The sequence below is a fragment of the Pseudomonas sp. USHLN015 genome (assembly GCF_037153275.1).
Classification (GTDB): domain Bacteria; phylum Pseudomonadota; class Gammaproteobacteria; order Pseudomonadales; family Pseudomonadaceae; genus Metapseudomonas; species Metapseudomonas tohonis.
Genome location: NZ_JBBCKP010000014.1, coordinates 54,582 through 111,177, shown reverse-complemented (window position 1 = coordinate 111,177; position 56,596 = coordinate 54,582). Strand labels below are relative to the sequence as shown.

The window sequence follows — 56,596 nt, the reverse complement described above, 5'->3', positions numbered from 1 at the left end:
AACGCGCCTACAGGCTTATTGCGCGACACCCGGAATCCGGGTCTTCACGCTACGCACACGAACTCGATCTGCCCGGGCTGCGCACCTGGGCCCTGAAGCGCTTTCCCTATCTGATCTTCTACATCGAGCGTGAAGGCAGCATCGATGTGTGGCGGGTTCTGCATGAAGCGCGCGATGTCCCCCACTGGCTGCAATCCCCGTAGCCCGGGACCATAAGCCCCAGTGAAGCACGCCGCGCAAAGGCGCCGGGCACAACAGCCCTTGACCGAAATGCCTGGCGATGCCGTCAGCCGGGCCGTTCACCGCGTCCGCGCATCTTTCTATGGTGAGGGTCCGTTCCCCTTCCACGACGGCGCCCCATGCACAGCCCATCGCCCTACCCGCATCTGCTGTCTCCCCTCGACCTCGGCTTCGTCCAGCTGCGCAACCGCGTGGTGATGGGCTCGATGCACACCGGGCTGGAAGACCGCCTGTGGGACTTCGGCAAGCTCGCCGCCTACTACCGCGAGCGCGCCCGGGGCGGCGTCGGGCTGATCATCACCGGCGGCTTCGCGCCCAACCGCGAGGGCTGGTTGCTGCCCCTGGGCAGCAGCCTCACCGGCGGCATGGAGGTGCCGGCGCACCGACGCCTGACCCAGGCGGTGCACGCCGAGGGCGGGCGCATCCTGCTGCAGATCCTCCACGCCGGGCGCTATGGCTACCACCCGCTGGTGGTCTCGGCCTCGCCGCTCAAGTCGCCCATCAGTTGGTTCGCCCCGAGGGAGCTGAGCGAGCGCGGCATCGAGAAGACCATCCGTGCCTTCGTGCGTTGTGCGCGCCTGGCCAAGGCGGCCGCCTACGACGGCGTCGAGGTGATGGGCAGCGAGGGTTACCTGCTCAACCAGTTCCTCTGCCCGCGCACCAACCAGCGCCGCGACCGCTGGGGCGGCAGCCTGGAAAACCGCATGCGCCTCGCGCTGGAGATCGTCCGGCGCATCCGCCGCATGGCTGGCGAGCGCTTCATCCTCGGCTATCGCCTGTCGCTGCTGGACCGGGTGGAAGGCGGCAACACCTGGGACGAGGTGCGCGAAATCGCCCTCGCCCTGCAGGACGCCGGCCTCACCCTGCTCAACACCGGCATCGGCTGGCACGAATCGCGGGTGCCGACCATCGTCACCTCGGTGCCCCGCGGCGCCTTCGTCGAGGTCACCGCGCGGCTGCGCCAGGAGCTGCGCATCCCGCTGATCGCCAGCAACCGCATCAACACCCCGGAGCTGGCCGAGGCCATCGTCGCCAGCGGCCAGGCGGACCTGGTGTCCATGGCCCGCCCGCTGCTGGCCGACCCGCAGTTCGTGGCCAAGGCCGCCGCCGGCCAGGGTGACGAGATCAACACCTGCATCGCCTGCAACCAGGCCTGCCTCGACCACGCCTTCGCCAACCGCCGCGCCAGTTGCCTGGTCAACCCGCGCGCCGCCCACGAGACCGAGCTGCGCTATTCCCGCGCCCGCCAGCACAAGCGCATCGCCGTGGTCGGTGCGGGCCCGGCGGGGCTTTCCGCAGCCTGCGTGGCCGCCGAACGCGGGCATCGGGTCACCCTGTTCGAGGCCGCCGACACCATCGGCGGGCAGTTCAACCTGGCCCGGCGCATTCCCGGCAAGGAAGAGTTCGACGAGACCCTGCGCTACTTCCGCACCCGCCTGCAGCGCCTGGGCGTGGAGCTGGTGCTGGGCCGGCGCATCGCCCCCGGTGAGCTCAGCGGCCACTACGACGACGTGGTAGTCGCCACCGGCGTGCGCCCGCGCCTGCCGGCCATCGAGGGCATCCATCACGCCAAGGTGCTCAGCTACCTGCAGGTGCTGCAAGGCGCCACTGTGGGCCCGCGAGTGGCGCTGATCGGCGCGGGTGGCATCGGCTTCGACCTCGCCGCCTACCTGCTTCACGAGCGGGGCCCCAGCCCGGAGCGCTGGCGCGCGGAATGGGGCATCGACTTGGGCGGCAGCACGCCGGGCGGCCTGGTGGCAGCCGAGCCCACCAAGCCGCAGCGGGAAATCTGGCTGCTGCAACGCAAGCCCGGCGCCCTCGGCAGTGGCCTGGGCAAGACCAGCGGCTGGGTGCACCGCGCCCACCTGGCGCGCAACGGCGTGCACATGCTCGGCGGGGTCGCCTACCGGCGCATCGACAACGACGGCCTGCACATCGAGATCGAGGGCCGGGAACAGGTGCTGCCTGTGGACAACGTGGTGATCTGCGCCGGCCAGGAGCCGCTGTGCGAGCTGCAACCGGTGCAGGGCTCCGACCACCTGCGCCTGCACCTGATCGGCGGCGCCCGCCGTGCCGGTGAGCTGGACGCCAAGCGGGCGATACGCGAAGGCGCGGAATTGGCGGCGCGGCTCTAGGGGCACGCCTGTCACTCCGCTCGATGGGTTTCGCTGCGCTCTACGCCATCCTACGAATGCCAGGCCGTAGGTCGGGTGCAACCCGGCGGCTTTTTCGCGGATGAATCCGCTCCCACAAAGAGAAAGCAGTGCCCAGCCCCCTCGTAGGAGCGAGCTCTGCTCGCGAAGCTCTCCGCCGGGCGAATGAATCCGCTTCCACAGAAGCAGCCGTGCCCGGCAGCCACCGGACCGTAGCCCGGGCTTCAGCCCGGGAAGCTGCGGCTCAAACGTCCCAGTCGGGGTCGTCCTGTAGCCGTTCGGCCAGGTGGTCGAGCAGCAGACGCAGGGCCGTGGGCATCTGCCGGCGGGTGCCGTAGAGGGCGTAGATGCCCAGCTCCTGGGGCTCGTAGCCCGGCAGCAGGGGGACCAGGGCGCCGGAGCGCAGGTGCGCGGCCACCGAGTAGCGTGGCTGCAGGCTGATGCCCTGGTCGGCCAGGGTGGCCTCCAGCAGCACCATGGACTCATTGGCGCTGAGGCTGCCGTCCACCGGCACCGCGCAGGGTTCGCCGTCGCGGAAGAAGGCCCAGAGGCTGCGGCCGAAGAAGGAGTAGGTCAGGCAGTTGTGCCGGGCGAGGTCCTCGGGGCTGCGCGGCAAGCCATGGCGGGCGAGGTAGGCCGGGGTGGCGCAGACCACCGAGCGGCAGGTGGCGAGCTTGCGGGCCACCAGGTTGGGGTCGAGCTGGTTGGTGATGCGCAGCGCCAGGTCCACGCGCTCCTCGATCAGGTTCACCGCCTGGCTGCTGACCAGCAGGTCGACGCTCACGCCCGGGCAGTGCACCTGGAAGCGGCCGATCTCGTGCACCAGCCAGGCCTGTGCGAAGGACTGGCTGCAGGTGACGCGCAAGCGCCCGCGCGGCGCCTCGCGGCTGTCCCGGCCCAGGTGCTGCATGGCATCGGCCAGGGCGCAGAGCTCGCGACACTGCGGCAGCATCTGCTCACCGGTGCCGGTCAGGCTCAGGCGCCGGGTGCTGCGGTGCAAGAGGCGCGCGCCGGCCCACTCCTCGAGCGCGGCGAGATGGCGCGAGACCATCGCCCGTGACATTTCCAGGGCTTCGGCGGCGGCGGTCTGGCTGCCCCGCTCCACCACCTCGACGAAGACCCGCATGGCGGTTATCCGGTCCATTTCAACGCTCGGAATGTGCAACAAACAAGTGCGGATTATGGCGTTTTTAGCTGCATTACGAGCAACTATCCTGGGCGCCTCTTCCATCGAGGATTTCGCAATGGCCCCCTTCGCTTCCCTGCGCCGCCTGCTGGCCGGCGCCGCCCTGATCGCCGCCACCGGCAGCGCCCTGGCCCAGCCCCTGCAACTGCAGGTCTACAACCCCGGCGACAAGGCCGTGTTCCCGGTCACCTCGTCGCTGATCCTCGGCGAGCACGACGCCCTGCTGGTGGACGCGCAGTTCTCCAGCCACGAGGCCGACGAACTGGTGCGCCGCATCCAGGCCAGCGGCAAGCGCCTGACCACCATCTTCATCAGCCACGGCGACCCGGACTTCTACTTCGGCCTGGACACCCTGCTGCGCGCCTTCCCCGAGGCCAAGGTGCTGGCCACCGCGCCGACCATCGAGCACATCCAGGCCACCAAGGACCTGAAGCTCGCCTACTGGGGCCCGATCCTCAAGGACGGAGCCCCCAAGGCCCTGGTGGTGCCGAAGCTGCTGGAAGGCGACAGCCTGGAGCTGGAAGGCCAGCGCATCCAGGTGATCGGCCTGGACAGCGCCGACCCGGCCCACACCAGCCTGTGGGTGCCCTCGCTGCACACCCAGCTGGGCGGCGTACTGGTGAGCGGCAACATGCACGTGTGGACCGCCGACTCGCAGAGCGCCGAATCGCGCCGCAACTGGGTCGCCGCGCTGGACCGCATCGAAGCGCAGAAGCCCGAGCAGGTGATCCCCGGCCACTACCTGGGCGAACGCGCCGCCGGTCTCGACGACCTGCGCTTCACCCGCGACTACCTGAAGGCGCTGGAGCAGGAACTGCCCAAGGCCAAGGACGCCGCCGCGCTGATCGCCGCCATGAAGAAGCGCTACCCGGGCCTGGCCGGCGAGGCCGACCTGGAGCTCAGCGCCAAGGTGCTCAAGGGCGAGATGCAGTGGCCCTGATGCGCTGACGGGCGACAGCCCGGGGGGCGGGCGGCATACTGTGCGCCCCCCGAAAACAGGAGATACCCATGCCCAGTGCCTGGTGGCTGCTCGCCCTGCCCTTCATCGCCGGTGCCTTCCTGCCGTTGCAGGCCGGTATCAACGGCCTGCTGTCGAAGCAGGTGTCCAGCGTCATGAGCGCCGCGCTGATTTCCTTCCTGGTGGGCACCCTGGCGCTCTTCGCGGTGGCCGCCGTGCAGCGCGAGCTGCCCAGCTTCGCGGCGCTGAAGGGGCTCACCTGGTGGCACTGGAGCGGTGGCCTGCTGGGCGCCGTGTTCATCGCCACCGCCGCCTTCGCCGGCCCCCGCATCGGCGCCATGCTGTTCATGGCCCTGGTCCTCGCCGGCCAGTTGAGCATGGCCCTGGTGCTCGACCACTACGGCTGGGTCGGCTACCGCGAGGCGCCCATCAGCCTCGGCAAGATCGCGGGGATGGTGCTGATCATCGGCGGCGTGTGGATGATCCGTCGCGGCTGACGAACTGCGATAGCCATGTGCTGCTATCGGCCGAGGAACGCGATAAGCTCTGCCGATCCAGCCGTATTTGTGATCACAACACATGACTGACGCAGAGCTGCCGCAACACCCCGAGGGTTTCGCCCTCTGGCGCGAGATCCAGGACACCCGCATCCGCACGCGCCTCGGCGGCCTCTACTACCTGCTGGCCTGGCTGCTCGCCTGGCTGTTCAGCGCCACGCCCCTGCACTACCTCGGCCTCGGCCTCGCCGGCACCCTGTTCTTCGGCCTGATGCTGGCCGCGCGCATCCTCCACGTGCCGCCGAAGAACGGCTCGGAACTGGAGCTGCTGGGCTGGCTCAACCGCCACTGGACGCTGATCCTCGCCACCTGCCTGGCCTGGGGCCTGGCCCACGCCTGGGTGCTGCTGACCTCCGACTTCGCCGACTCGCGGATCATCGCCACCCTCAGCACCATCGCCTTCAGTACCGCCATGGCCTTCAACTTCGCCATGCGCCGGCGCCGCGCCGTGGTCGCCATCCTGCTGCTGTACCTGCCCGGCCTGATCGCCCTGGGCATCCACCCCGAGCCGCAGCGGGCCGAGCTGGTGACCCTGGCCTTCTACCTCAGCTACCTGGTGCTGGCGCTGTCGCGCAGCCACCGCGAATACCTGGGCACCGTGGAGCTGGAGCTGCAACTGCTGGAACAGCGCCAGCGCCTGGACGCCCTGAGCCGCACCGACGGCCTCACCCAACTGGGCAACCGCTATCAGTTCAACAACCTGTTCCCGGCCATGGTCGCCACCGCCTCGCGCCAGGGCTCGCCGCTGTCGCTGGTGCTCCTGGACATCGACTTCTTCAAGCGCATCAACGACGAGCACGGCCACGCCATGGGCGACCAGTGCCTGCAGCAGTTCGCCGAGCGCATGCGCGAGGTGTTCCGCCGCGACAGCGATGCGTTGCTGCGCCTAGGGGGCGAGGAGTTCGGCGTGCTGATGCCCGACACCGGGCTGAAGCAGGCGTCCAAGCTGGCCGAGGATTTCCGCCGCGACCTGGCGGCCAAGGGCCTGGTGCTCAAGGGCGAGCGCTTGCCGCTCACCGCCAGCCTCGGCGTCGGCTGCTACGACGCGCAGCGCGACGGCGATGCCGAAGCCTTCTTCAAGCGCGTCGACGACGCGCTGTACCAGGCCAAGGAAAAGGGCCGCGACCGCCTGGAAACGGCCTGACCCTCCCCGTCAGAGACGGAAGCTGCCCATCTGCCGGGCCAGGTCGTCGGCCAGCCGGCTGAGCACCTGGCAATCCTCGCGGCAGGCGCGTACTTCGCCGGCGGTGGCGCTGGCCAGGTCGGCGATGCCCTGGACGTTGCGGTTGATCTCCTCGGTGACCGAGGACTGCTCCTCAGTGGCAGCCGCCACCTGGTGGTTCATGTCGCTGATCTTCTCCACCTGCTCGGTGATCGCCGCCAGGGACGTGCCGGTGCGCTGGCTGGCCTCGACGCCGGTGCCGGTGGCCGACTGCCCGGCGTGCATGGAGGTCACCGCCGTCTCGGCGCCCGACTTCAGGCGCTGGATCATCTGCTGGATCTCGTCGGTGGAGGACTGGGTCCGGCTGGCGAGCGTGCGCACCTCGTCCGCCACCACGGCGAAGCCACGGCCCATCTCGCCGGCACGGGCCGCCTCGATCGCCGCGTTCAGTGCCAGCAGGTTGGTCTGCTCGGAGATGCCGCGGATCACCGCCAGCACCTGGTCGATGGACGCCACCTGGTTGGCCAGTTCGGTGACGGCGCCCGCCGCGCCGCCGATCTCCCCGGACATCTTCTCGATATGGTCGATGGACTCGCCCACCACCTTGCGTGCCTGCAGGGCCTCGTCCCGCGCCTGTTGCGAACTGAGGGCGGCGTTGCCGGCGTTGCGGGCGATCTCCTGCACCGTCAGGCCCATCTCGTGGACGGCGGTGGCGACCATGTCGGTCATCTCCTGCTGCTGCCCGGCGCGGCCGGCGGTGTTCTCCACCACCGTGGTCACCTGGCCGACGGCGGTGCGCAGGCTCTGGCTGGTGGCCAGCACCTCGCCGATCAGGCTGCGCTGGCCTTCGAGGAAACGGTTGAAGCCACGGGCCAGGTCGCCCAGTTCGTCGGCGCGGTTGTCGTCCAGGCGGCGGGTCAGGTCGCCGCCGCCACCGCCGATCTCCACCAGCGCGGAGGTCACCTGGCGGATCGGCCGCACCAGCCCCCGGGCGAGCAATACCACCAGCACCAGGAACAGCAGCGCCACGCCGATGCCCACCAGGCTGGTCATCACCAGGGCCTGGCGCGCGTCGCCGTAGATTTCCGCCTCGGGCACCTCGCTCACCAGCACCCAGTCGATGGACTGCAGCGGCTGGGCCAGGGCCAGGAAGACCTCGCCGTCACGCTCGAAGGTCACCGCCTTGCCTTCGCCGGCCAGCAACTGGCGGGCGGCGTCGGCGCTGGTCAGCTCCTGCAGCGTGCGGGTGTCGTTGTAGTCGGATTGCGGGTGGATCTTCACCTTGCCATCGGCGCTGGCCAGGTAGACGCGGCCGTTCTCGCCGAAACGGAAATTGCGGATCAGGTCGCTCATGCCGCTGAGGCTGTAGCCCAGCCCGGCGACGCCCAGGGTCTTGCCACCGGCGGAGACGCGCTGGTTGATGAACAGGGTCGGCTGGTGGGTGCTGGCGTCGACGTCGATGTCCAGCGAGCGGTCCTTGCTGCCGTCGACGAAGCCATAGAACCAGTTGTTCTCCTGGGGCCCGCGGGTGAGCGTGCGATTGAGGCCCTTGTCGGTGTAGTAGTTGCCCGATTGCAGCCCCACCAGGAAGGTGGTCAGCGCCTTCTGCTGCGCTTGCACGCCGGACAGGTAGCGGACGAAGTCCTGTTGCCGGGCCGGGTCCTCGCCGGCGCCCAGCCAGTCGTGAACCAGGCTGTTCCGGGCGATGCCCTGGGCGGCGGTGAGCGGCTCGGCCAGTACCCGCTCGAGGTCGTTGCGGATCGCCAGCGTGCTCTTGGGCAGCGCTTCCCCCACCAGGTAGCGGTCGGTGAGGCGGTTGACCACGGCGGAGTAGATCCCCACCACGATGAGGATGCTGGCCAGCAGGGCCGCGCCCATGCTGAGGATCAGCTGCCACTGAATACTGCGTTGCCAGAGGCGCATGGAGTTGTCTCCTGGGAATTTTTATAGGGCTCGGTGAAGGCGGCGGCAGATTGTATACAGATAAACGGACAATTCATCTTGTTGAAATGTACAAGCTCTTATCGCCCAAGGCCTATTCCCACTTGAGTCCAAACTCATTCGATCACGCTGAACTCCAGACGAGCGGTAGCGCCCGCCTCGTCCAGCAGGCTCAGCTGGTGCCGGCCGACCTCATCGAGCACCTGGTCGAAGGCCGCGTCCGCCGCTGTCTCGCCCAGGGGCCGGCCATCCAGGAACCACCAGCGCCGGCCGCTGCCGCCCAGCGCCGAGAGGCGTATCCGAAGCGGCCCTGCGCTGGCGGCGGGGCGGCGCAACTGGTCACCCGCGCGCAGGCCGACGATGGACAGCGCGGCGGCCGCCGGCGGCAAGGGTGGCGGGCAGTCCGGCGCGACCGCCGGCAGCCGCGCCGACCGGCGCTCGCGACGGGGCAGCCAGGGTTCCAGCGGTGCCGGCCACAACGCCAGCTCGTGCGCGCTGGCGCCCGGGCAGCCGGGGGCGGTGCGCAGGCCGCGCGCATCCAGCCACACGCTCTGGCGCAGGCCGAGGCCCAGGGGCTGGTCGGCGGCCTGCAGGGTCGGGGGGACGGTGCCATCGAGGGTCCAGGCCAGGCGCTGGCGACGGCAATTGCCGTCATCGCGAGGCAGCGACTGGCCGAGGGGCCAGCAGATGGCGGCGATGCCCACCGAGCCGGGCTTGTCGTCCGGCGGCTGGGCACTGCCGCGCTGGGCGTCGCGGTTGACCAGCACGTCGTGCACCTGCACCAGCAGCGGCGCCGCCGAGGCCAGGCCGAACTGGCCAGGCACCGGCGTGCCGTCGGGGCGACCGATCCACACGCCGACCAGGTAACGCGGTCCCACGCCTAGGGCCCAGGCGTCACGGAAGCCGTAGCTGGTGCCGGTCTTCACCGCCAGCGCCGGGCGCAGCGGCGGCAGCGCCTGCGGGTCAAGGTCCGGGCGTGACTGGCCGGAAAGGATGCGCCGCACGATCCAGGCCGCGCCGGGGGAGAGCAGGCGCTTCTCACGCAGGACGTCGTCGGGTTGCAGGCGCGGCGCCGCAGCGCGGCCCTGGCGGGCGAAGGCGGCGTAGGCCCCCACCAGGTCCTCCAGCCGCGCACCGGCGCCGCCGAGGATCAGCGCCAGGCTGGGCTCGGCGCCGGCCGGCAGCACCAGCGGCAGACCGGCGCTGCGCAGCTCGCCGGCGAAGCGCTTCGGCCCGTAGGCTTCCAGCAGTTGCACGGCAGGCAGGTTGAGGGAGGTGGCCAGCGCCTCGCTGGCCGCCACCGGGCCACTGAACCCCGTGGAGAAGTTGCCGGGGCGGTAGTCGCCATAGCGACGCGGCACGTCCTGCAGCAGGGATTCGGAGTGGATCAGCCCGGCGTCCAGGGCCATGCCATAGAGGAAGGGCTTGAGGGTGGAGCCTGGCGATCGCAGGGAGCCGACCATGTCGACATGGCCGAAGCGGCGGGCGTCGTCCATCTCCACCGAGCCGAGGTAGGCACGCACCGCCATGCTCGAGTGCTCGACCACCAGGATCGCCGCCGAGGTGCGCTCCGGCAGGCGCACGCGCCAGCCCAGCAGCAGGTCTTCCAGGCGCCGCTGCAGGCTGGCGTCGAGGGTGGTGCGGATCAGCTGTGGGCTGCCGGGGCGGTTGAGGCGGCGCGCCAGCAGAGGCGCGAGGCGCGGCTCCTGGCGCGGCGCCAGCAGCACCGGCTCCTCCAGCGCCTCGTCCACCGCTGCCTGGGGCCATACACCGTATTCGGCGAGTCGGCGCAGCACCTTGTCCCGGGCGGCGGTGGCGCGCTGCGGGTGGCGGTCCGGGCGCAGCCGGCTCGGCGCCTGGGGCAACACCGCGAGAAGCGCCGCTTCGGCGCGAGTCAGCTTCGAGGGCGGCTTGCCCAGGTAGGTCCAGCTGGCCGCCGCCACGCCCTGCAGGGTGCCGCCGAAGGGCGCGCGGTCGAGATAGAGGGTGAGGATCTCGTCCTTGGACAGGTGCCACTCCAGCTGCAAGGTGCGCCACAGCTGGCGCAGCTTGCCGGCGAGGGTGCGCGGGTGCGGGTCGAGCAGGCGTGCCACCTGCATCGACAGGGTGCTGCCGCCGGACAGCACGCGTCCACCGGCGAGGTTCTGCCAGGCCGCTCGCCCCAGGGCCAGCGGGTTGACCCCGGGGTGACGGTAGAACCAGCGATCCTCGTAGGTGAGCAGCGCCTCCAGGTAATAGGGCGAGACCTGCTGCGGCGTGACCGGGTAGCGCCACACGCCCTCGGCATCGGCGAAGCGCCACAGCGGCGTGCCGTCCTCGGCCAGCACCACCCGCGCCCGGTCATCCGCCGGCAGGGGCAGCGGGAACAGCCGGTCGGCGCACCAGAGCAGCGCCAGGAGCAGCAGCGGCAACGCGACCCAGCGGCGCCTCAGGAGGCGGCGGGCACGGTGCAGGGTGGAGGGGAACGACAAGAATGAGGGCTCCGAAGTGGGACCGTGCGACAGGTCGCTTCGAGGCGGCCTGGTGATGGGCTTCGCTTCGCTCTACCCATCCTGTGAATAAGCGGCGCGTTCGCGGGAATGACGGCACCTGACCGTCACCCTCGCGAACACGGGCCTGCTGGAAGCGCTTCAGCGGGCCTTGATCACCATTTCCTCCGGCGCGGCCCCCAGGGCCTGCCATTGCGGGCGGTACATGGACTCCACCTGGGGCGGCGGCACGCGGTAGCGGCCGGGGGTGACGGCGCGCGCCAGGTAGAGCAGGTGGGTGCGGTCGTACTCGTTGATATCCACTGCGGCCACGTAGCGGTCGTCACGGAACTCCTGGTGCTTGATCGCGGCGTTCTGCATCGCCTCCTGCCATTGCCTGACCTCGCTGCTGGCGTCCTGCAGGCTGGCGGAGCTTTGGCCCAGGTTCTGGTTCTCCGGCTCCAGGCCGGCAGGCAGCAGGTCGATCACCAGGGCGTCGGGAGCACGGACCTTGGCCTCCACGCCCAGGTGCACCAGTACCAGCTGGCCGCTTTCCAGGTTGCGGATGTCCAGCGGCTTGCCGTCCATGCCCAGGTATTCGCGGTGGATGACGAAGTTCTCGCCACCCGCCTTCGGTGCCTCGGCCGGGTAGCCGGACAGGGTCAGGCGCTGGTACAGCGGCACCTTGGTCTGGCTGGACAGGGTCAGGGGCTCGGCCACCTGGCTCTCGTCGAGCCTGGCGCCGCCATGGTCCTGGTCCAGTGCGCGCGTCTTCCCGCCGACACTCAGGCTCGCCTGCCAGGCGGCTTCGGGCTTGCCCAGCAGGCCGCGCCCGGCGAGGAACAGCGCGTTGCGCTCCTGGGTCGACAGCCCGTTGTCCGAGCCCAGCAGATCGGCGAGATCGAACAGGCGTGCTTCGCGGCGGTCGGCGGCGAGGTCGTTCTCCTCCAGCAGGGCGAGGATCATCGCCTGGTCACGCAGGCGGCTGCCGTAGTCGCCGAGCCAGAAGGTGTCGTCGCGCTGCACCGCCAGCCCGGCTTCCAGGGCCAGGTCGGCGCGGGGCTGGTCGCCCATGGCCTTGAGGGCCACGGCCAGCTGCACCAGGGGCAGGCCGGAACGGGACTCGGCGCGGCGCTCGAACAGGCTGCGCAGGGCGCCCAGGGGCGCCTGCTGGCTGCGGGCGAGCACGTAGCCGGCGTAGGCCTGCACGGCGAAGCGGCTGTGATCGCTGTACTGGCTGTAGCTCACTTCGATCAGGTCACGGTCCTGCAGGTAGCGCAGCAGCCGCTCGCTGGCCTTGGCCAGCGGCTCGGCCGGCACCGTGTAGCCCTGGTCACGGGCACGCAGGAGGAAGTCGGTGACGTAGGCGGTGAGCCAGAATTCCTCCTCGCTCTCCGCGCTCCACAAGCCGAAGCCGCCGTTGTAGCGCTGCATGCCCAACAGGCGCTCGACGCCCACCTCGATGGCCTTGCGTCGCTGCTCGTCCGACTCGCCCGTGATGCCCAGCCGCGAGAGGGTCGCGGCGTCGGCGTAGAGCGAGGGGTAGAGGCCGCTGGTGGTCTGCTCGGCGCACCCATAGGGATAGGCGCGCAGCGCGCGGATGTGTTCGCCGATGTTCAGCGGCGGGCGCGCGGACACCGCCAGCAGCGCTTCACGGCCGGTCGGCTGGAAGGCGTCCAGGGTGCCGGCGGGCAGGCTCCAGCTGTCGCCCTTGAGCACCGCGCGGAAGTTCTTCACCAGCGCCGGCCAGGCCGGGCGGATGCCCAGGGTCCAGTCGCGGGCGAAGGGCGCCAGGGTTTCGCCGGGCAGCTCCAGGCCGTTCACCAGGACCTTGATCCGCCCCTGGCCGTAGCCGCCGAGCGCACGCACCGGGATGCGCAGGGTGGTGCGCTGGCCGTCGGCCAGTTGCAGCGGCGCGGTCTGGCTGCCGGGGCTGTCGGCCAGGCGCAGCTGGCCTTCGGCCTCCAGGCGCACGTCCAGCGCCTGGGGCTTGCCGGAGAGGTTGGTCAGGTCCAGCGCGACGGTGCTTTCGTCACCTCCGGCGAGGAAGCGCGGCGCGGAAAGTTCGGCCACCAGCGGCGCGGCGACCACGGTCTTGCCTTCGGCCATGCCGTAGTGGTCGTCGCTCCAGGCCTGGGCCATGAGGCGCAGCTCGCCGTTGAAGTCGGGGATGTCGAGGCTGATCTCGCCCTCGCCCTTGTCGTCCAGGGCCACCGGCACGCTCTGCAGCGCCACCAGGCGCACTTCGGTATTGGGCCGCTTGCCGCCGGCCGCGAGACCGGCGTCACCACCGAAGGCCAGGGAGGCCAGGCGTCCCTGCCCCGCTTCGATGAGCTGGCCGTAGACGTCGAGCTGGTCGGCGCCATAGGCCTTGCGCCCGAACAGCGTGGCGAAGGGATCGGGGGTGGCGTAGTCGGTGATGCTGAGGATGCCGGCATCCACGGCGGCGACCAGCACGCGCACCTGGCGCGCCGGGCTGCCGTCGGCGTTCTTCGCCTGCACGTGCACCGCCAGGGGCTGGCTGGGGCGCATCTTCTCGGGGGCGCTCAGGGTCAGCGCCAGCTTGCGCTGGGCCCGCTCCAGGGGCAGGTGCAGCAGGCCCACGGCGCGCTTGGGCGTGACCCGCTCCTTGCGCTCGCCGGGACGCACCACCAGCGCGCTGACGTAAAGGTCGTGGCGCGTCCACTCGCGCGCCACGGGGATGTCGAAGGCCTTGCCCTCGGCGGGCACCTCGATGCTCTGCCACCAGAGCGGGCCGTCGGCCGACTCCACCAGCAGGTAGCCGCTGCCCGCGGCGGGCGGGGTGACGGTGACCCTGGCCACCTCGCCTTCGGCATAGGCGGGCTTGTCCAGCGCGAGCTTGACCTGGTCCGGGCGCACGGCGCCGCCGGCGGCGTTGTCCTGCCAGCGGTAGCCGGCCCAGAAGCGCAGGCTGCTGGTGACGCCGCTCTCCGGGTCCTCGACTTCGACACGGTAGGGGCCCCACTGCACGGGGAAGCTGACCCGGGCGGTGGCATTGGCGGCGACGTCGACCAGTTGTTCGTCGACGTTCAGGTACTTCTCGTTGTAGTGGTAGCTCCAGCCCGAGCCGTCGGAGTAGCTCCAGTAGTAGTCACGGCGCTCGCGAACCAGGCGGACCTTGAGCCCCTTGGCTTCCAGCTTGTTGCCGGCGGGGTCGGCCACCAGCAGCTCCACTTCGGCGGTGCCGTTGCTGTCGATCTCGTCGCCGTCGAACAGGCCACGCAGGCCGGGCAGGCGCGGCGCCGGCCACATCGGCTGCTCCAGGCGCCGGGTGACGGGCCGGCCACCGGATTCCTGCAGGCTGGCCTGCAGGGTCAGCTCCAGCGGCGAGCGTGCATTGGCCCAGCGGCTTTCGATCTCCAGGGCGCCCTTGCCCTCTTCGTCGAGCTTGGTCTCGTCCAGCTCGATGTCCTGGCTCAGTTCCTCCTCGGTCACCGAGCCGAACTGGTAGCCGGGCAGCGACTTCACCGCCTCGCGCAGCGGGCGCACGTAGAGCTGGCCGGTCAGGCGATTGCCGGCGGCCGGCGCGCCATAGAGGTAGCGGCCTTCGACCTGGAAGCGGGCGGCATCGCCGGGGGCCAGCGGCTCGTCGCTGCCCTTGAGCTCCAGGGCCATGCGCTCGGGGAGGAAGTCCTCGACCAGAAATTCATAGAGCTGCTTCTGGCCGTTGCCGAGGTCGATCAGCAGTTGCCAGTGGCCGGCGGGGGCATCGCCGGAAAGCGCCAGCTGGTACTGGTAGAGACCGCCCTCGTCGGGGTTCCAGACGAAGCGGCGGCTGACCTGTTCGTCCGGCCGGCGCACCTCCACGCTCACCGGCTGGGCGGGAACGGCGCGGCCATCGGCATCGCGCAGCAGGGCGTTGACCAGCACGGTCTCGCCGGGGCGGTAGAGGTCGCGCGGGCCGAAGACGAAGAACTGCAGCGGCTCGGCGGTCGCGCCGGCGACCTCGAACTCGGAGAGGTCCAGCGCCGGGGCGTCGAGGCGCAGCAGGCTGGTCTGTTGCCCCTGGCGCGCCACCAGCACGCGGGCCTTGTTGGTCAGCGGCAGCTGGGCATGGCCCTGGCCGTCGGTCTTGCCCTGGGCCAGGGACTGGCCGTTCTCGTCGAGCAGTTCCAGGCCGATCTCGCCCTGCGCCTTGCCGCCGTCCAGGGCCTGGGCGAAGACGTCGAGGCGATCGCGGAAGCGGTGGGCGGAAAGGCCGATGTCGCTGAGGCTGAACAGCGTCGCCGGGTTGGTGTAGTTGAAGCTGCCGGCGCGGCGCATCAACGCGATGTAGACGCCGGGCTGCTTAAGCGGCTCGATGCCGGCGATGGGCAGCAGCAGGTTCTCGCGGGTGTTGCGCGCGGGCTTGAGGTCGAAGCGACCGCTGTAGGCGAGGTCGGCCATCTTCAGGATGGTGTCGGCCTCCCAGTAGTCCAGGTTGCTGCGACGGCCCCAGCGCGACAGCAGCTTCGGCAGGGCGTCGGGGCGCACGCGGAAGAAGTCCACATCCACCGCGTCGACGTTGAGCGTGATCACCGGCAGCCCCTCGGCAAGCCGGGTCGGAAGCAGCGAGCCCTGGCTGGCGAATCCGACGCTGGGCTGCTGGTCACGCGTCTCCAGGCGGGTGACGCTCTCCTGCTCCAGGCGCGAGTCGTTCACCGCGCGCAGGCCGGGGTCGATGGTCAGGACCAGTTGGCGATTGGGCTCCAAGTGACGCAGGCGCAGTTCCATGAGACTGTCGTCGAGCTCCCAGGCACCGTCGACCTTGCCCTTTTCCTTGTCCACCAGGTGCAGGCGCTCGGCGAACGGCTGCTCCGGGTCCAGGGGCACGGAGAGGCTCACCGACAGCGTGCTGGCGCCGTCGACCTGGGTTTCGGAAACATCCACCACCTTGAGTTCGCGGCCGGCGTAGCGCTTGGCCAGCGCAGCGACGTCGGCCGGCACGCGCTTGGCCTCGGCGACCGGGGGTGCGGCGGCGGGTTTCTCGGCGGCATGTTCGGGGGTGGAGGAATCGCAGGCGGCAAGCAGCCCCAGCGAGAGGGCCAGTAACAATCCTTTGTACGACGACATGGTGACTCCGGGGAGGGGACGCGCAGGTGCGCGCGCGGCAACTATAGACCAGCCCCGGCAGGCGTAAAGCCGCCTTCTTCGCACTTTTGCACGGCTATACTGCGCAGCCCTCCCGGAGCCACCGTATGAGCGCATTGGTCGACGCCTGGCGGCACGCCCCCACCCATCGCCGGGTCTGGGCGCTGGCCGCACCGATGATCCTCTCCAACATCTCCGTGCCCCTGGTGGCGCTGGTGGACAGCACCGTGGTCGGCCACCTGCCCCATGCCCACCAGTTGGGCGCCGTGGCGGTAGGCAGCACCCTGTACATGCTGCTGCTCGGGGTGCTGGGCTTCCTGCGCATGGGCACCACCGGTTTCGCCGCCCAGGCCGCCGGACGTGCCGATGGCGGGGCCCTGCGCCAGGTGCTGCTGCAGGGGCTGGGCCTGGCAGTGGGCCTGGCGCTGCTGCTGGGGCTGCTGGCGGTGCCCTTCAGCGGCCTGGCCCTGGGCTTGATGAACCCTTCGGCCGAACTGGACGCCATGACCCGCGAGTTCTTCCACCTGCGCCTGCTGGGGCTGCCTGCGGCGCTGGCCAACTACGCGCTGGTGGGCTGGTTCCTCGGCACCCAGAACGCACGCGCGCCGCTGGCCATCCTCCTGGGCACCAACCTGATCAACATCGCCCTGGCGCTGTGGTTCGTCCTCGGGCTCGACCTGGGCGTGGCCGGTGCCGCACAGGCGGCGGTGATCGCCGAATGGAGCGGTGCGCTGATCGGCCTGGCGCTGACCCGTGGCGCCCTGCGCCGCCACCCGGGGCGCATCGACTGGCCGGCTCTGCGCCTGTGGCGCGCCTGGCGCCCGCTACTGGCGGTGAACCGCGACATTTTCATCCGCTCGCTGGCGCTGCAGCTGGTGTTCTTCCTGCTGACGGTGCAGGGCACGCGCATGGGCGACGCCACGGTGGCGGCCAACGCGCTGCTGCTCAACGGCCTGCTGGTCACCGCCTATGCGCTGGACGGCCTGGCCCATGCGGTGGAGGCCCTGTGCGGCCACGCCATCGGCGCGCGCAACCGCCTGGAGCTGCGCCGTTCGCTGCTGGTGGCCGGCGCCTGGTCGTTACTGGCGAGCCTGGCCTTCGCGCTGTTCTTCGCCCTCGCCGGGGGGCTGTTCATCGACATGCAGAGCGACATCGGGGAGGTGCGCGCGGTTGCCCACGTCTATCTTCCTTACCTGGCGGTACTGCCGTTGGTGGCGGTGTGGAGCTACCTGCTGGACGGCCTGTTCATCGGCGCGACCCGGGCCCGGGAAATGCGCGATGCCATGCTGCTGGCGGTGCTGCTCGGCCTGCCCGTCGGCCTGCTGCTGCAACCTCATGGAAACCACGGCCTGTGGTTGGCGTTCCTATGTTTTATGCTGTTGCGCGGCCTCAGTCTCGGCGCCCTCGCCTGGCGCCTTTCCCGACGCGACGCCTGGTTCACGCATGCGAACTGACTGGAGAGATCTATGCTCGCCGCTCCGTGCTTCCCCGATGAAGACCGCCGCCAGAAGGCCCTGGACGAACAGGACGTTCTCGACACGCCCGCCGAGCTCTACCTGGACACCCTGGTGCGCCTGACCCAGGAGCTGTTCCAGGTGGAAACCGTGCTGATCAGCCTGGTGGACCGCAATCGCCAGTGGTTCAAGGCGCGTATCGGCATCGAGATCTCGGAGACCGCACGCGACATCTCTTTCTGCGGCCACGCCATCCTCGGCAATGGTCCTCTGCTGATTCCCGACGCGAGCTCCGACGCCCGCTTCAGCGACAACCCGCTGGTGGTCGCGCCCCCGTTCGTCCGCTTCTATGCCGGCCAGCCGCTGTTCTCCAGCAACGGCCTGCCCATCGGCACCCTGTGCATGCTCGACCCCAGGCCGCGCACCCTGGACCAGCAGGAGCTGTTCCGCCTGCGCGACCTGGCGACCCTGGCCGAGGGCTACCTGCAGTTGCGCGGCATGGCCCAGCAGACGCAGAACCTGCGTCGCGCCGTGGACCGCGAGCAGCGCAAGGCGATGATCGACCCGCTGACCCAGTTGTGGAACCGGAGCGCCCTGGCGCAGTTCTTCCCCAAGGAGATGGCCCGCGTCACCAAGGCCGGCCTGCGCCTGGGGGTGATCTATGCCGACCTCGATCACTTCAAGCGCGTCAACGACCAGCATGGCCACGCGGCCGGCGACCAGGTGCTGTGGGAGAGCTCGCGGCGCATGACGGCGGCGCTGCGGCCGGACGACCTGCTGGTGCGCATCGGCGGCGAGGAGTTCGTCGCCCTGGTGGCGGTGCATGACGGTGAGGAGTTGCAGCAGATCGCCGAGCGCCTGCGCCGCTGCATCGCCGAGAAGCCGGTGCGCGCCGCCGGCCAGGAGCTGGCCCAGACCCTCAGCGCCGGCACGTTGCTGGTGGGCCCCGAGCAATCGCAGAACGAAGCCCTGGACCTGGCCGACCGCGCCTTGTACCGGGCCAAGCAGAACGGCCGCAACCGTGTGGAGAGTGCCAACTGAAGCAGCCGGTCCCCCTATAAGAACAACCCCTGATGACCACAAAGGAGTTCACATGGCTCAAGCCATTGCTGCGTACCTGCACTACCTGTCGATCTTCATCCTCTTCTCGCTGCTGGTCCTGGAGCACCGCCTGTTCAAGCTGCCCCTGGACCTGGAGCGCGCGCGCAGCCTGATACGGGTGGACATAGCCTACGGCCTGAGCGCCGGCCTGGTGCTGGCCACCGGCCTGGCGCGGGTGCTGTGGTATGGCAAGGGCACCGAGTACTACCTGAAGAACAGCGTTTTCCACGCCAAGATCGGGCTCTTCGTCCTGGTGGCGCTGCTGTCCGCGTTGCCGACCTTCGTCTTCCTCAACTGGCGCAACGCGCTGAAGGCCGGCCAGGTGCCCGAGGTCGCCCCGAAGACCGCCAGGCTGGTGCTCATGGCGATCCGCCTGGAGCTGCTGGCGGTGCTGGTCATCCCGCTGCTGGCCGCGCTGATGGCGCGCGGCTTTGGCGTCATCTCCTGAGGCCCGTCACTGGCGCATGCCCACCGCCAGGCGGTTGAAGGCGTTCATCAAGGCCACGGCGAAGCTCAGGTCGGCGATCTGGGCCTCGCTGAAAAGCGACCGCAGGGGCTCGAAGGCCGAGTCCGGCGCACCGCTCGCCTCCAGCCGGGTCAGCGACTCGGCCCACTCCAGCGCCGCCCTCTCCTTCTCGCTATAGAGACCACTGACCCGCCAGCCGGCCAGGGCGTCGAGTCGTGCCTGCTGTTCGCCACGGGCACGCAGGGCCTTGCTGTGCATCTCCAGGCAGAAGGCGCAGCCGTTGATCTGCGAGATGCGCAGGTAGACCAGTTCGATCAGCTCCGCGCCGAGGCTGCTGGCTTCGAGGGCCTTCTTGGTGGCGGCCAGGCCCTGGTAGGCCTCGGGGGAGAGTTGGTAGTAGGGCAGGCGCAGGGTGCTCATGCGGGAACTCCAGGAAAGGGGGCGGCTTGGAAATAGGGGTTGTTGGCCAGGCGCGCGCGCGCCTGCCGCAGCGTCTCGGCCACGACGTCCGGGCCCTGGGCCAGGCCCTGCAGGTGGACGAACTCGACGTGATGCAGGCCGATCACGCCGAGGATGTGGCGCAGGTAGGGCGAGAGGAAATCCGCCTGGCTGGCCCTGGCGCCCAGGTAATTGCCACCCGAGCTGACCACCACGAAGGTCGGGCGGTCTTCCAAGAGGCCCTCCTTGTTGCCATCGACCATGGTGAAGCTGCGCTGGATGCGCACCACGTAGTCGAGCCAGAGCTTCAGCGCCGCCGGCACCATGTAGTTGTGCATGGGCGTGGAGATCAGCAGGTAATGGGCCTGCTCCAGCTCGTCGATCAGGTGCTCGGACAGCGCCAGGGCCGGGTCGTCGCGATGGGCGCGGCCGGTGACGGCGCGGGCGTAATCGCCGCACACAGGCGGCAGCGGCTCGCGCACCAGGTTGCGTACGGTGACCTGTGCGTTGGCGTGGATGCGCTCTGCCATTTCCCGGGCCAGTTGGCCACCGGGGGACGCGTCTTCGTTGGGGCTGCATTCGATCAGCAGGACACGGGGCATGGTCAGTTCTCCTGGGAGGGATGCGTGGCGGCGACGGGCAGCGGCCGGCTGAAGTGCAGGCCGGTGGACAGCAGGCCCTGGCGGAAATAAAAGCGCTGCGCCAGGGAATTGGCCAGTGCCGTATCCAGCACCAGGCGCTGGCAGCCGAGCCCGCCGCCGATCAGCGCCAGTTCCTCCAGCAGGCGGGCGCCCAGGCCCCGGCTGCGGTGCTGCGGGTCGGCCACCAGGTCGTCGACGTAGATGAAGCGCCCGTGGATCAGGTTCTCCAGCTCGCGGTAGCCGGCCAGGGCCAGCACCTGGCCGTCGCACCAGGCGCCGAGCAGGCGGTAGCCCTGGTGGGCCTGGCGGCGCACGCGGGCGATGAAGGTCGCGGCATCGGGCAATTGCGGGCGCAGCTCGCGCATGACCGGGAAGGCGGTACGCAGTTGGCCGTCCTCCTCCAGGTGGAGCAGTTCGATAGGGGGATGCGGATCGGGCATGGCCACTTTCCTCTTCTGGCGGAGCCGCTACTCTAGGCAGGCCATGGACCAGCCTACAGGTCCAAGAATCACCAAAACGACTGGGACATGAGCATGCCAGGCCACCCCCTGCCCCTGCACCTCGACCGCGGCCTCGACACACCGGTCTACCTGCAGCTGTACCAACGCTTCCGCGAAGCCATCGACCAGGGCCGCTTGCCGCCCGGAGCGCGCGTGCCCTCGCTGCGCAGCCTGGCCAGCGAGCTGAACCTGGCGCGCGGCACGGTGGAGGCGGCCTACCAGATGCTCATCGGCGAAGGCTACCTGCTGGCACGCGGCCCCGCCGGCACCTGCGTGTCGCCCCGCCTCGCCACGGCGCCACGGCCGCCCTCGCGCAGCACCAGGCCGGCGCGCCCCGAGCCCCGGTGCGAGACGCAAGCCGCGCCGCTGCCCTTCCAGCTCGGCCTGCCGGCGCTCGACGCCTTCCCGCGCAAGCTCTGGGCGCGCCTGGCGGCCCGGCGCCTGCGCGAGCTGGGCGGCAGCGCGCTGATGGTGCCGGACGCGGCCGGCCATGGCCCGCTGCGGGCAAGCCTGGCGGGGTACCTCGGCATCTCCCGGGGCATCCATTGCCGGCCGGAGCAGGTGTTCATCACCGCCGGCCACTGCGCCAGCCTGGCGCTGGTGCAGCGCGCACTGATGACGCCGGGCGACGCCATCTGGCTGGAAGACCCGGGCTACCTGCACGCCCGCCAGCTGCTGCAGGGCCTCGGCGTGCGCTGCGTGCCGGTCCCGGTGGACGGCGAGGGGCTGGTGGTGGACGCAGGCCAGCGCCTGGCACCCGACGCGCGCTTCGCCCTGGTCACGCCGACGCACCAGAGCCCCACCGGGGTCGCCCTCTCGCTGCCCCGGCGCCTGGCGTTGCTGGAGCGGGCGCAGCGGGTGGACGGCTGGGTGCTGGAGGACGACTACGACAGCGAGTACCGCTACCAGGGTCGCCCGCTGCCGGCGCTCAAGAGCCTGGACCGCGAAGGCCGGGTGCTCTATGCCGGCACCTTCAGCAAGGTGCTCTACCCCGGCCTGCGCCTGGCCTACCTGGTGGTGCCGGAACGGGAGGTGGAGCGCTTCCGCGGGGTCGCCGCGCAGTTCGGCGGCGGTTGCAGCGAGCTGTTGCAGGCCACGACGGCAGACTTCATCGACCAGGGCCATTTCGCCCGCCACCTGAAGAAGATGCGCAGCCTCTACGCCCGCCGCCGCGCCCATACCTGCGAGGCGCTGCTGGCGCACTGCGGGGAGCATCTGGATATCGACCTGCAGGCCGGCGGCATGCACCTGCTGGCCCGCCTCGCTGCGGGGAGCGACGATCGCCACATCGCCGAGCGTGCCCAGGCGGCGGGGCTCGCCGTGATCGCGCTGTCGCCCTGGTACCTGGGCGACGGCGGCGCGACGGGGCTCCTGCTGGGCTTCACCAATGTCGCCACGGCGGAGGAGGCGCGGCAGTTGGCGGGGCGGTTGCGGGAGGTGCTGGCGGAGTGTGGGTGACCCTTGGGGCCGCTGGGCGAATGAATTCGCCCCTACAGGGGATCGCGCGAGCTGAGGGTGAGGTGTCGAGCCTGAAGCTTCATCGCGAATGAATTCGCTCCCACAAAAGCAGGGCGGGTAGCCGCCCATGAAAAAGCCCGGCGCTGGGCCGGGCTCGTTCGTGGAGCGGTGGATCAGGACGACAGGTAGGACGAGCGGGTCAGGCCGAGACGCAGGGCGTCGACGTACTGGGTGCGCTCGCGGGCGCTGAGCTTGGCGCCGGAGACCTTGTCGCGGTAGAGCGCCATCAGCTCCTCCGGGGACAGGTGCACGTAGCGCAGCATGTCCTCGATGGTGTCGTGGGTCTCGATGCCGCCGTGGTACACGCTGCCATCCTCGCGCTGGTAGACGTTCACCGAGTCGGTGTCGCCGAACAGGTTGTGCATGTCGCCGAGGATCTCCTGGTAGGCGCCGACCAGGAACACGCCCAGCAGGTAGTCCTCGCCGTCGCGCACTTCGTGCACCGGCAGGCTGGTCTCGATGCTCTGCTCGTCGACGTACTGCTTGATCTTGCCGTCGGAGTCGCAGGTCAAATCCTGCAGCACCGCGCGGCGCACCGGCTCCTCGTCGAGGCGGTGCAGCGGCAGGATCGGCAGCACCTGGCCGATGGCCCAGGTGTCCGGCAGGCTCTGGAACACGGAGAAGTTGCAGATGTACTTCTCGGCCAGCTTGTCGTTCAGCTCGTCCAGCACCTGGCGGTGGGAACGCTGGCGGGCCTTGAGCTGGTTGTGCAGGCGGCGGCAGATGGCGAAGTAAGTCTGCTCGGCCAGGGCCTTCTGCGCCAGGGTCAGCTTGCCTTCGGCGTACTGGGTGGCGGCGTCGCTGATGTAGTGGGTCGCGCGCCAGTAGGTCTCGGTGACCATCTCGGCATCGGTCGGGCCGAGCATGTCGGCGAGCCAGCGGACGATCTCCGGCTGCTCTTCGAGGTTGGGGATCTTCGGCACCTCGTCGTTGTGGCGCTCGACGTCGGTCACCTGCATCACCAGCACCGCGTGGTGCGCGGTCATGGCGCGGCCGCTCTCGGAGAAGATGTGCGGGTGCGGCAGGCCCTGCGCGTCGCAGAACTCCTTGAGCATGCCCACCACCACGCCGGCGTAGTCGTCCATGTCGTAGTTGATGGAGCTGGCGTTGCGCGAGTGGGTGCCGTCGTAGTCGACACCCAGGCCGCCGCCGACGTCGATGTGGTCGACCGGCAGGCCGAGGCTGCGCAGCTCGGCGTAGAAGCGGATGGCTTCCTTGAAGCCGTGCTGGTAGTCGGCCAGGTTGGCGATCTGCGAGCCCATGTGGAAGTGCAGCAGGCGCACGCCCTGCTCCAGGCCGGCCTTGCGGAAGCGCTCGACCACCGACAGCAGCTGGGCGGCGGAGAGGCCGAACTTGGATTTCTCGCCACCGGTGTCGGCCCACTTGGAGGAGGCCAGGGACGACAGGCGCACGCGCAGGCCGACCTGGGGCGCGACCTTGAGTTCGGCCGCCTCCTCGATCACGTACTGAACCTCGGACTCCTTCTCGATCACGATGAAGACGTTGTGGCCGAGCTTCTGGCCCATCAGCGCCAGCTTGATGAACTCGCGGTCCTTGTAGCCGTTGCAGACGATGGTACCGCCCTTGGGCGCCAGGGCCAGCACGGCCAGCAGCTCGGGCTTGGAGCCGGCCTCCAGGCCGATGGAGACGTCCTGGGTGGCGATGATGTTCTCGACCACCGCTTCCTGCTGGTTGACCTTGATCGGGTAAAGCGCGGTGTAGCGGTTCTGGTACTCCAGGCGCGCGATGTTGGCGTCGAAGGCGCCGGTCAGCTGGCGCACGCGGTCCTGCAGGATGCCGGGGAAGCGCACCAGCAACGGCAGGGACAGCCCCGCCTCGCGCAGGTGGTCGACCTGCTCGAAAAGGTCGATCGGCTCGCTGTTGGCGCCGCCCGGACGCACTTCCACGCGCCCGGCGTCATTGATCGCGAAATAGCCGGCGCCCCAATGGCGGATGCCATAGACGCTGCGGCTGTCCGCTACTGTCCAGCTGCTGCCATCGTCCTTGCGCGTACGTCGTGCAGACATCGGAGTCCCCCTGTGGGATAGAAAAGTGCCAGGCCCGCCGGTCGTGCCGGGCGGGCCTGAGCAGGTTAATTCGGTCGTATGACGTTGGGGTGTTGACCGCACCCGGTGCGGTCAGTTTAGAAAGCCGGCACTCAGCCGCCGGATTTCTTGGCCTTGAAGCCGCGCTTGGCGAGCTCTTCGAGCAGCAGGTCCACGTGATCGCCCTGGATCTCGATCACACCGTCCTTCAGGGCGCCACCGGTGCCGCAGCGTCGCTTGAGCGCGCTGGCCAGCTCCTTGAGGGCATCCTCGTCGAGCGGCACCCCGCTGACGCTGGTGACGGTCTTGCCACCCCGGCCCTTGGTTTCACGGCGCACGCGGGCAATGCCGTCGCCAGCGGGCACGGTGGCTCGCTTGCAGGTGCAGGCGTCGATGGGCTGGGCGCAGTCCGGGCAATGCCGGCCGCTGTCGGTGGAGTACACCAGGCCGCCCAGGGCGGCGAAGGACGAAGCTTTCTTGACCACCGGCTTTCCTCGTAGGGGTCAGGATAGCGACTGGTCGGCGGGAGCCGACCGCGAAGCCCCACTCTGGCAGGGGCAGCGCAGACCCGGCGGGGAAGCCGGGCTTGAAAGGCGGCGAAATTTAGCAGCATTCGGCGCGAATGCTAAGTACGAAATTGCGCCATTGGTCGACAGAATCGCGACCTTCGCGCCCTGCTGTGCAGCATCCCGCACGAAAGGGTCCGGGATATTGCACAAACCCGCGCCTGGCGTGGGTTTGGCAGGGGAAAATGGGGGGCCGCAGGTTGGCATCGGGCGCGAGCGGTGGGCTGAGGCGGAGCGCCGCCCGGCCCACCCTGCGAGGGTCAAGCCGCAGTACGGAGGTAGAGCTGCAGGGCACGCTGGGAGTCGGGGCAGCAGGGTTGCAGCTGCGAGGCTCCGGCCAGATCGACGAAGCGCGCCTCGAGCACCTCCTCCGGCTGCAGCCGCAGCGGCGCATCGGAGACGGCGGAGAACACCGCGCACCAGAGACGGTTGCCCGGCTCGTCGAAGAAGAAGCGCCCGTGCTCGACCAGCGGAACGCCGGCGATGCCCAATTCCTCCTCCAGCTCGCGCTCGGCCGACTCGGCGTAGCCCTCCCCGGCCGCGACCATGCCGCCGGCGGCGAGGTCCCAGTAGCCGGGGTACACGGCCTTGCTCAGGGCGCGTCGGTGCACGCAGAGGCGCCCGGCGGAATCGAAGAGGAGGATGAAGGTGCCCCGCCCGATCAGACCCCGTTCACGCAGCTCGGCGCGAGGCAGTTCGCCGAGGAGGCGGTCCTGCTCGTCGACCCAGGCGATGCGCTCGGCATCGGAGGCGGCGCGGTGCGCCGCCTCGCGTTCGCTGATGGCCATCAGCCCTGCTCGAGCAGCTGGCGCAGGTCGATGATCGCGGCGTTGGCGCGGGAGATGTAGTTGGCCATCACCAGCGAGTGGTTGGCCAGCACGCCGAAGCCGCTGCCGTTGAGCACCATGGGGCTCCACAGCGGCTCCTGGGCGGCCTCCAGCTCGCGGATGATCTGGCGCACGCTGATGGTGGCGTTCTTCTTCGCCAGCACGTCGGCGAAGTCCACCTCGATGGCACGCAGGATGTGCGAGAGCGCCCAGGCCTGGCCACGGGCTTCGTAGAAGACGTTGTCGATCTGCAGCCAGGGTGTCTCGACGATCTCCTCGCTGACCTTCGGCACCACGCCTTCCTGGACTTCCTGGGCCTTCACGTCGGTGTTCAGGCGTACCCGGCCGACACTGGCGGACAGGCGCTGGGACAGCGAGCCCAGGCGGGTGGCGACATCACCCAGCCAGTTGTTGAGGTTGTCGGCGCGGGTATAGAACTGCGCGTTGGACTGGCTCGGGTCGGAGAGACGCGCGAGGTAGCGGTCAAGGGCGCGGATGCCTTCCTGGTACTCCGTCTCGGAGGCCGGCAGGGCCCAGCTCTTGTTGTCGAAGTTGAAGCGCGGCTCGGCTCGGGCGAGGTCGGCGTCCTCGGTGGATTGCGACTGCGAGCGGGCGAAGTCCTTGCGCAGGGCACGGGACAGGTCGCGCACCTGCACCAGCACGCCGTATTCCCAGCTGGGCATGTTGTCCAGCCAGAGGCCGGGCGGGGCGAGGTCGTTGGAGAGGTAGCCACCGGGCTTGTCGAGCAGCGTCTGGCCGACCTGCTTGAGGGTTTCCACCGTGGTGTAGCCGGTCACCAGCTTGCGCTGGGCGCGCTCGGCGGCGGCCTGGGCATTCTGCTGCACCGGGAACAGGCCGGGCTCCTGGCTCCAGTACCATCCCACCAGCGAGGCTGCCAGCAGGTAGACCACCAGCAGGGATCCAAGGGCACGGCTCAGCCAGATGCCGCCCAGGTAGCTGCGGACATCGTCCACCGAATCATCGACGCGATCTCGTGCCTGGCCCGCACGCTTCTTCCAGTCCAGCATGGCAATGTCCTTAAACTCATCAACTCGGCGAATTCGACAGCAACCTGCGGCGAGGGTGCCATCCGGGTCATGCACTATAAGTGAAGCGCCGAGCCTTGCCAGTGACAAATGGCCAAACCAAGAGTGGGCCGCAAGCTGAGACGGGGCGCACAGAGCAACTGTGACCCAATGGCTCCCGTTGAAAAAATACTGGCGCCAGTAGATCGGCGGTACTAGCGTACGCACTATCAAGTGCTAGCATAGCGCCACCATTCTGACCGCTCTCTCAACGTAGCGCGGCCGAGCATTAGAAGCAGTGCCATGAACGAGCCAGAAGATCCCAGTCGCGATCGCCTCAAGAATCACTTCGCACAGCGGGTGATCCACCAGGCACGACACCTTCTGGAAGTCTGGCAGCGCCTGCAGCGCGCCGAGTGGACCAGCGCCGACCTCACCGAGCTGACCGAGGCCAACGCCTACCTGCTGCGCTACGCGGAACGCTTCGAGCAGACCGAACACACCCAGCTGGCCCACGGCATCGCGGGCTGCCTGCGCGCCATCCAGGCCAACCGTGGCCGCCTCTCCAGCGACCTGATCACCGAGCTCAGCCAGCTGATGCAGCGTCTTTCGCGCACCGGCCTGCGCCATGGCGACCAACTGGAGCAGACCTTCCTGCCACCCTTGCGCAAGCCGGTCTACCTGGCCCTGCAGGACCAGGAGCGGGCCCAGCGCCTGGCCCAGCAGATGGACTTCTTCGGCCTCTTCGTGCAGACCTGCGACAGCGCCAACGCCTTCCGCGCCGCCATGGCCGAACGCCATCCGGCCGCCATCGTCATGGAAGTGGATTTCGCCGGGCGCGGCCTCGGCCTGGAGCTCGCCCTGGAGGCGCAGAAAGGCCTGGAGCACAAGCTGCCGGTGCTGTTCTTCAGCCATGAGGAAACCGATACACCGACCCGCCTGGCCGCCGTGCGCGCCGGTGGCCAGGAGTTCTTCACCGGCGCCCTGGATGCCTCCAGCCTGCTGGAGAAGATCGAGACCCTGACCCGCACCGCCCACTACGAGCCCTACCGGGTGCTCATCGTCGACGACTCCAAGGCCCAGGCGATGCACACCGAGATGGTGCTCAACAGCGCCGGCATCGTCACCCAGGCCATCACCGAGCCGGCCCTGGCCATGGGCGCGCTGGCCGAGTTCCAGCCGGACCTGATCATCCTCGACATGTACATGCCCGAGTGCCTGGGCACCGAGCTGGCCAAGGTGATCCGCCAGCACGAGCGCTACGTCAGCGTGCCGATCATCTACCTCTCGGCCGAGGACGACCTGGACAAGCAGCTGGATGCGATGAGCGAAGGCGGCGACGACTTCCTCACCAAGCCGATCAAGCCGCGCCACCTGATCGCCACGGTGCGCACCCGCGCCAAGCGCGCCCGCAGCCTGAAGGCGCGGATGGTGCGTGACAGCCTCACCGGCCTGTTCAACCACACCCACACCCTGCAGCTGCTGGAGGACGCCCGCTCGCGCGCGCGCCGCGACGGCACCCCGCTGACCTTCGCGATGATCGACATCGACCACTTCAAGAAGGTCAACGACACCTACGGCCACCCCATGGGCGACCGGGTGATCAAGAGCCTGGCGCTGTTCCTCAAGCAGCGCCTGCGCAAGACCGACCACATCGGTCGCTATGGCGGCGAGGAGTTCGCCATCGTCCTGCCCGACACCGACCTGCAGGCGGCGCAACGCGTGCTCGACGAGATCCGCCGGCGCTTCGCCGAGATCCACTACCCGGCGCAGCCCCACGACCTGTCCTGCACCTTCAGCTGCGGCATCGCCGAACTGCGCGACGGCGCCGACGGCAACCTCCTGTCCAAGCAGGCCGACGAAGCGCTCTATCGCGCCAAGCACGGCGGCCGCAACCGCGTCGAACTGTTCGACTGACAGCGGCCGGGCAGCGTGACGCAGTTCACGCTGTCATCAGGCTGAAACCGGACCGCAATATCTTTCAGGGCCTGTCCGTTATGTAGTCGGTCGAGGCCACGATGCGCCTGAAACAGCTCACCAATCTCAACACCTTGCTCCTGGTCACCGTCTGCCTGGCGCTCGGCGTCACCCTCTGGTGGTCGCAGCGTGCCCTGGAACGCCCCTACCAGGTGATGGAGCAGTACATGGACCTGGCCCAGCGCTTCCAGCGCGATGTCAGCGCCAACATCGAGGCCTACCTCGCCAGCGGTGACGCCCTGCGCCACAGCGCCGCGACCCGGAGCCTGGACGAACTCGACCAGCGCATGGCCCAGTTGCCACCGCAGTTGGCGACCACCCTGCGTGCCAGCATCGACAACCTGCGCGCCTTCAGCAGCGACCAGCTGCTGGCCGCCGGCAAGCTGGCCGGCGACCCGCAGGGCCTGCTGCTGCAGGCCGAGCGGGAGATCGATGGCGCCCTGGAACAGTTGGCCCGCTACGCCGACGAAGGCGACGCCGCCCAGGCCGCCGACTACCGCAAGCCCCTGCTCGCCGCCGCGCAGCACCTGACCCGCCTGGCCCACGCCCGGGCCAAGCTGGTGGAAAGCGGCCGTGACGAGCTGGCCGCCGACGTCGAGCGCGAGCTGGCCGCCCTGGCCCAGGAGTCCGCACGGCTCGACGCCCTGCCGCTGCTGGGCCTGGCCGATGCCTCCAGCTCCGCGTCGGACGACTTCGCCGCGATGATGGGCCTGGCCGCCGATACCCAGGAAAAGCAGGCCGAGGACAGGGGCATCGCCCTCAAGCGCGACCTGGGCAGCCTGCTCAAGCGCTACCCGGCCGAGCTGCAGCGCACCCGCCAGTTGATCAGCAGCCGTGCCGAACTCGCCGGCACCACCCGCGCCCGCCTCGACGCCCTGCGCCAGGCCCTGGCCGCGCTGGAGCCGCTGGTGCGCTCCGAACACGGCCGCATCCAGGGCGAGGTGCGCCTGATCCAGGGGCTGATGATCGGCCTGATCCTGCTCATCGCCCTGGCCGTGGACCGCATCCAGCGCAACCTCACCCGCGTACTCGGGCGCCTGGTGCAATCCCTCTCTGCCTGGGCCGCCGGTGATTTCAGCCAGGCCATCGCCCTGGATTCGAAGATCGACGACCTGCGCGGCATCGAACAATCCCTGGGCCGCCTGCGCGCCTACCTGGGCGAGCTGGTGGGCACCATCCGCCACCACGCCGAACAGGTGGCCGGCAGCAGCCATACCCTGGCCGAGCTCAACGGCGGCCTGCACGCCGGCGCCGAGCGCCAGGCCGGCGGCACCGCGCAGATCCGCGACGCCCTGGGCGAACTCGAAGCGACCATCCAGCAGGTGGCCGGCGATGCACGCCAGGCCGCCGCCGCCAGCCACGACGCCGGACGCGCCGTGGAGCAGGGCCAGCGCATCATCGGCCAGAGCCTGGAGGGCATGCACAGCCTGGTCGGCGAGGTGCAGGGCAACGCCGTGGCCATCGAGCGCCTGGCCCAGGAGTCCGCCACCATCGAGAGCGTGCTGGTGGTGATCCGCGGCATCGCCGAGCAGACCAACCTGCTGGCGCTCAACGCCGCCATCGAAGCGGCCCGCGCCGGCGAGCAGGGCCGTGGCTTCGCCGTGGTCGCCGACGAGGTGCGCACCCTGGCGCAACGCACCGCCGGCGCCACCGGGGAGATCCAGGAACTCATCGGCCGCCTGCAGACCGCTGCCCACCAGTCGGTGCAGGGGATGCGCGCCCAGGTCGAGCACGCCGAGGCCACCGCCGCCCGCGCCGCGGCCGCCGATGGCGCGCTGGACGAGATAGTCGCCGCCATCCGCACCATCGCCGACACCGCCGGGCAGATCGCCGAGGCCACCGCCAACCAGAGCGGCGCGGTCACCGAGATCCGTGGCTACAGCGAGGAGATCCACCAGCTCGGCGACGACAACCTGCAACGCATCGGCCGCAGCCGCGACCAGGCCGAGCAGCTGCTGCAGCTCGGCGGCGACCTGACCCGCGCGGTGCAGGCCTTCCGCGTCTGACCCCTGCGGCGACGTGTCGCGGGGGGCGGCGGTGAAACCCGCTGCCGCCGGCCCGCCCGGCGCCACCGTGCCACGACCACCGGGACGGTCGAGAAAACCGCTTACAGGATCGGCGCTGCATGGCGGCGGCCGGCTCCGCTATCATGCCCGGCACCTTCGCCTGCCGAGACTTCCATGCGCCGTCTGCTGACCCTGATCCTGCTGCTGGTCGCCCTGCCCGCCAGTGCCGGGCTGCTGGATAACCGCCCCAGCTCCACCCTCGGAGCCGCGCTGAACAACAGCAAGGACTTCCTCCCCGTGCGCGAGGCCTTCCGCCTCAGCCTGGTGGACAGCTCGCCGACCTCGATCAAGCTGCGCTTCACCAACGCCGAGGGCTACTACCTCTACAAGCACCGCTTCCAGTTCCGCACCGAACCGGCGGACATCGCCCTGGGCGATGCGCAACTGCCGGCCGGCAAGCACAAGACCGACGAATACTTCGGCGACGTGGAGGTGTACTACGAAGTCCTCGACGTCGACCTGCCGCTGAACAACCCGTCCAAACGTCCCTTCAAGCTGCTGGTGACCTACCAGGGCTGCGCCGACAAGGGCCTGTGCTACCCGCCGGAAACCGAGACCCTGCAGATCGGCGACGCCCCGGCGGCGCTGGAGGGCGCGATCCCGTCCGAGGGCAAGGGCTGGAGCTGGCACGAGCTGGCGCTGTTCTTCCTCGCCGGCCTCGGCCTGACCTTCACCCCCTGCGTGCTGCCAATGCTGCCGATCCTCTCCGGCGTGGTGCTACGCGGCCAGGTGGGCGGCAGCCGCGGCCTGGTGCTGTCGCTGGCCTACGTGCTGCCGATGGCGGCCTGCTTCGCGGTGCTCGGCGCGTTGATGGGCGTGTTCGGTGCCGAACTGAACCTGCAGGCGCGCCTGCAATCGGCCTGGGTGCTGGTGCCCTTCGCCGCCTTCTTCGCGGTGTTCGCCCTGGCCATGTTCGGCCTCTACGAACTGCGCCTGCCGCAGTTCATCAGTGGCCCGCTGGATCGCCTGGCGGGCAACACCCGGGGTGGCTCGATCTGGGGCGCGGCGGCGCTGGGGGTGTTCTCCAGCCTGCTGGTATCGCCCTGCGTATCGGCCCCACTGGCCGGCGCCCTCCTCTACATAAGCGCCAGCGGCGATGCCCTGGGGGGTGGCCTCAAGCTGTTCGTACTCGGCCTCGGCATGGGCGCGCCCCTGGTGCTGTTCGCCGTGGGCGGCGGCACACTGCTGCCAAAATCCGGCAACTGGATGGTCGCGGTGCGCAATGCCTTCGGCGTGCTGCTGCTGGCCGTCTCGGTGTGGCTGCTCGAGCGCGTGCTGCCCGGCCCGCTGTCCCTGGCCCTGTGGGGCCTGCTGGCCGGCGGCGTGGCGCTGTTCCTCGGCGCCCTGGAATTCACCCCGAAAACCGCCCGCCAGCGCCTGGCGCAACTGGCCGGGCTGGTGCTGCTGGTGTATGCGGTGGCCGCCTGGACCGGCGCCCTCAAGGGCGAGTCGGACCCGCTGCGCCCCCTGGGCCGCCCGGGCGCGGCGACCGTCAGCGCCAGCGCCGCCGGTGCCTGGCAGACCGTCACCACCCCGGCCGAGCTGGCTGCCGCCCAGGCCGAGGCCAAGTCCGCCGGCAAGCCGCTGCTGCTGGACTGGTACGCCGACTGGTGCATCAGCTGCAAGGTGATCGAGCGCGAGGTGCTGACCGCCCCCGAGGTGACCGCCCAGTTGGGCGCCTATCGCCTGGTGCGCTTCGACATGACCGCCAGCACACCCGAGCAGCGCGCCCTGCTGGATCGCTACAAGCTCTTCGGCCCGCCCGCCATCCTGTTCTTCGCCCCCAATGGTGACGAATGGTCGGAATCGCGTGTCGTAGGTGAGATCAACGCGGCGGACTTCGCCGCCAGGCTGCAGGGCGCTGCCCAGCGGCTCTGAGCCGGATTTTCACAAATCTGCCGCAAACTACAGGCATCGTGTCGGCTACTACCGGCATATGGACAGCCTCTCGGGCTTTCCTGCATAGTCCCGCCTGGCCCCCAATAAGGAATACATCCCATGGCCACCCTGCTCGTCCTGCACGGCCCCAACCTCAACCTGCTGGGCACCCGTGAACCCGACAAGTACGGCGCCACCACCCTGGCCGAGATCAACCAGGATCTGGAGCGCAGGGCCCGCGAGGCGGGCCACCACCTGCTCTACCTGCAGAGCAATGCCGAGTACGAACTGATCGATCGCATCCATGCCGCACGCAACGAGGGCGTGGACTTCATCCTGATCAATCCCGCCGCTTTCACGCATACAAGTGTCGCCCTACGTGACGCGTTGCTCGCAGTGAGCATCCCATTCATCGAAGTGCACCTCTCCAACGTGCACAAGCGAGAACCTTTCCGCCATCACTCCTACTTCTCCGACGTTGCAGTGGGAGTGATTTGCGGTCTTGGCGCCACCGGCTACCGCCTGGCCCTGGACGCGGCGCTTGAACAACTTGAACGCCCCTGACCTCACCCTTGGGAGTTGATAATTAATGGATATCCGTAAAGTCAAAAAACTGATCGAGCTGCTGGAAGAGTCCGGTATCGACGAGCTGGAGATCCGCGAGGGCGAAGAGTCCGTGCGCATCAGCCGCCACAGCAAGCAGGCCGCCATGGCCCAGCCGATCTACGCCGCCGCCCCGATGGCCGCCCCGGCACCGGCACCGGTCGCCGCCCCCGCTGCTCCGGCCGCCGAAGCCGCGCCGGCCGCCAAGAAGCTCAATGGCACCGTGGTGCGCTCGCCGATGGTCGGCACCTTCTACCGCGCCGCCTCGCCCACCTCGGCGAACTTCGCCGAAGTCGGCCAGACCGTTAAGAAGGGCGACATCCTGTGCATCGTCGAAGCCATGAAAATGATGAACCACATCGAGGCCGAAGCCAGCGGCGTGATCGAATCCATCCTCGTGGAGAACGGCCAGCCGGTTGAGTACGACCAACCGCTGTTCACCATCGTCTGAACCGCGGAGAGCTGAGATGCTGGAAAAAGTCCTGATCGCCAACCGTGGCGAGATCGCCCTGCGCATCCTGCGCGCCTGCAAGGAGCTGGGCATCAAGACGGTGGCGGTGCACTCCACGGCCGACCGCGAACTGATGCACCTGTCCCTGGCCGATGAGACCGTATGCATCGGCCCGGCCCCGGCTGCGCAGTCCTACCTGAACATCCCGGCGATCATCAGCGCCGCCGAAGTGACCGGCGCCACGGCGATCCACCCGGGCTACGGCTTCCTCGCCGAGAACGCCGACTTCGCCGAGCAGGTGGAGAACTCCGGCTTCGCCTTCATCGGCCCGAAAGCCGACACCATCCGCCTGATGGGCGACAAGGTGTCGGCCAAGGACGCCATGAAGAAGGCCGGTGTGCCGACCGTACCGGGCTCCGACGGCCCGCTGCCGGAAGACGAAGCGACCGCCCTGGCCATCGCCGAGGAAGTCGGCTACCCGGTGATCATCAAGGCCGCCGGTGGCGGTGGTGGCCGCGGCATGCGCGTGGTGCACAGCGCCGACGAGCTGATCAAGTCGGCCAAGCTGACCCGCACCGAAGCCGGCGCGGCGTTCGGCAACTCCATGGTCTACCTGGAGAAGTTCCTCACCAACCCGCGCCACGTCGAAGTGCAGGTCCTCTCCGACGGCCAGGGCAACGCCATCCACCTGGGTGACCGCGACTGCTCCCTGCAGCGCCGCCACCAGAAGGTGCTGGAAGAAGCCCCTGCTCCCGGCATCGACGAGAAGGCCCGCGCCGAAGTGCTGGCCCGCTGCGTCCAGGCCTGCGTCGAGATCGGCTATCGCGGTGCCGGCACCTTCGAGTTCCTCTACGAGAACGGCAGCTTCTACTTCATCGAGATGAACACCCGCGTCCAGGTGGAGCACCCGGTCACCGAGATGGTCACCGGCATCGACATCGTCAAGGAGATGCTCAGCATCGCCGCGGGCAACAAGCTGTCGATCAAGCAGGAGGACGTGGTCATCCGTGGTCACGCCCTGGAATGCCGGATCAACGCCGAGGACCCGGACAACTTCATGCCCAGCCCCGGCAAGGTGCAGTACTTCCATGCGCCCGGCGGCAACGGCGTGCGTGTCGACTCGCACCTGTACAGCGGCTATGCGGTTCCGCCGAACTACGACTCGCTGATCGGCAAGCTGATCACCTACGGCAAGGACCGCGACGAGGCCATGGCGCGCATGCGCAACGCCCTCGACGAGCTGGTGGTGGACGGCATCAAGACCAACATCCCGCTGCACCGCGACCTGACTCGCGACAAGGGTTTCCGCAAGGGGGGCGTGAACATTCACTACCTCGAGCACAAACTGGGCAAGAAGTAAGCCCGGCAACCCTGGAAGGGCCGCATAATGCGGCCCTTCTTCATTTCACGCGACGGATCGCCATGTCCCTGAAGTCACGCATCCTGGCCATCGGCCCGGCCTTCGGCGAAGCCTTCATCTGCCTCGGCCTTGCCCTGCGCTCCAGCCTGCGCCCCGGCATCCTGCTGCGCTCCTCCGGCCTCTGCCTGCTGACGCTGGTGTTCTGGAGCTGGGTCTTCTATGCCCATATCGAAATCATCCTCAAGGTTGCCGGGCTGCTCTCGTTCTTCGTCGTCTCCGGCGCCGCCATGCTCGGCCTCATTCCCAGCCTCACCGGTGGCCCTGCCACCATCAGCGGCATGGCCGGCATCGCCCCCGCGGTGGCCCTGATGCTGGTGTATTCCGCCTTCCTGGCATTGGCCATGGTCGGCGTGCTGTTCGTCGCCGCCATCGTCATCAGCATCCGCCTGGCCCTGCGCTGGGTATTGATGGCGAGCCTGCGCGAGCGAGCCCTCAAACCCTACCCGGGCCTGGCCTCGCGCAGCCCGGCAGCCAGCGACCTGCTGCGCGCCGGCCGCTACCACCTGGGCCCCTGGCTGGGCATCGGCCTGGGCCCACTGCTGTGCCTGGCGATACCGGTGATAAACGGCGTGCTGCTGATCATCCTGCTGGGCTACCTCAACGTGCGCTTTCTGGTGCCCGCCGCGCTGTCGGGCCTCGCCAGCGGCGCCGAGCAGATGCAGGCGGTGCGCCGCCAGCGCGGGGCGATGATCGCCTTCGGCCTGCTCATCCTGCTGCTAGCGCTGGTGCCGGTGCTCAACCTGCTGCTGCCCGCCCTGCTCGGCGGCGGCGCCTGCCACCTCGCCTATCGCGGCCTCGACCGCCCGGAGCGCCCGGCTGGCGCGGCATCAGAGCCTCAAGTAAGCTTGCCCGCCCCATGAAGCATCACTTTCACGCCGCATCGAGGTTCCGCCATGCCCTGGTTACAAGTCCGTCTCGCCATCACCCCGGATCAGGCGGAAACCTATGAAGACGCGCTGCTGGAAGTCGGCGCCGTCTCCGTGACCTTCATGGATGCCGAAGACCAGCCGATCTTCGAGCCCGACCTCGGCACCACCCCGCTCTGGTCCAACACCCACCTGCTGGCCCTGTTCGAAGCCGATACCGACGAGACCAACCTGGTCGCCCACCTGGAACTGCTCACCGGCGGCGCGCTGCCCGAGCACCAGATCGAGCGCATCGAGGACCAGGACTGGGAACGCAGCTGGATGGACAACTTCCAGCCAATGCGCTTCGGCCGCCGCCTGTGGATCGTGCCCAGCTGGCACGAAGCCCCGGAGCCGGACGCGGTGAACCTGCTGCTGGACCCGGGCCTGGCCTTCGGTACCGGCACCCACCCGACCACCGCGCTGTGCCTGGAATGGCTCGACGGCCAGGAACTGGACGGCTGCGACCTGATCGACTTCGGCTGCGGCTCCGGCATCCTCGCCATCGCCGGCCTGCTGCTCGGCGCGCGCCAGGCGGTGGGCACCGATATCGACCCGCAAGCCCTGGAGGCCTCCCGCGACAACGCCTCGCGCAACGGCATCGACCCGGCCCTGTTCCCCGTCTACCTGCCCGCCGACATGCCGCAACAGCAGGCAGACGTGGTGGTGGCCAACATCCTCGCCGGCCCGCTGGTGTCCCTGGCGCCGCAGATCACCGCGCTGGTCAAGGCCGGCGGCCGCCTGGCGCTGTCGGGCATCCTCGCCGAGCAGGCCGAGGAAGTCCGCGCCGCCTACGCCGACGCCTTCGTCCTCGACCCCACCGCCGACAAGGACGGCTGGGTGCGCATCAGCGGCGTACGTCGCTGAACAGAGCATGAGCAGACCCGCGCCAGCGCGTTGCCGAGTTGGTAGACTGGCGCCTTGTTTCGCACGGACCGCCGCATGACCGAAAGCTTCGTCACCCAGTGCCCCCATTGCCAGACCAGCTTCCGTGTGAGCCGCGCCCAGCTGGGCGCAGCCCAGGGCGCCGTGCGCTGCGGGGCCTGCCTGCACGTGTTCAACGCCGCCAAGCAGCTGCTCGGCGCGATGCCGCCCAGCGAGCCGAAGCCCACCACGCCCGCCCCTCAGGCGCCACGCCCTGCCGCGTCGGCTCCCGCGAAACCCGCAACCCCCGCGGCCCCGGCAGCACCTGCGCCCACGGCGCAGCCGGCCAGCCCGGTGCCCAGCGTCGCCGCCCTGCTCAAGACGCCGCCGCCCACCACCGCCGCTCCGCCGGGCAAGACCGCCGACAAGAACACCCTGTGGATCCACGACGACCTGGACCTCGACAGCCTCGACCTGGACGAGGAGCTGGCCAAGCTGGAGCAGGAAGAGCTCAAGCTGTCCCAGGAATTCCTCGCCCTGCAGGCCGCCCCCAAGCCGGGCGAGGAGCTGTACGGCCAGCGCGACGAGGTGACCGACCGGCATGACGAGCGCTGGGCCGAAGCGCTGCTGCGCGAGGATGCGCCCCGCGCGCCCTCCCCCGCCCCGCGCCCCGTGCAACCGCCCGCCAGTGACAGCCCGCGCCCCAGCGAGCCCGCGGTTCCGCCACGCAAGGAGCCCGCCCTGTCGCTCGACGACGAAGCGGACGATGAACCGGTGCCGAGCTTCGGCCTCGCCGCCGACCGGGAAGACCCCGAGCAAACCCCGCCGCCGCGTGCAGCCCTGTCCGCTGCGGACGATGAAGACGAGGACCTCGATGCCCCCGTCGCCCCGCCGCCCCGCAACGCTCCGCGCAACGAGCCTGGCCTGCGCGGCAGCAACCTGCTGGACATCGACGACGAGCCGCTGCAACTCGACTGGCAGCAGCCGAAGAAGCCCTGGGGCCGCTGGATCGGCTGGGGCCTGCTGAACCTGCTGGGCGCCGTCGCCCTGGCCGGGCAGTACGTCTGGTACCACTTCGACGAACTGGCACGCTCCGACCAGTACCGCCCCTGGTTCGAACAACTGTGCCCGGAACTCGGCTGCCAGCTGCCGTCCAAGGTCGACATTGCGCTGATCAAGAGCAGCAACCTGGTGGTACGCAGCCACCCGGACTTCACCGGCGCGCTGGTGGTGGACGCCATCCTCTACAACCGCGCGCCGTTCTCCCAGCCCTTCCCGCTCCTGGAATTGCGCTTCGCCGATATCAGCGGCCAACTGCTCGCCAGTCGTCGCTTCAAGCCGGGCGAGTACCTCGCCGGCGAGCTCGCCGGGCAGTCCGAAATGCCTCCGCAGACGCCCATCCACATCTCCCTGGACATTCTCGATCCGGGCACCAAGGCCGTGAACTACAGTCTCAGCTTCCACTCTCCCGAGTGACCCGCCGGCGACGCCTCGACGTCGCCGGCGCCGCCGCCAGAACCGCCGGCGATAAGCTCATCACTGTTCAGAATTTGTTCAAAACGACCTTTATCCGGTCATCGAGAGCGGGTATCATGCCCACCCTTTTTCGAAGACCAAGATCCGGCCCCACAGGCAGGGAAGACCCATGTCGGCGGTACGCATCGGCCCATACGCACTACCCAATCAAGTGATACTCGCTCCCATGGCGGGCGTGACCGATCGTCCGTTTCGTCTGCTTTGCCGCCGCCTCGGCGCCGGCTTGGTAGTCTCCGAAATGGTCACCAGCGATGTGCGCCTGTGGAACAGCCGCAAGTCGAAACTGCGCCTGCTGCACGAAGGCGACCCGGAGCCGCGCTCCGTGCAGATCGCCGGTGGCGACCCGCAGATGCTGGCCGAGGCCGCCGTCGCCAATGTGGCGCTCGGTGCGCAGATCATCGACATCAACATGGGTTGCCCGGCGAAGAAGGTCTGCAACAAGGCCGCCGGCTCCGCGCTGATGAAGGACGAGGCCCTGGTGGCCGCGATCCTCGAAGCGGTGGTCGGCGCCGTGGACGTGCCGGTGACCCTGAAGATCCGCACCGGCTGGGACCGGGACAACAAGAACGGCATCGCCGTGGCAAGGATCGCCGAACAGTCGGGAATACAGGCGCTGGCCGTGCATGGCCGCACCCGTGCCGACCTGTACACCGGCGAGGCCGAGTACGACACCATCGCCGCGATCAAGCAGGCGGTGTCGATCCCGGTCTTCGCCAACGGCGACATCACTTCGCCACAGAAGGCCAGAGAGGTCCTCGACGCCACCGGCGCCGATGCCCTGCTGATCGGTCGAGCGGCCCAGGGGCGACCCTGGATATTCCGCGAGATCGCGCATTACCTGGAGACCGGCGAACTGCTGCCGGCGCCGGGCTTGAAGGAAATTGAACAGATCCTGCTGGAGCACCTGGCCGCACTGCACGCCTTCTACGGCGACCTGATGGGCGTACGCATCGCCCGCAAGCATGTCGGCTGGTATCTCGCAACCCTGCCGGGCGCCAGGGAGTTTCGCGCCCAGTTCAATCGTTTGGAGTCCACGGACGCGCAGTGCGCCAACGTTCGAGAGTTTTTCATCGAACGTCACAACGACGGAGAACAGGCCGCATGACGACGATGACCGAGAATTTTTTTGATGGGGCAACACCCGTGAGCGACAACGCCAACCTTAAACAGCACCTGACGACACCGACCGCCGAAGGCCAGACCTTGCGCGGCAGCGTCGAGAAGGCCCTGCACAACTATTTCGCCCATCTCGAGGGCGCCGCGGTCACGGATGTCTACAACCTGGTGCTCTCCGAAGTGGAAGCCCCGCTGCTGGAGTCCGTGATGAACTACGTCAAGGGCAACCAGACCAAGGCGTCCGAGATGCTCGGCCTGAACCGCGGCACCTTGCGCAAGAAGCTCAAGCAGTACGACCTCCTTTAAATGCAGCTGGAAGCTGAAAGCCTGAAGCTGGAATGCACGTGGCTTCGGGCGTCTGACTTCGAGCTCCCAGCTCCAGGCTTCCGGCTCCACCCCTGACATCCCCCTGCACGATGGCCTCCAGATGACCGACCAGACCACCCGCCTCCCCGTTCGCCGCGCGCTGATCAGCGTCTCCGACAAGACCGGCATCCTCGACTTCGCCCGCGAGCTCGTCGCCCTCAACGTTGAGATCCTCTCCACCGGCGGCACCTACAAGCTGCTGCGGGACAACGGCATCGCCGCCGTGGAAGTCGCCGACTACACCGGCTTCCCGGAAATGATGGACGGCCGCGTGAAGACCCTGCACCCGAAGATCCACGGCGGCATCCTCGGTCGCCGCGCGCTGGACGGTGCGGTCATGGAACAGCACGGCATCAAGCCGATCGACCTGGTGGCGGTCAACCTCTACCCCTTCGAAGCCACCGTCGCCAAGCCTGACTGCGACCTGGCCGACGCCATCGAGAACATCGACATCGGCGGCCCGACCATGGTCCGCAGCGCCGCCAAGAACCACAAGGACGTCGCCATCGTGGTCAACGCCAGCGACTACGCCGGCATCGTCGAATCCCTCAAGGCCGGCGGTCTGACCTACGCCCAGCGCTTCGACCTGGCCCTCAAGGCCTTCGAGCACACCTCGGCCTACGACGGCATGATCGCCAACTACCTGGGCACCATCGACCAGGCCCGCGACACCCTGTCCACCGAGGCACGCGGCGCCTTCCCGCGCACCTTCAACAGCCAGTTCGTCAAGGCCCAGGAAATGCGCTACGGCGAGAACCCGCACCAGAGCGCGGCGTTCTACGTCGAGGCGAAGAAGGGCGAGGCCAGCGTCTCCACCGCCGTCCAGCTGCAGGGCAAGGAACTGTCCTTCAACAACGTGGCCGACACCGACGCCGCCCTGGAATGCGTGAAGAGCTTCGTCAAGCCGGCCTGCGTCATCGTCAAGCACGCCAACCCCTGCGGCGTCGCCGTGGTACCGGAAGACGAAGGCGGCATCCGCAAGGCCTACGACCTGGCCTACGCCACCGACACCGAATCCGCCTTCGGCGGCATCATCGCCTTCAACCGCGAGCTGGACGGCGAAACCGCCAAGGCCATCGTCGAGCGCCAGTTCGTCGAAGTGATCATCGCCCCGAAAATCTCCGCCGCCGCCCGTGAAGTGGTGGCCGCCAAGGCCAACGTGCGCCTGCTGGAATGCGGCGAGTGGCCGGCCGAGCGCGCCCCGGGCTGGGACTTCAAGCGCGTCAACGGCGGCCTGCTGGTGCAGAGCCGCGACATCGGCATGATCGCCGCGAGCGACCTGAAGATCGTCACCCAGCGCGCCCCGAGCGAGCAGGAGATCCACGACCTGATCTTCGCCTGGAAAGTGGCCAAGTTCGTCAAATCCAACGCCATCGTCTACGCCAGGAACCGCCAGACCGTCGGCGTTGGCGCCGGCCAGATGAGCCGCGTCAACTCCGCCCGCATCGCCGCCATCAAGGCCGAGCATGCCGGTCTCGAGGTCAAGGGCGCGGTCATGGCCTCCGACGCCTTCTTCCCCTTCCGCGACGGCATCGACAACGCCGCCAAGGCCGGCATCACCGCCGTGATCCAGCCGGGCGGCTCCATGCGTGACAACGAAGTCATCGCCGCGGCCGACGAAGCCGGCATTGCGATGGTGTTCACCGGCATGCGCCATTTCAGACACTAACAGCGAGCTGCAAGCCGCAAGCTTCAAGCTGCAAGAGAAGCAGGATCCTGCCCGCTTTGACTTGTAGCTTGTAGCTTGAAGCGTGCAGCTCTCTCCGCAGGAGAGCTCCATGAACGTACTGATCATCGGCAGCGGCGGTCGTGAACACGCCCTGGCCTGGAAAGTGGCCCAGGACCCGCGCGTCGCCAAGGTCTTCGTCGCCCCGGGCAACGCCGGCACCGCCACCGAAGCCAAGTGCGAGAACGTCGCCATCGACGTGCTGGCCATCGAGCAACTGGCCGACTTCGCCGCTGCCAACGTGCAGCTGACCATCGTCGGCCCCGAGGCCCCGCTGGTCAAAGGCGTGGTCGACCTGTTCCGCGCCCGTGGCCTGGCCATCTTCGGCCCCACCGCCGGCGCCGCCCAGCTGGAAGGCTCCAAGGCCTTCACCAAGGATTTCCTCGCTCGCCACAAGATCCCCACCGCCGATTACCAGAACTTCACCGAAGTCGAGCCGGCGCTGGCCTACCTGCGCGAGAAGGGTGCTCCCATCGTGGTCAAGGCCGACGGCCTGGCCGCCGGCAAGGGCGTGATCGTCGCCATGACCCTGAGCGATGCCGAGGACGCCGTGCGCGACATGCTTTCCGGCAACGCCTTCGGCGACGCCGGTGCCCGCGTAGTGATCGAGGAGTTCCTCGACGGCGAGGAAGCCAGCTTCATCGTCATGGTCGACGGCCAGAACGTGCTGCCCATGGCCACCAGCCAGGACCACAAGCGCGTCGGCGACGCCGACACCGGCCCCAACACCGGCGGCATGGGCGCCTACTCCCCCGCCCCGGTGGTCACCCCCGCCGTGCACCAGCGCGTGATGGACGAGGTGATCTACCCCACCGTCCGCGGCATGGCCGAGGAAGGCAACGTCTACACCGGCTTCCTCTACGCCGGCCTGATGATCGACAAGAGCGGCGCGCCCAAGGTCATCGAGTTCAACTGCCGCTTCGGCGACCCGGAAACCCAGCCCATCATGGTGCGCCTGGAAAGCTCCCTGGTCCTGCTGGTCGAGGCCGCCCTGGCCAAGGCCCTGGACAAGGTGGAAGCCACCTGGGACCCGCGCCCCACCGTCGGCGTGGTCATCGCAGCCGGCGGCTACCCGGGCGACTACGCCAAGGGTGACGTCATCGAAGGCCTGGCAGACGCCGCCGCGCTGGACGGCAAGGTGTTCCATGCCGGCACCGCCCTCAAGGACGGCCAGGTGGTCACCGCCGGTGGCCGCGTGCTCTGCGCCACGGCGATCGGCCCGACCGTCTCCGAAGCCCAGCAGCAGGCCTACCGCCTGGCCGAGAAGATCAGCTGGAAGGGCAGTTTCCATCGCACGGACATCGGCTACCGCGCCATCGCCCGCGAACGCGGCGAGGATTGAAGGTAAATAACCGGTAAACCTGCGGAAGAGGCGGCCATATGGCCGCCTTTGTCATATTCCGCAGGCCGGTGCTTGGCTATAATCCCGCCACTCACCCACGAAGGGACTTCGCCCGTGCGCCGGCTCAGGATTGCCATCGGTCTTAGCGTCAGCCTGCTGCTGACCCTGCTCTGCCTGCCTTCGGTGCAAGCCGGGGAGCGCGCGCACTGGAGCATGCTGCTCGACCCCACGGCCAGCCTGCAGCTCGAAGACATCCGCGCCCAGCAATCCGCCTCGCAGTTCGCCCCCGTCGACCTCAAGCGCCTCTATACACCCGGCGGCACCAGCGCCCTCTGGCTGCACCACCGCCTGCTGCCGGGCGATCACGAGCAACTGCTGCGTGTCTTCGCGCCTTACCTGTCCCTGCTCGACCTGTACGTCGTCCGTGGCAACGAGATCATCGACCACACCCGCACCGGCAGCCGCCTGCCCTACAGCGACCGCCCGCTGCCCAGCCGTGACTTCCTCCTGCCGCTGCCCATGCGCAGCGAGCCCCTGGACCTGTACCTGCGGCTCTCCTCCGAACACGCCCTGCGCCCGACCATCGCCCTGCAATCGGCCGTGGAGATGGCCGCCGACGACAGCCGCCCGCTGCTCTTCGGCCTGCTCATCGGCAGCCTGCTGATGCTCGTGGTGCACAACCTCCTGCGCTTCGGCTATGCCCGGGCCACCAGCGGCCTGTGGCTGGCCGCCACCCAGCTGTGCCTGGTGGGCACGGCAATCAGCCTGCTGGGCATCAGTGCCCCCTGGCTGCGCGGCTGGCAGAGCGCACAGCCGCAGATAGCCAACCTGTCGATGCTGCTGGCGATGCTGTGCGCCCTCGCCTTCACCGGCAGCTTCTTCCGCAAGGTGCGCCCCAGCACCCCGCTGAACGGCATCCTCATCGGCGAGATGGTGCTCATCGGAGTCATCGGCATGCTGCTGATGATCGCCACCGACCTGATGTTCAACCAGCTGGTCTACGCCATGGCGGCGCTCACCGGCCTGAGCATCCTCGTCGTCTCCACGCACCACTGGCGTCGCGGCTACCGCCCGGCACGCATGTTCACCGTGGCGCTGCTGGTCTACTGCATCGCCTTCATCGGCGCCCTGCCGGCCCTGTTCGGCTACTGGTCGGTGCAGTCCGACTGGCTGGCCTTCGCCCTGCTGGGCGTGACCGCCATCAGCGGCGTGCTGATGAGCATCGCCATGAGCGAGCGCCAGCGGCGCATCCTCCTCGACGACTTCAGCGTCAGCCGCGAAGCCGCCGCCAGCTCCGCCGAGCTCAAGGCCAAGGGCGAGTTCCTGGCCAAGATCAGCCACGAGATCCGCACCCCCATGAACGGCGTGCTGGGCATGACCGAGCTGCTGCTCGGCACCCCGCTGTCGGCCAAGCAGCGCGACTACGTGCAGACCATCCACAGCTCCGGCAACGAACTGCTCACCCTGATCAACGAGATCCTCGACATCTCCAAGCTCGAATCGGGGCAGATCGAGCTGGACGACGTGCAATTCGACCTCAACGCCCTGATCGACGACTGCCTGGACATCTTCCGCGCCAAGGCCGAGCAACAGAAGGTCGAACTGATCAGCTTCATGCAGCCCCAGGTGCCGCGCGTCATCAGCGGCGACCCGACGCGCCTGCGCCAGGCCCTGCTGAGCCTGCTGGACAACGCCTTCAAGCAGACCGACGAGGGCGAGATCCTCCTCGTGGTGGCCCTGGACACCAGCGGCAACGAACCGCGCCTGCGCATCGCCGTGCAGGACAGCGGCCGCCCGCTCGAAGCCAGCGAGCGCGACGCCCTGCTCAACGCCGAGCTGCACAGCAAGGACTTCCTCTCCGCCACCAAGCTCGGCGGCCGCCTGGGCCTGATCATCGCCCGCCAGCTGGTGCGCCTGATGGACGGCGAGTTCGGCGTGCAGACCGGCGGCAACCAGGGCAGCACCCTGTGGCTGACCCTGCCGCTGGACAGCGAGCGCCTGGAACAACCCGCCTCCGACTTCGACGGCCCGCTGCAGGGTGCACGGCTGCTGGTGGTGGACGACAACGACACCTGCCGCAAGGTGCTGATGCAGCAGTGCAGCGCCTGGGGCCTGCACGTCAGCGCCGTGCCGTCCGGCAAGGAGGCCCTGGCCCTGCTGCGCACCAAGGCCCACCTGCGCGAGTACTTCGACGTGGTGTTGCTGGACCAGGACATGCCCGGCATGACCGGCATGCAGCTGGCCGCCAAGATCAAGGAAGACCCGAGCCTCAACCACGACATCCTGATCATCATGCTCACCGGCATCAGCAACGCGCCGAGCAAGATCATCGCCCGCAATGCCGGCATCAAGCGCATCCTCGCCAAGCCGGTGGCCGGCTACACGCTCAAGACCACCCTCGCCGACGAACTCAACCAGCGCGCCGCCGGCGGCGCGGCGGCCCTGCCCGGCTCCCAGGTCAGCACCCCGCTCAACGTGCCCAACGATTTCCGCATCCTGGTGGCCGAGGACAACAGCATCTCCACCAAGGTCATCCGCGGCATGCTCAGCAAGCTCAACCTGCAGCCGGACACCGCCAGCAATGGCGAGGAAGCCCTCAGCGCGATGAAGAACCAGCAGTACGACCTGGTGCTGATGGACTGCGAGATGCCGGTGCTGGACGGCTTCTCCGCCACCGAGATGCTGCGCAACTGGGAAAGCGAGGAACAGCGCCCGCGCACCCCGGTGGTCGCCCTCACCGCGCACATCCTCACCGAACACAAGGAACGCGCCCGCCAGGCCGGCATGGACGGCCACATGGCCAAGCCGGTCGAACTCTCGCAACTGCGCGAGCTGATCGAGCACTGGGTCGCCGAAAAGGAAATGCGCCGCCAGCACGAGCCCGACAGCGCGCTGCATTCCTGATCCCCGTAGCCCGGGCTTCAGCCCGGGGCTCCTATCGCGAATGAATTCGCTCCTACGAGAGCGGCGGCGCTGCGTACCGCTTGGCGACTGAAGTCGCCCCTGCAACACCCCTCACCCCACGCACAGGCACGGCTGCCATGTAGGGTGGATGACGCTCTTTTCATCCACCAACGGGGTGTTGACCGGCCCCACCACCAGGCGCTTCGCGCGCCCGTAGCCCGGGCTTCGGTCCGGAAATCCGATCGCGAATGAATTCGCTCCTACAAGAACGGCGGCGCTGCGCACCGCTTGGCGACTGAAGTCGCCCCTACAAAGGCCTTCCGGCACACGCACGGGCATCACCGCCGCGTATGATGACGCGCCGCCAGGGCGACCCGGATCAACGGGCGCAACCCTCGGCACCTCCTACAATCACAGCACTCTCCCCTCACGAGCCCGCCCGATGCTCTCCATGATGTTCAGCCTGTACCTGAAGATGCTGGTGCTCTACAGCCCCTTCTTCGTCCTTTCCTGCTTCATCGGCCTGACCCGTGGCTACACGGTCAAGGAGCGCAAGAAGCTCGCCTGGAAGGTCGCCCTCGGCACGCTGGTGGCCAGCGCTCTGCTCTACCTGTTCGGCCAGGCCATCTTCAACGTCTTCGGCATCACCATCGACGCCTTCCGCATCGGTGCCGGCGCCGTGCTGTTCATCTCCGCCCTCGGCATGGCCCAGGGCAAGCCGGCGGTGCAGGCCGACAACGTCCAGCAGGACGTCACCATCGTGCCGCTGACCATCCCCCTCACCGTCGGCCCCGGCACCATCGGCGCCATGCTGGTGATGGGCGCCGGCCACGTGCACTGGAACGACAAGTTCACCGCCCTCGCCGCCATCGCCTTCGCCAGCGCCACCGTCGGCGTGGTGCTCTACCTCTCCAACCGCATCGAACGCATCCTCGGCGAGCAGGGCCTGCAGATCGTCAGCCGCCTGATGGGCCTGTTCGTCTGCGCCCTCGCGGCCCAGATCATCTTCACCGGGGTGAAGAACTACCTGGCGCCCTGAAAGCGTGCACCCCGCTACCTGACCGACCGTTCAGCTTGCCGCCGCGCACCGCAATGGAGCGCGGCGAATTCCGGCGAATTCGCCAAAAAAACCCACGAAGCCCTCTGAATCAAGCCTTTAGCGCCCTTGGCACGGATGCTGCCAATGCACTGACAGCAGTACAGATGACCGTACTGATGACCCCATTTCGGTCCCATCCCACTGTCATTGCATGGACAGCCAAGGAGGCTCTACATGAAACGCCGTCCCTTCCTGAAATCGACCCTCGCCGCCAGCGCCCTGGTGCTGACCGGCCTGTTCCCCTTCTCCCTGCAGGCCGCCGAGACCATCAAGGTCGGCATCCTGCATTCGCTGTCCGGCACCATGGCCATCTCCGAGACCTCGCTCAAGGACATGGCGCTGATGACCATCGACGAGATCAACGCCAAGGGCGGCATCAACGGCAAGAAGCTGGAACCGGTGGTGGTAGACCCCGCGTCCAACTGGCCGCTGTTCGCCGAGAAGGCCCGCCAGTTGCTGACCAAGGACAAGGTCGACGTGGTCTTCGGCTGCTGGACCTCGGTGTCGCGCAAATCCGTGCTGCCGGTGTTCGAGGAGCTCAACGGCCTGCTGTTCTACCCGGTGCAGTACGAGGGTGAGGAGCTCTCGCCCAACGTCTTCTACACCGGCGCCGCGCCGAACCAGCAGGCCATCCCGGCAGTGGAATACCTGATGAGCGAAGACGGCGGCGGCGCCAAGCGCTACTTCCTGCTGGGCACCGACTACGTCTACCCGCGCACCACCAACAAGATCCTGCGCAGCTTCCTGCACAGCAAGGGCGTGGCGGACAAGGACATCGAAGAGGTCTACACCCCCTTCGGCCACAGCGACTACCAGACCATCGTCGCCAACATCAAGAAGTTCTCCGCCGGCGGCAAGACCGCGGTGATCTCCACCGTCAACGGCGACTCCAACGTGCCCTTCTACAAGGAGCTGGCCAACCAGGGCATCGAGGCGACCGACATCCCGGTGGTGGCCTTCTCCGTGGGCGAGGAAGAACTGCGCGGCATCGACACCAAGCCGCTGGTGGGCCAGCTGGCCGCCTGGAACTACTTCGAATCCGTGGATAACCCGGTGAACAGCAAGTTCGTCACCGACTGGAAGGCCTACGCCAAGGCCAAGAACCTGCCCAACTACCAGACCGCCGTCACCAACGACCCCATGGAAGCCACCTACGTCGGCATCCACATGTGGGCCCAGGCGGTCGAGAAGGCCGGCACCACCGATGTCGACAAGGTCCGCGAAGCCATGGCCGGCCAGACCTTCGCCGCGCCCTCCGGCTACACCCTGACCATGGACAAGACCAACCACCACCTGCACAAGCCGGTGATGATCGGCGAGGTCCAGGAAGACGGTCAGTTCTCCGTGGTCTGGCAGACCGAAGGCCCGCTGCGCGCCCAGCCGTGGAGCCCCTTCATCCCCGGCAATGACAAGAAGCCGGACTATGCGGTGAAGAACTAAGCCGGAAGCCTGGAGCCTGAAGCTGGAAGTCCCCACCTTCCAGCTTCCAGCTTCTGGCTTCCACCTTTTGGCTTACCCCGCCGATACGGAGCCTCCCTCTCCATGCCCACCTGCCTTTTCCGAATCCTCCTGTCCCTGGCCCTGTTGCTGCCCCTGGCGGCCCGGGCCGGTGACGCCAACGACTTCGCGGCCGCCAATCCGAGCCAGCAGGCGAAGCTGCTGGAACGCTGGGCCGCCGAGCCCGACGCCATGCGCCAGCCACTGCTCGATGCCCTGCAACAGAACCGCTTCGCCATCGACGCCAAGCGGGCCTACTTCGAACAGGACGGCACCTGGCAGGCCGCAGAGGGCGACGCCGCCCCCGCCGCCACGCCGAAGAAGCTGCGCCTGAACAACCGCCTGCGCGGCCTGCTGATCACCACCCAGGCCAGCCACCAGTTGCTCGCCGCCGAACCCGCCGCGCGCCTGGAGGCCGCCCGCCAGTTGCAGAAGAGCGCCAAGCCCGCGCAACTGCCGCTGCTCAACCAGCGCATGGTCGCCGAGGACGATGGCGCCGTGCGCGATGCCCTCAGCCTGGCCCTGGCCAACCTGCAACTGGTCGACCCCGACCCGGCCATCCGCCTCAACGCCGTGCGCCTGCTGGGCGAGACCGGCGACCCGCTGGCCCGTACCCGCCTCGAAGCGCTGCTCGACCCGGCGGTGGAAACCGATGCCGCCGTGCGCACCGCCGCCGAAACCAGCCTGGCCCAGGTCAAGCGTCGCCTGGCGCTGGGCGAGGTGCTCGGCCAGGCCTTCAGCGGCCTGTCCCTGGGCTCCATCCTGCTGCTGGCCGCCCTGGGCCTGGCCATCACCTTCGGCCTGCTCGGGGTGATCAACATGGCCCACGGCGAGATGCTGATGCTCGGCGCCTACTCCACCTACATCGTGCAGCTGATGTTCCAGCGCCTGGCGCCGGACCTGCTGGCCCTCTACCCACTGGTGGCGCTGCCGGTGGCCTTCTGCGTCACCGCCGCCATCGGCATGGCCCTGGAGCGCACGGTGATCCGCCACCTCTACGGCCGCCCGCTGGAAACCCTGCTCGCCACCTGGGGCATCAGCCTGATGCTGATCCAGCTGGTGCGCGTGGTGTTCGGCGCGCAGAACGTCGAAGTGGCCAACCCGGCCTGGCTCTCCGGCGGCATCCAGGTGCTGCCCAACCTGGTGCTGCCGTACAACCGCATCGTCATCATCGGCTTCGCCCTGTTCGTGGTGGCGCTGACCTGGCTGCTGCTGAACAAGACGCGCCTGGGCCTGAACGTCCGCGCCGTCACCCAGAACCGCAACATGGCCGCCTGTTGCGGCGTGCCCACCGGCCGCGTCGACATGCTCGCCTTCGGCCTCGGCTCCGGCATCGCCGGGCTCGGCGGCGTAGCCCTGTCGCAGATCGGCAACGTCGGCCCCGACCTGGGCCAGAGCTACATCATCGACTCCTTCCTGGTGGTGGTGCTCGGTGGCGTCGGCCAACTGGCCGGCAGCGTGCTGGCGGCCTTCGGCCTCGGCGTGGCGAACAAGATCCTGGAGCCTTCGATCGGCGCCGTGCTGGGCAAGATCCTGATCCTCGCGCTGATCATTCTCTTCATCCAGAAACGCCCGCAGGGCCTCTTCGCACTGAAAGGACGGGTGATCGACTGATGAACCAGCCACTGACCCTCACCGCCGCGCAGAAGGCCGGCCCGAAAGTCACCCTGGGCGTCGGCGCCCTGGTGCTCGCCGCGCTGATCGCCCTGCCGCTGCTGCACCTGCTGCCGGCCGACAGCCCGCTGCAGGTCTCCGCCTACACCCTGACCCTGGTGGGCAAGATCCTCTGCTACGCCATCGTCGCGCTGGCCCTGGACCTGGTCTGGGGCTACGCCGGGCTGCTGTCCCTGGGCCACGGGCTGTTCTTCGCCCTCGGCGGCTACGCCATGGGCATGTACCTGATGCGCCAGAGCGCCGGGGATGGCCTGCCGGCCTTCATGAGCTTCCTCGCTTGGAGCGAATTGCCCTGGTACTGGGGCGGCACCTCCAGCTTCCTCTGGGCCCTGTGCCTGGTGGTGCTCGCCCCCGGCCTGCTGGCCCTGGTGTTCGGCTTCTTCGCCTTCCGCTCGCGGATCAAGGGCGTGTACTTCTCGATCATGACCCAGGCCCTGACCTTCGCCGGCATGCTGCTGTTCTTCCGCAACGAGACCGGCTTCGGTGGCAACAACGGCTTCACCGACTTCAAGCGCATCCTCGGCTTCGACATCACCGCGCCGGGCACCCGGGCCGTGCTGTTCCTGGCCACGGTCGCGCTGCTGGCGAGCGCCCTGCTGCTAGGCTGGCGCCTGTCCAGGAGCAAGTTCGGCCGCGTGCTCACCGCCCTGCGCGATGCCGAGAACCGCCTGATGTTCTGCGGCTACGACCCGCGCGGCTACAAGCTGTTCATCTGGGTGCTGTCGGCCGTGCTCTGCGGCCTGGCCGGCGCGCTGTACGTGCCCCAGGTGGGCATCATCAACCCCAGCGAGATGTCGCCGACCAACTCCATCGAGGCCGCCGTCTGGGTGGCCCTGGGCGGGCGCGGCTCGCTCATCGGCCCGCTGCTGGGCGCCGGCCTGGTCAACGGCATGAAGAGCTGGTTCACCGTGGCCTTCCCGGAATACTGGCTGTTCTTCCTCGGCGCCCTGTTCATCGTCGTCACCCTGTTCCTGCCCAAGGGCCTGTTCGGCCTGCTGCGCAAGGAGAAGGACCAATGAGAGCGACCCCGGTACCCGAACTCATGCTCGAACCCGCCTACGACCCCAACAGCGACGCCGGCACCGGCCGTGACGCCCTCGGCCTCGGCCAGAGCGCCGGCAAGGGCCTGAACACCCGCCACGGCACCATCCTCACGCTGGAGGACATCAGCGTCAGCTTCGATGGCTTCAAGGCGCTCAACGACCTCAACCTGTACATCGGCGTCGGCGAGCTGCGCTGCATCATCGGCCCCAACGGCGCGGGCAAGACCACGCTGATGGACGTGATCACCGGCAAGACCCGCCCCACTACCGGCAGCGCCTGGTTCGGCGAGACCCTGGACCTGACCCGCATGAGCGAGGTCGAGATCGCCCAGGCCGGCATCGGCCGCAAGTTCCAGAAGCCCACGGTGTTCGAGGCGCTCAGCGTGTTCGAGAACCTGGAACTGGCGCAGAAGACCGACAAGTCGGTGTGGGCCAGCCTGCGCGCCAGGCTCACCGGCGAGCAGAAGGACCGCATCGACGAAGTGCTCGCCACCATCCGCCTGCAGGACTCGCGGCGCCGCCCGGCTGGGCTGCTGTCCCACGGCCAGAAGCAGTTCCTGGAGATCGGCATGCTGCTGATGCAGGACCCGCAACTGCTGCTGCTCGACGAACCGGTGGCCGGCATGACCGACGCCGAGACCGAATTCACCGCCGAACTGTTCAAGGGCCTGGCCGGCAAGCACTCGCTGATGGTGGTGGAGCACGACATGGGCTTCGTCGGCAGCATCGCCGACCACGTCACCGTGCTGCACCAGGGGCATGTGTTGGCCGAGGGCTCGTTGGCGGACGTGCAGGCGAATGAACAGGTGATCGAGGTTTATCTGGGGCGCTGAGCGCCCAGCTGCAAGCTGCAAGCTGCAAGCTGCAAAACGATGCTGACCCGCTCTTTCTTGCGGCTTGAAGCTTGGTGCTTGAGGCTGCAGCCACTGAGGAATTCAACCGTGCTCCAAGTCCATCAGCTGCATCAATACTACGGCGGCAGCCACATCCTCCGCGGCCTGTCGTTCGAGGTGAGGGTCGGCGAGGTCACCTGCCTGCTCGGGCGCAACGGCGTGGGCAAGACCACGCTGCTGAAGTGCCTGATGGGCCTGATCCCGTCGAAGGAGGGCGCGGTTAACTGGCAGGGCAAGCCGATCACCGGTTCCAAACCGCACCAGCGCGTGCACGCCGGCATCGCCTACGTGCCCCAGGGCCGCGAGATCTTCCCGCGCCTGACGGTGGAGGAGAACCTGCTGATGGGGCTGTCCCGCTTCGGCGCCAAGGAAGCCAAGGCCGTGCCCGAGTTCATCTACGAGCTGTTCCCGGTGCTGCGGGAGATGAAGCACCGCCGCGGCGGCGACCTCTCCGGCGGCCAGCAGCAGCAACTGGCCATCGGCCGCGCCCTGGCCAGCCGGCCCCGGTTGCTGATCCTCGACGAGCCCACCGAAGGCATCCAGCCCTCGGTGATCAAGGAGATCGGCGCGGTGATCCGCAAGCTGGCCGAGCGCGGCGACATGGCCATCCTGCTGGTGGAGCAGTTCTACGACTTCGCCGCCGAACTGGCCGACCAGTACCTGGTGATGAGCCGTGGCGAAATCATCCAGCAGGGGCGCGGGGAGAACATGGAGGCCGAGGGCGTGCGCGGCCTGGTGACGATCTGACCGCGGGCGCGTGCACCGGATGGGTTCAGGGCACGCCTCTTGCTTTGCCCGGTCGGTCAACTATTTCGCGGATGCCCCCACAGCCATGAACCTGCCCGCAGCCCTGTTCACGCCGAGCTGGCACGCCGAGCTGGAGCTGGCCTACGCCCGTCGTGACGAGCGCACCATTCCGGTGCTTCGCCGCCACCTCGGCCCCCTGAGGGTGCAGAAGCACCTCCACGCCGAAGGGCCGGGTGTCTGCCAGCACATCATCGTCCACCCGCCTGGCGGCATCGCCGGGGGCGACCGCCTGGGCATCTCCGCCCAGGTGGGCGAAGGCGCCTGGGCCCAGCTCACCAGCCCGGGCGCGGCCAAGTGGTACCGCGCCCGCAGCCCGGCCTTCCAGACGCTCGCCCTGCGCGTCGAGGCCGGCGCCACCCTGGAATGGCTGCCCCAGGAAACCATCGTCTTCTCCGGCGCCCAGGCCGAGCTGTCCACCCGCATCGACCTGGCCGCCGACGCCCGCCTGTTCTACTGGGACGTGGTCGCCCTCGGCCGCCCCGCCGCCGCTGAACGCTTCGCCAGCGGCCACTTCCAGGCGCACCTGGACATCCGCCGCGAAGGCCGCGCCCTGTGGCACGAACGCCAGCGCATCAGCGGCGACGACGGCCTGCTCGACTCGAGCATCGGCCTCGCCGGGCAACCGGTGTTCGCCACCCTGATCGCCACCGGCCAGCTCGACCCGGAGCTGCTGGAACGCTGCCGCGAACTGCCCTCGGCCGTGCGCGGCGACCTCACCCAACTGCCCGGCCTGCTGGTGGCCCGCTGCCTGGCCGGCGAAGCCCTGCACGCGCGCGCCTGGCTGATCGACCTCTGGCGCCTGTTGCGCCCTGCCCTGCTCGGCCGCGAGGCCGTGCCACCGCGAATCTGGAGTACCTGATGGACCTCACCCCGAGAGAGAAAGACAAGCTGCTGATCTTCACCGCCGGCCTCGTCGCCGAGCGGCGCCTGGCCCGTGGCGTGAAGCTCAACTACCCGGAAGCGATGGCGTTCATCTCCGCGGCGCTACTCGAAGGCGCGCGCGACGGTCGCACCGTGGCCGAGCTCATGCACTTCGGCACCACGCTGCTGAGCCGCGACCAGGTGATGGAAGGCGTGCCGGAGATGATCCCGGAGATCCAGATCGAAGCCACCTTCCCCGACGGCACCAAGCTGGTAACCGTCCACCAACCCATCGCCTGAGGAAGTCGTCCCATGCCTGCTGCGCTTGCCATGCTGAGCCCGCGACGGCCTGGAACGACCTCCTGGAGACCCGAAATGATCATCCGTGACGCCAGCGAAGCCGACCTGCCCGGCATCCTGGCCATCTACAACGACGCCGTGGAGCACACCACGGCGATCTGGAACGAGACCCTGGTGGACCTGGCCAACCGCCGCGCCTGGCTGGCCGAGCGCACGGCAGCCGGGTTTCCGGTGCTGGCGGCGCGTGACGCTGCCGGCGAGGTGGTCGGCTACGCCAGCTATGGCGCCTGGCGGCCGCATGACGGCTACAAGCACACCGTCGAACACTCGGTCTACGTGCGTGCCGACCAGCGCGGCAAGGGCCTCGGCCCGCAGCTGATGCAGGCATTGATCGAACGGGCCCGGTCGGCCGGACTGCATGTGATGGTGGGGGCCATCGAGTCCGAGAATGCCGCCTCCGTCCGCCTGCACCAGCGCCTCGGCTTCACCACCACCGGCCAGATGCCCCAGGTTGGCCGCAAGTTCGGCCGTTGGCTGGACCTCACCTTCATGCAACTCATCCTGGAGTGACTTCCATGATTCCCGGCGAATACCAGATCCAGGACGGCGAGATCGAACTCAACGCCGGCCGCCGCACCCTGAGACTCTCCGTGGCCAACACCGGCGACCGGCCGATCCAGGTGGGCTCGCACTACCACTTCTTCGAAACCAACGACGCCCTGGCCTTCGACCGCGCCGCCGCGCGCGGCATGCGCCTGAACATCCCCGCCGGCACCGCCGTGCGCTTCGAACCGGGCCAGAGCCGCGAGGTGGAACTGGTGGACCTGGCCGGCGCGCGTCGGGTGTTCGGCTTCGCCGGGCGCGTCATGGGTGATCTCTGATCGCAGCGACAAGTCGCAAGCCACAAGCCGCAAGCAAGTGCCGCGCGGCGTCCGCTTTTTCACTTGAGGCTTGCAGCTTTGAGCTTGCAGCCTGAATTCCGAGGAACGAGGAATGAAGATTTCCCGCCAAGCCTACGCCGACATGTTCGGCCCCACCGTCGGCGACAAGGTGCGCCTGGCCGACACCGAGCTGTGGATCGAAGTCGAGAAGGACTTCACCACCTATGGCGAGGAAGTGAAGTTCGGCGGCGGCAAGGTGATCCGCGACGGCATGGGCCAGGGCCAGCTTTTGGCCGCCGAGGTGGTCGACACGCTGATCACCAACGCGCTGATCATCGACCACTGGGGCATCGTCAAGGCCGACGTGGGTTTGAAGGAAGGGCGCATCGCGGCGATCGGCAAGGCCGGCAACCCGGACATCCAGCCCGACGTCACCATCGCCATCGGCGCCAGCACCGAGGTGATCGCCGGCGAGGGCATGATCCTCACCGCCGGCGGCATCGACACCCACATCCACTTCATCTGCCCGCAGCAGATCGAAGAGGCGCTCATGAGCGGAGTCACCACCATGATCGGCGGCGGCACCGGGCCGGCCACCGGCACCAACGCCACCACCTGCACCTCCGGGCCCTGGCACATGGCGCGCATGCTCCAGGCCGCCGACGCCTTCCCGATGAACATCGGCTTCACCGGCAAGGGCAACGCCTCGCTGCCCGAACCCTTGATCGAACAGGTGAAGGCCGGCGCCATCGGCCTCAAGCTGCACGAGGACTGGGGCACCACCCCGGCGGCCATCGACAACTGCCTGAGCGTCGCCGACCAGTACGACGTGCAGGTGGCCATCCACACCGACACCCTCAACGAGTCGGGCTTCGTCGAAACCACCCTGGGCGCCTTCAAGGGCCGCACCATCCACACCTACCACACCGAAGGCGCCGGCGGCGGCCACGCACCGGACATCATCAAGGCCTGCGGTTTCTCCAACGTGCTGCCCAGCTCCACCAACCCGACCCGGCCCTTCACCCGCAACACCATCGACGAGCACCTGGACATGCTCATGGTCTGCCACCACCTGGACCCGAGCATCGCCGAGGACGTGGCCTTCGCCGAAAGCCGCATCCGCCGCGAGACCATCGCCGCCGAGGACATCCTCCACGACCTCGGCGCCTTCAGCATGATCAGCTCCGACAGCCAGGCCATGGGCCGCGTCGGCGAGGTCATCACGCGCACCTGGCAGACCGCCGACAAGATGCACAGGCAACGGGGCCCGCTGGAAGGCGACGGCGCCGGCAACAGCAACTTCCGGGTCAAGCGCTACATCGCCAAGTACACCATCAACCCGGCCATCACCCACGGCATCAGCCACGAGGTGGGCTCGGTGGAAGTGGGCAAGTGGGCCGACCTGGTGCTCTGGCGCCCGGCCTTCTTCGGCGTGAAGCCGACGCTGATCCTCAAGGGCGGGGCCATCGCCGCGAGCCTGATGGGCGACGCCAACGCCTCCATCCCCACCCCGCAACCGGTGCACTACCGGCCGATGTTCGGAAGCTACGCCGGCAGCCGCCACGCCACCAGCATCACCTTCATCAGCCAGGCCGCCCTGGAGGCCGGCGTGCCCGAGCGACTCGGCCTGAAGAAACGCATCGCCGTGGTGAAGGGCTGCCGCACCGTGCAGAAGCAGGACCTGATCCATAACGACTACACCCCGGTGATCGACGTCGACCCGCAGACCTACCAGGTCAAGGCCGACGGCCAGCTGCTCTGGTGCGAGCCCGCCGAGGTGCTGCCGATGGCGCAGCGGTATTTCCTGTTCTGACCACGCACCCGCCCCTGGCCCGACATCGCGTTGTCGGGCCTCGCTGCGCTCGGCACCAACCTACGAGTACGCCTCGGCACGACGTAGGTTGGGCTGAGGCACGAAGCCCAACGCAACGGACCCGATCCCGCTTCGCAGTGCCTCGCTGCGCTCGGTGCCAATCTACGAGGGCAGTTCGCCGAACACGCCGTCATGAGGAGCACAGGCCCAATCGGCCGATAGCCTTCCATCACGGAT

The 56,596-nt window shown here is 68.6% G+C and carries 46 protein-coding genes and 1 pseudogene (2 of these 47 only partly in view); 34 read left to right on the top strand and 13 right to left on the bottom strand.

Annotated elements, in window-relative coordinates; genetic code table 11:
- Both WFQ67_RS26025 and WFQ67_RS26020 read left to right on the top strand, forming a co-directional pair.
- A protein-coding gene (locus tag WFQ67_RS26025) for a type II toxin-antitoxin system RelE/ParE family toxin (RefSeq protein ID WP_213626430.1) crosses the window boundary here: on the top strand, positions 1–203 show its 3' portion. 118 nt of this gene lie to the left of the window's left edge; only the last 203 of its 321 coding nucleotides appear in the window; its start codon lies beyond the left edge, outside the window; it ends in the stop codon at positions 201–203.
- 156 nt (positions 204–359) lie between these two features.
- Positions 360–2,375 (top strand): NADPH-dependent 2,4-dienoyl-CoA reductase, encoded by a 2,016-nt coding sequence (locus tag WFQ67_RS26020; RefSeq protein ID WP_337058603.1) that lies wholly within the window; start codon positions 360–362, stop codon positions 2,373–2,375.
- A gap of 262 nt (positions 2,376–2,637) precedes the next feature.
- Here the strand turns inward: WFQ67_RS26020 and WFQ67_RS26015 are convergent, their stop codons facing one another.
- Positions 2,638–3,537 (bottom strand): LysR family transcriptional regulator, encoded by a 900-nt coding sequence (locus WFQ67_RS26015; protein ID WP_213626435.1) that lies wholly within the window; start codon positions 3,535–3,537, stop codon positions 2,638–2,640.
- 100 nt (positions 3,538–3,637) lie between these two features.
- Between WFQ67_RS26015 and WFQ67_RS26010 the strand changes: the two genes are divergently transcribed.
- From WFQ67_RS26010 to WFQ67_RS26000, 3 genes are all read left to right on the top strand, one after another.
- The gene (locus WFQ67_RS26010; RefSeq protein WP_337058602.1) at positions 3,638–4,519 is read left to right on the top strand and encodes an MBL fold metallo-hydrolase; all 882 of its coding nucleotides are present in this window, start codon (positions 3,638–3,640) and stop codon (positions 4,517–4,519) included.
- Between the two features lie 68 nt (positions 4,520–4,587).
- On the top strand, positions 4,588–5,034 hold the full coding sequence (locus WFQ67_RS26005; RefSeq protein ID WP_173171554.1) for a DMT family transporter: 447 nt from the start codon (positions 4,588–4,590) through the stop codon (positions 5,032–5,034).
- An 82-nt stretch (positions 5,035–5,116) separates the two neighbouring features.
- Positions 5,117–6,238, top strand: coding sequence for a GGDEF domain-containing protein (locus WFQ67_RS26000; RefSeq protein WP_213626436.1), 1,122 nt, complete (start codon positions 5,117–5,119; stop codon positions 6,236–6,238).
- 9 nt (positions 6,239–6,247) lie between these two features.
- Here WFQ67_RS26000 and WFQ67_RS30555 read toward each other — a convergent pair whose 3' ends face one another.
- The 4 genes and pseudogenes from WFQ67_RS30555 to WFQ67_RS25985 form a co-directional block, all read right to left on the bottom strand.
- Positions 6,248–6,976 carry a methyl-accepting chemotaxis protein gene (locus tag WFQ67_RS30555; protein WP_442969632.1) on the bottom strand — a complete coding sequence of 243 codons (729 nt, stop codon included), beginning with the start codon at positions 6,974–6,976 and terminating at the stop codon, positions 6,248–6,250.
- 138 nt (positions 6,977–7,114) lie between these two features.
- Positions 7,115–8,134: pseudogene (locus WFQ67_RS30550) on the bottom strand (HAMP domain-containing protein); the annotation flags it as partial.
- 179 nt (positions 8,135–8,313) lie between these two features.
- Positions 8,314–10,668 carry a peptidoglycan glycosyltransferase PbpC gene (gene pbpC, locus WFQ67_RS25990; RefSeq protein ID WP_244862944.1) on the bottom strand — a complete coding sequence of 785 codons (2,355 nt, stop codon included), beginning with the start codon at positions 10,666–10,668 and terminating at the stop codon, positions 8,314–8,316.
- Between the two features lie 159 nt (positions 10,669–10,827).
- The gene (locus tag WFQ67_RS25985) at positions 10,828–15,738 is read right to left on the bottom strand and encodes an alpha-2-macroglobulin family protein (protein ID WP_337058601.1); all 4,911 of its coding nucleotides are present in this window, start codon (positions 15,736–15,738) and stop codon (positions 10,828–10,830) included.
- A gap of 125 nt (positions 15,739–15,863) precedes the next feature.
- On the opposite strand from WFQ67_RS25985, the gene WFQ67_RS25980 reads away from it, so the two are divergent.
- From WFQ67_RS25980 to WFQ67_RS25970, 3 genes are read left to right on the top strand one after another with little or no spacing between them, the layout of a single operon-like run.
- Entirely contained in the window at positions 15,864–17,210 is a 1,347-nt protein-coding gene (locus WFQ67_RS25980; RefSeq protein ID WP_213626442.1) for an MATE family efflux transporter, read from the top strand.
- Positions 17,211–17,222: 12 nt separating this feature from the next.
- Positions 17,223–18,251 carry a sensor domain-containing diguanylate cyclase gene (locus WFQ67_RS25975; RefSeq protein WP_337058600.1) on the top strand — a complete coding sequence of 343 codons (1,029 nt, stop codon included), beginning with the start codon at positions 17,223–17,225 and terminating at the stop codon, positions 18,249–18,251.
- Positions 18,252–18,303: 52 nt separating this feature from the next.
- Entirely contained in the window at positions 18,304–18,759 is a 456-nt protein-coding gene (locus WFQ67_RS25970; protein ID WP_337058599.1) for a DUF2214 family protein, read from the top strand.
- A gap of 6 nt (positions 18,760–18,765) precedes the next feature.
- Here the strand turns inward: WFQ67_RS25970 and WFQ67_RS25965 are convergent, their stop codons facing one another.
- Genes WFQ67_RS25965 through WFQ67_RS25955 form a run of 3 tightly spaced genes read right to left on the bottom strand, consistent with a single transcriptional unit; the run spans position 18,766 to position 20,296 of the window.
- On the bottom strand, positions 18,766–19,197 hold the full coding sequence (locus tag WFQ67_RS25965; protein ID WP_213626448.1) for a carboxymuconolactone decarboxylase family protein: 432 nt from the start codon (positions 19,195–19,197) through the stop codon (positions 18,766–18,768).
- Positions 19,194–19,817, bottom strand: coding sequence for an FMN-dependent NADH-azoreductase (locus tag WFQ67_RS25960; protein WP_213626450.1), 624 nt, complete (start codon positions 19,815–19,817; stop codon positions 19,194–19,196). Before WFQ67_RS25960 ends, WFQ67_RS25965 begins: the two co-directional genes overlap by 4 nt.
- Positions 19,818–19,819: 2 nt before the next feature.
- Positions 19,820–20,296, bottom strand: a complete 477-nt coding sequence (locus WFQ67_RS25955) for a GNAT family N-acetyltransferase (protein ID WP_337058598.1) — start codon at positions 20,294–20,296, stop codon at positions 19,820–19,822.
- A gap of 93 nt (positions 20,297–20,389) precedes the next feature.
- Between WFQ67_RS25955 and pdxR the strand changes: the two genes are divergently transcribed.
- Entirely contained in the window at positions 20,390–21,814 is a 1,425-nt protein-coding gene (gene pdxR / locus WFQ67_RS25950) for a MocR-like pyridoxine biosynthesis transcription factor PdxR (RefSeq protein WP_442969631.1), read from the top strand.
- Between the two features lie 173 nt (positions 21,815–21,987).
- Here pdxR and speA read toward each other — a convergent pair whose 3' ends face one another.
- The 4 genes from speA to WFQ67_RS25930 form a co-directional block, all read right to left on the bottom strand.
- A complete protein-coding gene (gene speA, locus WFQ67_RS25945; protein ID WP_213626454.1) occupies positions 21,988–23,901 on the bottom strand; it encodes an arginine decarboxylase in 1,914 nt (637 codons plus the stop codon).
- A 131-nt stretch (positions 23,902–24,032) separates the two neighbouring features.
- The gene (locus WFQ67_RS25940; protein WP_173171531.1) at positions 24,033–24,404 is read right to left on the bottom strand and encodes a translation initiation factor Sui1; all 372 of its coding nucleotides are present in this window, start codon (positions 24,402–24,404) and stop codon (positions 24,033–24,035) included.
- Positions 24,405–24,745: 341 nt separating this feature from the next.
- Complete coding sequence (locus tag WFQ67_RS25935) at positions 24,746–25,273, bottom strand: NUDIX domain-containing protein (protein WP_213626458.1); 528 nt, start codon at positions 25,271–25,273, stop codon at positions 24,746–24,748.
- The gene (locus tag WFQ67_RS25930) at positions 25,273–26,340 is read right to left on the bottom strand and encodes a DUF2333 family protein (RefSeq protein ID WP_213626460.1); all 1,068 of its coding nucleotides are present in this window, start codon (positions 26,338–26,340) and stop codon (positions 25,273–25,275) included. The genes WFQ67_RS25935 and WFQ67_RS25930 overlap by 1 nt, the downstream gene beginning before the upstream one ends.
- Before the next feature lie 300 nt (positions 26,341–26,640).
- On the opposite strand from WFQ67_RS25930, the gene WFQ67_RS25925 reads away from it, so the two are divergent.
- The 25 genes from WFQ67_RS25925 to ureC all read left to right on the top strand — a co-directional run bounded on the left by WFQ67_RS25925 (position 26,641) and on the right by ureC (position 56,359).
- Entirely contained in the window at positions 26,641–28,254 is a 1,614-nt protein-coding gene (locus WFQ67_RS25925) for a PleD family two-component system response regulator (protein WP_337058596.1), read from the top strand.
- Between the two features lie 101 nt (positions 28,255–28,355).
- Positions 28,356–30,320: a methyl-accepting chemotaxis protein gene (locus WFQ67_RS25920; RefSeq protein WP_337058595.1), complete on the top strand. Its 1,965-nt coding sequence runs from the start codon at positions 28,356–28,358 to the stop codon at positions 30,318–30,320.
- 174 nt (positions 30,321–30,494) lie between these two features.
- Positions 30,495–32,258, top strand: coding sequence for a protein-disulfide reductase DsbD (locus WFQ67_RS25915; RefSeq protein WP_337058594.1), 1,764 nt, complete (start codon positions 30,495–30,497; stop codon positions 32,256–32,258).
- A 120-nt stretch (positions 32,259–32,378) separates the two neighbouring features.
- Positions 32,379–32,822, top strand: a complete 444-nt coding sequence (aroQ, locus tag WFQ67_RS25910) for a type II 3-dehydroquinate dehydratase (protein ID WP_173171519.1) — start codon at positions 32,379–32,381, stop codon at positions 32,820–32,822.
- Between the two features lie 25 nt (positions 32,823–32,847).
- Positions 32,848–33,312 (top strand): acetyl-CoA carboxylase biotin carboxyl carrier protein, encoded by a 465-nt coding sequence (gene accB / locus WFQ67_RS25905; RefSeq protein ID WP_213626468.1) that lies wholly within the window; start codon positions 32,848–32,850, stop codon positions 33,310–33,312.
- 16 nt (positions 33,313–33,328) lie between these two features.
- On the top strand, positions 33,329–34,672 hold the full coding sequence (gene accC, locus WFQ67_RS25900; RefSeq protein WP_173171515.1) for an acetyl-CoA carboxylase biotin carboxylase subunit: 1,344 nt from the start codon (positions 33,329–33,331) through the stop codon (positions 34,670–34,672).
- 62 nt (positions 34,673–34,734) lie between these two features.
- Positions 34,735–35,592 (top strand): EI24 domain-containing protein, encoded by an 858-nt coding sequence (locus tag WFQ67_RS25895; RefSeq protein ID WP_337058593.1) that lies wholly within the window; start codon positions 34,735–34,737, stop codon positions 35,590–35,592.
- Between the two features lie 33 nt (positions 35,593–35,625).
- Positions 35,626–36,504: a 50S ribosomal protein L11 methyltransferase gene (gene prmA, locus WFQ67_RS25890; RefSeq protein WP_173171511.1), complete on the top strand. Its 879-nt coding sequence runs from the start codon at positions 35,626–35,628 to the stop codon at positions 36,502–36,504.
- Positions 36,505–36,579: 75 nt separating this feature from the next.
- Positions 36,580–37,977 carry a DUF3426 domain-containing protein gene (locus WFQ67_RS25885; protein WP_337058592.1) on the top strand — a complete coding sequence of 466 codons (1,398 nt, stop codon included), beginning with the start codon at positions 36,580–36,582 and terminating at the stop codon, positions 37,975–37,977.
- A gap of 169 nt (positions 37,978–38,146) precedes the next feature.
- Entirely contained in the window at positions 38,147–39,142 is a 996-nt protein-coding gene (dusB, locus tag WFQ67_RS25880) for a tRNA dihydrouridine synthase DusB (RefSeq protein ID WP_111264730.1), read from the top strand.
- Positions 39,139–39,459: a DNA-binding transcriptional regulator Fis gene (fis, locus tag WFQ67_RS25875; protein WP_031288889.1), complete on the top strand. Its 321-nt coding sequence runs from the start codon at positions 39,139–39,141 to the stop codon at positions 39,457–39,459. The genes dusB and fis overlap by 4 nt, the downstream gene beginning before the upstream one ends.
- A 121-nt stretch (positions 39,460–39,580) precedes the next feature.
- Entirely contained in the window at positions 39,581–41,188 is a 1,608-nt protein-coding gene (gene purH / locus WFQ67_RS25870; RefSeq protein WP_337058591.1) for a bifunctional phosphoribosylaminoimidazolecarboxamide formyltransferase/IMP cyclohydrolase, read from the top strand.
- A gap of 109 nt (positions 41,189–41,297) precedes the next feature.
- Positions 41,298–42,587 (top strand): phosphoribosylamine--glycine ligase, encoded by a 1,290-nt coding sequence (gene purD, locus WFQ67_RS25865; RefSeq protein WP_263151376.1) that lies wholly within the window; start codon positions 41,298–41,300, stop codon positions 42,585–42,587.
- Positions 42,588–42,701: 114 nt separating this feature from the next.
- Positions 42,702–45,491: a hybrid sensor histidine kinase/response regulator gene (locus WFQ67_RS25860; protein WP_213626481.1), complete on the top strand. Its 2,790-nt coding sequence runs from the start codon at positions 42,702–42,704 to the stop codon at positions 45,489–45,491.
- Between the two features lie 442 nt (positions 45,492–45,933).
- Positions 45,934–46,530, top strand: coding sequence for a MarC family protein (locus WFQ67_RS25855; protein WP_173171501.1), 597 nt, complete (start codon positions 45,934–45,936; stop codon positions 46,528–46,530).
- A gap of 234 nt (positions 46,531–46,764) precedes the next feature.
- Positions 46,765–48,030 (top strand): urea ABC transporter substrate-binding protein, encoded by a 1,266-nt coding sequence (gene urtA, locus WFQ67_RS25850; RefSeq protein ID WP_111264677.1) that lies wholly within the window; start codon positions 46,765–46,767, stop codon positions 48,028–48,030.
- A gap of 102 nt (positions 48,031–48,132) precedes the next feature.
- Positions 48,133–49,701, top strand: coding sequence for an urea ABC transporter permease subunit UrtB (urtB, locus tag WFQ67_RS25845; protein WP_213626483.1), 1,569 nt, complete (start codon positions 48,133–48,135; stop codon positions 49,699–49,701).
- The gene (urtC, locus tag WFQ67_RS25840; RefSeq protein WP_337058590.1) at positions 49,701–50,780 is read left to right on the top strand and encodes an urea ABC transporter permease subunit UrtC; all 1,080 of its coding nucleotides are present in this window, start codon (positions 49,701–49,703) and stop codon (positions 50,778–50,780) included. Before urtB ends, urtC begins: the two co-directional genes overlap by 1 nt.
- On the top strand, positions 50,777–51,637 hold the full coding sequence (urtD, locus tag WFQ67_RS25835; RefSeq protein WP_173171495.1) for an urea ABC transporter ATP-binding protein UrtD: 861 nt from the start codon (positions 50,777–50,779) through the stop codon (positions 51,635–51,637). Before urtC ends, urtD begins: the two co-directional genes overlap by 4 nt.
- 108 nt (positions 51,638–51,745) lie before the next feature.
- The gene (gene urtE / locus WFQ67_RS25830) at positions 51,746–52,444 is read left to right on the top strand and encodes an urea ABC transporter ATP-binding subunit UrtE (RefSeq protein ID WP_337058589.1); all 699 of its coding nucleotides are present in this window, start codon (positions 51,746–51,748) and stop codon (positions 52,442–52,444) included.
- Between the two features lie 85 nt (positions 52,445–52,529).
- Positions 52,530–53,363, top strand: coding sequence for an urease accessory protein UreD (locus WFQ67_RS25825; RefSeq protein WP_337058588.1), 834 nt, complete (start codon positions 52,530–52,532; stop codon positions 53,361–53,363).
- Positions 53,363–53,665, top strand: a complete 303-nt coding sequence (gene ureA, locus WFQ67_RS25820; RefSeq protein ID WP_173171489.1) for an urease subunit gamma — start codon at positions 53,363–53,365, stop codon at positions 53,663–53,665. Before WFQ67_RS25825 ends, ureA begins: the two co-directional genes overlap by 1 nt.
- 75 nt (positions 53,666–53,740) lie before the next feature.
- The gene (locus WFQ67_RS25815) at positions 53,741–54,235 is read left to right on the top strand and encodes a GNAT family N-acetyltransferase (RefSeq protein WP_213626491.1); all 495 of its coding nucleotides are present in this window, start codon (positions 53,741–53,743) and stop codon (positions 54,233–54,235) included.
- 5 nt (positions 54,236–54,240) lie between these two features.
- Complete coding sequence (locus tag WFQ67_RS25810; RefSeq protein ID WP_173171485.1) at positions 54,241–54,546, top strand: urease subunit beta; 306 nt, start codon at positions 54,241–54,243, stop codon at positions 54,544–54,546.
- A gap of 112 nt (positions 54,547–54,658) precedes the next feature.
- Positions 54,659–56,359, top strand: coding sequence for an urease subunit alpha (gene ureC / locus WFQ67_RS25805; protein WP_337058587.1), 1,701 nt, complete (start codon positions 54,659–54,661; stop codon positions 56,357–56,359).
- A 162-nt stretch (positions 56,360–56,521) separates the two neighbouring features.
- On the opposite strand, the gene WFQ67_RS25800 is transcribed toward ureC, so the two are convergent.
- Positions 56,522–56,596 carry the 3' end of an REP-associated tyrosine transposase gene (locus tag WFQ67_RS25800; RefSeq protein WP_213626495.1) on the bottom strand. Its footprint extends 456 nt past the window's final position, so only the last 75 of its 531 coding nucleotides appear in the window; the start codon falls outside the window, past its right edge — the gene reads right to left on this strand; the stop codon is at positions 56,522–56,524.

Excerpts from the sequence above, each read along its gene's own strand:
- WFQ67_RS26020 (WP_337058603.1), top strand. The coding sequence starts at position 360 with ATGCACAGCCCATCGCCCTACCCGCATCTGCTGTCTCCCCTCGACCTC.
- WFQ67_RS26015 (WP_213626435.1), bottom strand. The coding sequence starts at position 3,537 with ATGGACCGGATAACCGCCATGCGGGTCTTCGTCGAGGTGGTGGAGCGG.
- WFQ67_RS26010 (WP_337058602.1), top strand. The coding sequence starts at position 3,638 with ATGGCCCCCTTCGCTTCCCTGCGCCGCCTGCTGGCCGGCGCCGCCCTG.
- WFQ67_RS26005 (WP_173171554.1), top strand. The coding sequence starts at position 4,588 with ATGCCCAGTGCCTGGTGGCTGCTCGCCCTGCCCTTCATCGCCGGTGCC.
- WFQ67_RS26000 (WP_213626436.1), top strand. The coding sequence starts at position 5,117 with ATGACTGACGCAGAGCTGCCGCAACACCCCGAGGGTTTCGCCCTCTGG.
- WFQ67_RS30555 (WP_442969632.1), bottom strand. The coding sequence starts at position 6,976 with ATGGTCGCCACCGCCGTCCACGAGATGGGCCTGACGGTGCAGGAGATC.
- WFQ67_RS25985 (WP_337058601.1), bottom strand. The coding sequence starts at position 15,738 with ATGTCGTCGTACAAAGGATTGTTACTGGCCCTCTCGCTGGGGCTGCTT.
- WFQ67_RS25980 (WP_213626442.1), top strand. The coding sequence starts at position 15,864 with ATGAGCGCATTGGTCGACGCCTGGCGGCACGCCCCCACCCATCGCCGG.
- WFQ67_RS25975 (WP_337058600.1), top strand. The coding sequence starts at position 17,223 with ATGCTCGCCGCTCCGTGCTTCCCCGATGAAGACCGCCGCCAGAAGGCC.
- WFQ67_RS25970 (WP_337058599.1), top strand. The coding sequence starts at position 18,304 with ATGGCTCAAGCCATTGCTGCGTACCTGCACTACCTGTCGATCTTCATC.
- WFQ67_RS25965 (WP_213626448.1), bottom strand. The coding sequence starts at position 19,197 with ATGAGCACCCTGCGCCTGCCCTACTACCAACTCTCCCCCGAGGCCTAC.
- WFQ67_RS25960 (WP_213626450.1), bottom strand. The coding sequence starts at position 19,817 with ATGCCCCGTGTCCTGCTGATCGAATGCAGCCCCAACGAAGACGCGTCC.
- WFQ67_RS25955 (WP_337058598.1), bottom strand. The coding sequence starts at position 20,296 with ATGCCCGATCCGCATCCCCCTATCGAACTGCTCCACCTGGAGGAGGAC.
- pdxR (WP_442969631.1), top strand. The coding sequence starts at position 20,390 with ATGCCAGGCCACCCCCTGCCCCTGCACCTCGACCGCGGCCTCGACACA.
- speA (WP_213626454.1), bottom strand. The coding sequence starts at position 23,901 with ATGTCTGCACGACGTACGCGCAAGGACGATGGCAGCAGCTGGACAGTA.
- WFQ67_RS25935 (WP_213626458.1), bottom strand. The coding sequence starts at position 25,273 with ATGGCCATCAGCGAACGCGAGGCGGCGCACCGCGCCGCCTCCGATGCC.
- WFQ67_RS25930 (WP_213626460.1), bottom strand. The coding sequence starts at position 26,340 with ATGCTGGACTGGAAGAAGCGTGCGGGCCAGGCACGAGATCGCGTCGAT.
- WFQ67_RS25925 (WP_337058596.1), top strand. The coding sequence starts at position 26,641 with ATGAACGAGCCAGAAGATCCCAGTCGCGATCGCCTCAAGAATCACTTC.
- WFQ67_RS25920 (WP_337058595.1), top strand. The coding sequence starts at position 28,356 with ATGCGCCTGAAACAGCTCACCAATCTCAACACCTTGCTCCTGGTCACC.
- WFQ67_RS25915 (WP_337058594.1), top strand. The coding sequence starts at position 30,495 with ATGCGCCGTCTGCTGACCCTGATCCTGCTGCTGGTCGCCCTGCCCGCC.
- aroQ (WP_173171519.1), top strand. The coding sequence starts at position 32,379 with ATGGCCACCCTGCTCGTCCTGCACGGCCCCAACCTCAACCTGCTGGGC.
- accB (WP_213626468.1), top strand. The coding sequence starts at position 32,848 with ATGGATATCCGTAAAGTCAAAAAACTGATCGAGCTGCTGGAAGAGTCC.
- accC (WP_173171515.1), top strand. The coding sequence starts at position 33,329 with ATGCTGGAAAAAGTCCTGATCGCCAACCGTGGCGAGATCGCCCTGCGC.
- WFQ67_RS25895 (WP_337058593.1), top strand. The coding sequence starts at position 34,735 with ATGTCCCTGAAGTCACGCATCCTGGCCATCGGCCCGGCCTTCGGCGAA.
- prmA (WP_173171511.1), top strand. The coding sequence starts at position 35,626 with ATGCCCTGGTTACAAGTCCGTCTCGCCATCACCCCGGATCAGGCGGAA.
- WFQ67_RS25885 (WP_337058592.1), top strand. The coding sequence starts at position 36,580 with ATGACCGAAAGCTTCGTCACCCAGTGCCCCCATTGCCAGACCAGCTTC.
- dusB (WP_111264730.1), top strand. The coding sequence starts at position 38,147 with ATGTCGGCGGTACGCATCGGCCCATACGCACTACCCAATCAAGTGATA.
- fis (WP_031288889.1), top strand. The coding sequence starts at position 39,139 with ATGACGACGATGACCGAGAATTTTTTTGATGGGGCAACACCCGTGAGC.
- purH (WP_337058591.1), top strand. The coding sequence starts at position 39,581 with ATGACCGACCAGACCACCCGCCTCCCCGTTCGCCGCGCGCTGATCAGC.
- purD (WP_263151376.1), top strand. The coding sequence starts at position 41,298 with ATGAACGTACTGATCATCGGCAGCGGCGGTCGTGAACACGCCCTGGCC.
- WFQ67_RS25855 (WP_173171501.1), top strand. The coding sequence starts at position 45,934 with ATGCTCTCCATGATGTTCAGCCTGTACCTGAAGATGCTGGTGCTCTAC.
- urtA (WP_111264677.1), top strand. The coding sequence starts at position 46,765 with ATGAAACGCCGTCCCTTCCTGAAATCGACCCTCGCCGCCAGCGCCCTG.
- urtB (WP_213626483.1), top strand. The coding sequence starts at position 48,133 with ATGCCCACCTGCCTTTTCCGAATCCTCCTGTCCCTGGCCCTGTTGCTG.
- urtC (WP_337058590.1), top strand. The coding sequence starts at position 49,701 with ATGAACCAGCCACTGACCCTCACCGCCGCGCAGAAGGCCGGCCCGAAA.
- urtD (WP_173171495.1), top strand. The coding sequence starts at position 50,777 with ATGAGAGCGACCCCGGTACCCGAACTCATGCTCGAACCCGCCTACGAC.
- WFQ67_RS25825 (WP_337058588.1), top strand. The coding sequence starts at position 52,530 with ATGAACCTGCCCGCAGCCCTGTTCACGCCGAGCTGGCACGCCGAGCTG.
- ureA (WP_173171489.1), top strand. The coding sequence starts at position 53,363 with ATGGACCTCACCCCGAGAGAGAAAGACAAGCTGCTGATCTTCACCGCC.
- WFQ67_RS25815 (WP_213626491.1), top strand. The coding sequence starts at position 53,741 with ATGATCATCCGTGACGCCAGCGAAGCCGACCTGCCCGGCATCCTGGCC.
- WFQ67_RS25810 (WP_173171485.1), top strand. The coding sequence starts at position 54,241 with ATGATTCCCGGCGAATACCAGATCCAGGACGGCGAGATCGAACTCAAC.
- ureC (WP_337058587.1), top strand. The coding sequence starts at position 54,659 with ATGAAGATTTCCCGCCAAGCCTACGCCGACATGTTCGGCCCCACCGTC.